Genomic DNA, 52,426 nt, shown 5'->3' on the forward strand with positions numbered 1-52,426 from the left:
TCTATGGTCTGTTTCAACAACGACCACTTTGGCGCATTGCGACGCCGGTGAGCAGGGGCCGTCCACCCCATCATTGCGGGCGCGGCCAAGCAAACCGGAGGTTTGCGCCCGGCGAGGGCAGACATAGAGAATACCCGATCTGAATGGATCATTCGGATCGGGTGTGACCGAAGGGGGTAAGGCATGGAACGGGACTGGCGTTATTTCACCACCTATAGCGGCGTCAAGTTGCCGCTGAAGCTGGTCGGGCCGCTGGCGGCGGACGAGTTGTCCCACCGCAACACCTTCGTCCGCGCCGCGCTGGACCAGGCCGAGCGTGTCGTGCTGATCGAGAAGATGGTCTATGGCGGCGTCGAACTGGCGCACACTTATCAATACGATGATGACGGCAAGCTGGTGCGGGCCGAGATCACCATGGATGACGACGTCACGGTCTTGATGTTCTGAGCCCTGCCGTCTCAGTGCGAGAACATCACCGGCAGTTGGGCGTGGCGCAGCAGGTGACGGGTGGCCGAGCCGCGCCCCAGCGGCAGCACATAGCCGCCATGGGCGCCGACCACCAGAAGGTCGGCATTGTGGTCATAGGCCCTGGACAGCAGGGCGTCCATCACGCCAAGGCCTTCGATTTCCAACTGCTCGCCTTCGGCCTGGATGCCGTGCGCCGACAGGTGCTCGACCACGTTGACCGGGGGCAGGTAGTCGGGCGCGTGGGTGCGCGGGCCGACCGCTAACACCTTGACCATGTCGGCGCTTTCCAGGAACGGCAGCGAATCGGCAACGGCGCGCGCCGCCTCGCGGCCGGCCCGCCAGCCCAGGGCGACACGGGCGCCGACCGTCGTGCCGGTATAATCCTTGGGGATCATCAAAACCGGGCGGCCCGATTTCAGGATCAAAGCCTCGGCGAAACTGTCGTGGACGTGCACCCCCTTGGCGGCATCCTGGCCGATGATGACCAGGTCGGCGTAATAGCCGCAGAACAGCACCTCGCTGATCAGGTCCGACACCCCGCCATGAGGAATCAGCCACCAGCGCGAAACCAGGCCGGCCTGCCGGCAGGCGGCCTCGACCGCGGCCTGCGCCGACGCGGCGGCGGCCTTGAACTGGTCACTCGGTTGGCGGGCCACCAGGCTGGGGCCGGAATTCTCGGTGCGGGCGAACAGGCCGGTCAGGCGCGCGCCGAAGCGAACAGCGATCGCCACGGCGGCGGCGATGGTCGCCTTGTCGCCCTCGCCGCCATCGACGTGAACCAGGATATCCTTGACGCTCATGTCCCCCTCCGCACGATGGTTTCCCGTCGTCTCGCAGGGATTTGAAGCCGGTGCCGAGGCTCCCGTCAAGTGAAATCGGTATTGGCTTACCGGAATGCCTTTATTCCGGCATGTCGGCCTTCACCGCTCCGGTAATGGAGAAGGCGACATTGGCCAGGCTGGCGACGGCCGGGCCTTGCGGGGCCAGATCGGCCAACTCGTCGCGGGGCGAGGCCAGGAAAGTCAGCTCGGCGGTGCCGCCATGGAAGGTGCCGGCGGTGAAGTTCTCGACCAAGGCCCGGGCCAATTGCGGCTTTCCGGGATCGGGCTGGCCGACGATGGTCGGGCTGGCGATCAGGCCGAAGGTGGGGGTGGCCAAGAAGCCCAGGCGGGCGCCCTCGCTGCCGTCCAGGGTAATCCGTGCCTCCATCAGGCGGCGATCCTTGACCGCCAGGGTGGCGCCCAGGCGGGTGCCGGCGCGGCGCGGTGCCGCAGCGATATGATCCAGGTCGTAGGGCCGGGTCATCCACACGCTGCCCAGCTTCTTGGGCCAGCCCTGCAGCCAGCCGCGCGCCATCGAGATGTCCTGGTCGACATAGATGAACGGGCAATAAAGGGCCGGCTGTCCGTCGCGCATCGCTTCCAGCAGGATGAAGAACTCGCGGTACTGGGCATAGGCCGGGTCCAGCAATTCCCAGCCATCGGTGGTCGATTGCCATTCGCAGCAATGGGCGACGGCGCGCCCGGTCGCGGTGCCGAAGCCGGTGGGCAGGAAGTTCTCGGCGGCGGCCTTATCGACGGCGAAGGCCAGGGACAGGATCTGCCCGGCATAATGCCACGGCGGCGGCGGCACCAACGACGAGCGGCCGGTCGGCGAATAAGGCGGGGTGAATCCTTGCGGCACGGGGCGGCTCCTTTCGTTGATGGGAGCCCGATGATTTCGCGCTGAAATCATCAGGTGACAGCGGCCGTTGAGGCCGCGGCCAAGCCAGCGGAGCTGGCGCCCGGCGAGGGGCGATGAAAAATCACACGACAAGTTTGACCCGGCGACCCGGTTCGATGCGGTCATCCTCGTCCAGGCGGTTGAGCAGGCGGAAGGTCTCTTCCTTCCACTGGGCCAGGGCCATGCGGGCCGACAGCGAGGCGACACTGTCGCCGGCCTTGACCCGGACCACCTTGATGCGCCAGGGCTGGACCTCGCGGCGTTCCTCGGTCGACAGCGGCCGCAGGCTGTAGGTGGCGCGGCGCAGCTCCTCGCCCAGGGCGGTGGTCTGGCGGGGCGGGGTCAGGAAGGTGAAGCGGTAGATGCTGTCGGAATCGAAGCGGACGGCGACCACCCGGACATCGACATTGCCTTGGCGGGTCCGCCCGGTGGTGGTGGCGGTGGCCCCGGCCATGCCGTTGACCTGGATGCGCTCGGCCCCGGCCAGCCGCGCCTTGGGCAGCCAGCTATGGGTCAGATAGCCCAGCATGTCGAAATCGCCGGCCGGCGCCTTGGCGCCGTCGAACAAGATGGCGGCGCCGTTGGGGTGCTGGGCCTGCACCGCGCGCTCGCCATTGGTGATGCGAAAGCCGGCCGGAACCTCGAAGCGGAAACCCTCGCCGGGATGGACGAACACCCGGTCGCGCACGAAGCCCTGCGATGGATCGTCGCCGAAGACCATGCCATCGACACGGTCGAGCAAGGTGTCGGCCCCCAGCGTGCCGGATGGCGGCGCCTTCAGGGCGGCGTCGATGGCGGCCTGGACCCGGTCGGTGGTGCGCGGATGGGTCGACATGAAATGGGACTGATCGACCTGGTCGGGGTCGCGGCCGGCCATCCGGGCTTCCAGGCGGGCATGGCTGCGCAGCGATCCCAGCATGCTGACCATGGCGTTCGCGTTCCAGCCGCTCCGGCTCATGTAGCGCACACCTAAGGAATCGGCCTCGAATTCGTTCTCGCGGGAATAGGCCTGCAGCCAGGCGCCGGCCCCCATCTGTGCCAGGTCGGCCACCCCGGGCATGCCGACCACCGCGCCCAGGATGGTGGCCGCCACGTTGGACGCCACGGCCCGGCTGTAACGCTGGGCGGAATGCCGGGCCAGGATATGGCCCAGTTCGTGGCCGATGACGCCGGCCAGCTCGGCCTCGTTGGCGGCCAGCGCCAGCAGGCCGCGGGTGACATAGACATAGCCGCCCGGCACCGCCATGGCGTTGACGATGTCGGAATTGAGGACGGTGAAGCGGAAATCGGCGGCCGGGGTCTCGGTGACCTGGCCCAGGCGCTGGCCCAGCCCGGCGACATAGGCCTGCAGGGCCGGATTGTCGTAGGCGCCGCCGAAATGCTGGACGATCTGCGGATGGGTCTTGCGGCCGATGTCGGCCTCTTCGTCGGCGCTCATGAAATTGAAATGCGATTCGCCGGTGCCAGGCGACAGCTGGCAGCCGGCCAGGGCCGGGGCCAGCAGCACCTGCGATAATCCCAGCATGGCATGACGGCGCGACAAACTTCTCATGACCGGTCCCGAGCTACTAGAGAGACCTAGCCAGCATAAGCAAGGGTGATGGCGAAACAAAGGCGGATCGGTGGGGTTACCGGTAGCCAGCCTTTCCGGAATGCCGTAAGAAAAGCTCAGACCACGGAGCAAGCGCGGTGATCGAGGATTTTCTGGGCGGGTTGTTGCGGGAATGCAAGGAATTGGGGCAGGCCTGGCGGCGGCGCCATCCCCCGGGCCTTGACCGCGTCCTCGCCCGCTTGTCCGGCTGGTCGCTGCTGGCCCGCAGCCTGCCGCCCCGGCTGGACGGCCCCAATGGTCCCGATCTCGACCTGGACCAGGCGACCTGGCGCCGATTGTGGAGCATGGCGCGCGGCCTGAAGGTCCTGGCGGAAATCCCGGTGATCCCGGCGCCGGAACTGGTGCCGGAACTGATCGAGCGCCTGCACGGGGTGATGATCAGCCGTTTCGATCCGGCCGATGCCTTCCTGGACCATCATTCCCGCATCGTGGTGACCGAATGGGCGCAGCGCCACGCGGCGGCCGAGGCCATCGACGCGGCCCATGCCGGTGCCGCCGCCCTGGAATTCATCGCGCTGTCGCCCTTGAGCTGGGGCAATGCCGAAATGGCGGTGATGCTGGCCGCGCTGATGGCGGCCGGCCGCGAAGGGCCGCTGGTGCTGCCGCTGACCCCGGCCGAGATGGGCGAGGATGGATATGCCCGTGCCCTGGCGGCCGGGCTGGATGGCGACCAGGGCGCCTGGATCGCCTATTGGCTGGCGCAGACGCGTATCGTCTTGAAGCGCCTGCCCGACCTGGCCGACGGCGCCGAACGGCTGCGGACCCGCTGGATCAAGCTGCTGTCCAAGGCCCCGTTCGGCGAACGCGGCGCCGAATTGCTGGCCGACACCATCATCGCCCTGCCGGTGATCACGCCGACCTTCCTGGAAGACAGCCGGATCGCCACCGACCTGCTGCGCGACGGCATGGTGCTGCTGTTCGCCGCCGACGACGCCGTCGAGGTCGGGCTGCCCGGTTCGCTGACGGCGACCATCATGCCGCCGGCATTGCGCCTGCTGGCCAGGTAGCAGGGCGGGGCGGGATCAGTGGATCCCGCGTTCGGCCCCCATGGAGTCCTTGATGAACTTGATCCGGGCCTGATTGGCCGCCATCCAGGCATCGAACTCGGCGATCACGTCGGCGCGCCGGGTCGAGGACAATTGATAGAAATCGCGGGAATGCGGCAGGTCGGAATCGAACACCACCGCGCCCGGCATCGCCAGTGACGTCGCCAGCACGTAATTGGCCACCGCCACGCTGGCATAGGCGCCATCGATATGGCCGACCGCCGCCTGTTTCAGCAGCAGTTCCATCCGCGGGTTTTCCTTCAACTGGGTCTTGCCGTTCTTGATGCGGTCAAGCCAGGCGAACGGGGTGAACCCGGCGACCGTGCCCAGCACCCGCACGGAATCGGCGCCTGAGCCCTTGTTGGCCGGGCGGACCATGACGCCATCGACATAGGCGATCACCGGCTGGCTGTAATGGACCTTGGTGCCCTGCTTGATGTCGCCGGACCATTGGGCATTGTCGGGGAACTTGACGTCGATGGTGCCGTTGATCAGTTCGGCAAACAGCCGTTTGATCGGCAGCGGGCGATAGATCATGCGGTAGCCGCGATCCTTGCCGAACGCGTCCAGAATCTCGCGTGCCGCCCCGACATAATCGCCGTCGCGCAAGGCATAGATCGGGTAATATTCCAGCTCCTCGACGCCGACCACCAGTTCCTTGCCTGCGGCGACGGCCGGCCATGGCGCGGCCAGCACCATCAGGACCAACAATAAGGCGCACAGCCGACGCATTCACGGATCCCCTTGCGGCCGGGAGACCATCGTCCCGAGCATCTGCACAGGATGCATCGGGGGGTCCTCAACCGCAAGGGGGTATCTGTGCTTAACTCGCGCTGTTGGCGCCGGGCTTCCAGCGCAGCACCGGGGTCCGGGCGGCCAGGGTCTCGTCCAGGCGACGCCTGGGCGTCAGGCGCGGGGCCGCCTTGAAATCCTCGACCTGGCCGTCCTTGGCCTTGGCGGCCAGGCCCAGCACGACGCGGATGAAGCCGTCCAGGGTTTCCTTGGTCTCGCTTTCGGTGGGTTCCATCAACAGGGCGCCATGGACCACCAGCGGGAAATACATGGTCATCGGATGGAAGCCCTCGTCGATCAGCATCTTGGCGAAATCCAGGGTGCTGACCCCGGTATCCTTCAAGAAGCGATCGTCGAACAGGCATTCATGCATGCACGGGCCGTCGAACGACGCGGTCAGCACGTCCTTCAGCCGCGCCAGCAGGTAATTGGCGTTCAGCACCGCATCGGTGCTGGCCTGGCGCATGCCGTCGCCGCCCATGGACAGGATATAGGCCAGGGCGCGGATGAACACGCCGAACTGGCCGTGAAAGCCCTTGACCCGTCCAAACGGCCTGGCGCCTTCGACCTCTTCGGCGTGCTCGATCAGCTTCAGGCCGTTTTGGCCGTGCACCACGAAGGGCAGCGGCGCGTAGGGGGCCAGCTTGTCCGACAGCACCGTCGGGCCGGAACCGGGGCCGCCGCCGCCATGGGGGGTCGAGAAGGTCTTGTGCAGGTTGATATGCATGCAATCGATGCCGAGATCGGAAATCTTCACCCGGCCGACGATGGCGTTGTAATTGGCGCCGTCGCAATAGAAGAAGGCGCCGGCTTCGTGGGTGGCCTTGGCGATTTCCAGGATTTCGGTCTCGAACAGGCCGCAGGTATTGGGGTTGGTGACCATGATGCAGGCGACGTCGTCGCCCAGCTTGGCCTTGAAGGCCTCGACATCGACGCGGCCCAAGGCGTTGGCCGGAACCGGATCGACGGTGAAGCCGCACATGGCGGCCGAGGCCGGGTTGGTGCCGTGCGCCGATTCCGGCACCAGCACGCGGCGGCGGTGGCCCTGGCCGTGATCCTCGTGATAGGCGCGGATGGCCATCAGGCCGCACCATTCGCCGTGGGCACCGGCGGCCGGGCTCATGGCCACCGCCGGCATGCCGGTCAGGCCCTTCAGCCAGAAGGCCAGCAGGTCGATGACCTCAAGCGCGCCCTGGATTGTGGATTGCGGCTGAAAGGGATGCAAATCGGCCAGGCCGGGCAGGCGGGCGACCTTTTCCGACAGGCGCGGATTGTGCTTCATGGTGCACGAACCCAGCGGATAGAAGCCGGAATCGATGCCGTAATTCTTCTGCGACAGCCGGGTGTAATGGCGCACCATCTGCGGCTCTGACAGGTCGGGCAGGCCGATGGGGGCCTTGCGGGCCAGCCCGCCCAGACGGTCGAGATCAAGCGGCGGGGCCTCGGGCAGGTCGATGCCGTCGCGCCCGGGCGAGGATTGTTCGAAGATCAGCGGCTCTTCCAGCAAAAGTCCGCGATGGCCCGAAATGGTCTGGATGTCGGACATGGTCACAGCACCTCGTTCAGGGCGGACACCAGGGCGTCCATGTCGGCCTCGGTGTTGGTCTCGGTGACGGCCAGCAGCAGCACCGGGCGCAGCTCCGGCCAGCCGGGGAAGAAGCGGGCCGCCGGCACGCCGGCCAGGATGCCCTTGGCGGCCAGCGCCTCGACGATGGCGGTCGCGTCGATGTCGTCGGCGAACGTCACGGCGAATTCGTTGAAGTAGCTCTGGGACAGCACCTTGATGCCCTTGACCGCCCGAAGCTTGCTTTCCAGCCGCACCGCCAGCGCATGGTTCAGATGGGCCAGCCGGGCCAGCCCGGTCTCGCCCAGCAGGGTCAGGTGCATGGTGAAGGCCAGGGCGCACAGGCCGGAATTGGTGCAGATGTTGCTGGTCGCCTTCTCGCGGCGGATATGCTGCTCGCGGGTCGACAGGGTCAGCACGAAGCCGCGCCGTCCGTCCTGATCGACGGTCTGGCCGACGATGCGGCCGGGCATCTGGCGGACATACTTATCACGGGTGGCGAACAGGCCCAGGCCGGGGCCGCCGAAATTCATCCCCATGCCAAGGCTTTGGCCCTCGACCACCACGATGTCGGCGCCCATGGCGCCGGGGCTTTCCACCAGGCCCAGGCTGACCGGCTCGGCCACCATCACCATCAGCAAAGCGCCGTCGGCGTGGCAGGCCTCGGCCAGCGGCCGCAGATCCTGCAAGCCGCCGAAGAAGCCGGGATTTTGCACCACCACGCAGGCCGTGCGCGAATCGATGCGGCCGATCAGGTCCTCCATCCCCAGCGGGTCGGGCGACAAGGCCTCGGCTTCCAGCTCGGTATATTTCAGGAAGGTCTCGGTGGTCTCGCGGTATTGCGGGTGCAGGCTGCCCGACAGCAGGACGCGGGGCCGCTTGGTGATGCGCGCGGCCATCACGGCGGCTTCGGCACATGCCGTGGCGCCGTCATACATCGAGGCGTTGGCCACCTCCATGCCGGTCAGCAGCGCCACCTGGGTCTGGAACTCGAACAGATATTGCAGCGTGCCCTGGCTGACCTCGGGCTGATAGGGGGTGTACGAGGTCAGGAACTCGCCCCGGCTCAGCAACTGGTCGATCGCCGCCGGCACATGGTGGCGATAGATGCCGGCGCCGATGAAGAACGGCGCGCAGCCGGCCGACAGGTTCTTGCCGGCCATGCGGGTGAATGCGCGCTCCACCGCCATCTCGCCCTGGCCCGCCGGCAGGTCGAAGCTGGCCGCCTGACGGGCCGAAACCGGGACGTCGGCGAACAATTGCTCGACGTCGGAGATTCCGATGGCCGCCAGCATGGCGCGGCGGTCGGACTCGGTATGGGGCAGATAGCGCATGGACGTCTTACTCCAGGCCCTTGACGTATTCGTCATAGGCGGCGCGGTCCATCAGGCCGGCCAACTCGGACGGATCGGACAGGGTGATGGTGAAGAACCACGCCTTGTCCTCGGGGCTTTCATTGACCAGGCCGGGCTGGTCGGCGATGGTCGCGTTGGCCTTGACCACCGTGCCCGAGGCCGGGGAATAGACCTCGGACGCCGCCTTGACCGATTCGACCACGGCGCATTCGTCGCCCTGCTTCAGGGTGCGGCCGGCCTCGGGCACCTCGACGAACACCAGATCGCCCAGGGCGTGCTGGGCATAGTCGGTGATGCCGACGGTGCCGGTCGAGCCCTCGACCTTGATCCATTCATGGTCCTTGGTGAAACGCATCTCGCTCATCGGTCAGACTCCCTTGAAATAGCGGTGGGCGACGAAGGGCATGGCAACGATGGTGGCGTCCAGCGGCTTGCCGCGGACCACCAGCTTGACCTTGGTGCCCGGCTGGGCGAAGGCGGCCGGCACATAGCCCATGGCCAGCGGGCCGTCCAGACTGGGGCCGAACCCGCCCGAGGTCACCTCGCCCAGACGGTTGCCGGCTTCGTCGGTGATTTCGGTGTGGGCGCGCGCCGGCGCCCTTCCGTCGGGGCGGATGCCGACGCGGCGCTTGGCCGGGCTGTCGGCCAGCTCCGCCAGGATGCGGTCGGCGCCGGGGAAGCCGCCCTGCTCGCGGCGGCGCTTGCCGATGATCCACGACAACCCGGCCTCGATCGGGCTGGTTTCGGTGTCGATGTCCGAGCCGTACAGGCACAGGCCGGCTTCCAGGCGCAGCGAGTCGCGCGCACCCAGGCCGACCGGCTCGACGCCGGGCAGGCCCAGCAGCAGGCGGGCCAGCTTCTCGGCCTTGGCTGAAGGCACCGAGATCTCGTAGCCGTCCTCGCCGGTATAGCCCGAGCGGGTGATCAGAGCGGGGATTCCGGCGACCTGGGTTTCGCGGATCGACATGAAGGGCTGCTGGGCGGCGCCGTCGCACAGTCCGCTCATCACCTCGGCCGCCTTCGGGCCTTGCAGGGCCAGCAGGGCGCGATCATCCAACATACGGATGTCGGCATCGGCGCCCAGCTTGTCCTTCATGTGGGCGAAATCGGCCTGTTTGCAGGCGGCGTTGACCACCAGATAAAGCTTGGTGGGCGCGAGCTTCGAGATCATCAGATCGTCAAGGATGCCGCCGGCCGGGTTGGTGAATACCGAATAGCGGGTCCGCCCCACCCCCAGGCCGGCGATGTCGCCGGGCACCAGCTTTTCCAGAAGCGCGGCGGGATCGGCCGCCTCGATGGTCACCTGTCCCATGTGCGAGACGTCGAACAGGCCGGCGCCCGAGCGGGTGGCCAGATGCTCGCCCAGGATTCCCTTGGGATATTGCACCGGCATGGCATAGCCGGCAAAAGGCACCATCTTGCCGCCCAGTTCGCGATGCAGCGCGTCCAGCGGGGTGGTCAACAGCACGGTGTCGGATGGGCTCACCGGTTCCTCCTCAAATGGATCAGGACTCGCACTTCGGGCTTCAAGCCGTCGTGCCCCCCTCTGTCCTTGGAACCTGAAAGATTCACCGGTTCCGCACCGGCAAGCGGTTCGGGGCGGACGGCTTACATCGTCGGTGGGCCCGACTTCCGGGGAAGTCCAGCCGCTTTCCAGAGCTTCATCGCCCCACGGTCCGTTTGCCTGAGAGTTTCCAGGGGCGGTTGCTCCTTCGGCGCCGACCTCACAACACAAGATGTTGTGGATCAGACTCTCCCGCGGGGGTCATCTGTGGTGGCGAGTGTAGCGGCCCGGGCGGTGGAGTCAATCGCGCCCCGGATTCCATCCACAGGAATTTATTCTATCCATTCGCCCTTATAGACGCCCCAGAACTCGTCGCGCTTCAGCCAGCCCTGGGTCTGCTGGATTTCCACCCGGCAGAAATCGCGGTTGCGCGGGCATTGCAGCAGTCGGCCGAACACCCCGGCCTCGATTGTGGCGACCTGGTCGGCGGATTCGGCGTCGGACGTGCGCAAGACGCGGGTGGCGCCGATCACCACCATCATGCGCCGTCCTTGCAGCATCGATTGATGGACCCATCCTTCCGAGCCCTGCCAGTCGCGAATCTTGCGCCAGGCTTCGAACTCGGCGACCACCTCGACCGGCAGGTCCTTACGCGAATAAATCCAGTCGATGGGGTAGCGCACGCCCGGGCCGGTGCGCAAATTTACTTCGTCGGACCGCAGCGACACGAAGCGGGGCAGCGGTAAACCGCTGGTTTCACCGGCGGTTGCCGTCTGGCCGGCGGCCAGGGCCACCGTCACTACCAGCATCGCCAAATGTCGCCACAGGTTCATCAACGGGTCCGTTCGGTCTATGATGCGAAAGCGGGCGCATTATAGGCGGGCAAGCGCGGCCCGGGTCAAGGGCGCCAAGCCGCAGGATCGCCTGCGTCAACTGTTCGCTGGACAAGGAGCGTCGTCCTTGCTAGGTCGAGAGGCCAAGATCGGGTTACGGGAGGAGCAACAACAATGATTCAGAAGAAGCCCGTCGTCGTCGTCACCAGGAAGCTGCCCGATGTCATCGAGACGCGGATGATGGAGTTGTTCGACACCAAGCTCAATCTGGACGACCACCCGATGTCGAAGTCCGAATTGATCGAGGCGGTCAAGACCGCCGACGTGCTGGTGCCGACCATCACCGACCGCATCGATTCCGGCATCCTGGCCCAGGCCGGTCCGACCCTGAAGCTGATCGCCAATTTCGGCACCGGCGTCGACCATATCGACCTGGCCAGCGCGCGCCAGCGTTCGATCACCGTGACCAACACCCCCGGCGTGCTGACCGAGGACACCGCCGACATGACCATGGCGCTGATCCTGGCGGTGCCGCGCCGCATGGGCGAGGGCGTGCGCCTGATGCGCTCGGGCGACTGGGCCGGGTGGAGCCCGACCCACATGCTGGGTCACCGCATCTGGGGCAAGCGCTTAGGCATCGTCGGCATGGGCCGCATCGGCCAGGCGGTGGCCAAGCGCGCCAAGGCCTTCGGCATGTCGATCCACTATCACAACCGCAAGCGCCTGCATCCCGAGATCGAGGCCGAGCTGGAAGCCACCTATTGGGAAAGCCTGGACCAGATGCTGGCCCGCATGGACGTGGTCACCGTCCATTGCCCGCACACCCCGGCGACCTTCCACCTGCTGTCGGCCCGGCGCCTGTCCCAGTTGCAGCCGCATGCCTATGTCATCAACACCTCGCGCGGCGAGATCGTCGACGAGAACGCCCTGATCCGCATGCTGCAAAAGGGTGAGCTGGCCGGTGCCGGCCTGGACGTGTTCGAGCATGAGCCGGCGGTCAACCCCAAGCTGTTGCAGTTGGACAATGTCGTGCTACTGCCGCACATGGGATCGGCCACCATCGAGGGCCGCGTCGATATGGGCGAGAAGGTGATCATCAACATCAAGACCTTCGCCGACGGGCACAATCCGCCCGACCGCGTGCTGGCCAGCATGCTGTAGGGTCGAGGACCCGAACCGGGCCCCGGCGTTGACCGGGGCCCTTTTCTTTTCTGGCATGATCCGCCGAGTCGGATCGTGCCCTGCCGCCATTGAGGCGGCGGCCAAGGGCGCGGATGCGCCCGCCCGGCGAGGGCACAATCATGGAGCCCAGATGAGCAAGGCCTTCACCCGCGAGTCCGACCAAGACGACGACGACCTGCCAGAAGGCGTGGCACCGATCCCCAAGGGCTCGCCCAACTACATCACGCCGGCCGGCTTCGCCCGCCTGCAGGCCGAACTGCGCGAACTGACCCGGGTCGAGCGGCCCAAGGTGGTCGAAGTGGTGTCGTGGGCCGCCGGCAATGGCGACCGTTCGGAAAATGGCGATTACATCTATGGCAAGAAGCGCCTGCGCGAGATCGATCGCCGCATCCGCTTCCTGACCAAGCGGGTCGAGGCCGCCCGGGTGGTCGATCCGGCGGCGCAGACCAATCAGGATCAGGTGTTCTTCGGCGCCACCGTCACCTATGCCACCAGCAAGGGCGCCGAACGGACCATCACCATCGTCGGCATCGACGAGGCCGACATGACCAAGGGCCGGGTCAGCTGGATCGCGCCGATCGCCCGGGCCTTGATGAAGGCGGCCGAGGGCGACGAGGTGCCGTTTCGCGCCCCCGGCGGGCCGGAAACCCTGGAAGTGGTGGAAATCCGCTATATCCCGGTGGACTGATCTTCTTATCCACAAGATTTGGTATGTGATGCGAAGCTTTCCCTTGCAGCCGGGGAACCCCTGCTTGTAGCCTGCCGCTTGTGTTTCACAAGGACTGCCGCCCCCATATCTTGGGGTGTGGCGCGGGGGGCTCCGATGAGCATGGCACTGGGTTTCGAGGACGATATCGGTCCCAATCCGCTCGATCTGGTCGAGCAGTTGGTGGCCGGCAACGACTGGGCCTTCGACCGGCGTTCCGACGAGGAACTGGCCGTCGAGGTTCCGGGACGCTGGTGCAATTACTCCCTTTATTTCGCCTGGCGGGCCGACATGGCGGCGCTGCACTTCACCTGCGCCTTCGACATGAAGGTGCCGGCGGCCAAGCGCTCGCAGGTGTGCGAGCTGCTGGTGGCGATGAACGAGAAGCTGTGGCTGGGCCATTTCGGCCTGTGGGAGGAAGAAGGCCTGCCGATGTTCCGCCACACCGCGCTGTGCGCCAGCCCGGCGGCCCTGGCGCCCGAGCAGATCGAGGATATCGTCGACCTGGCGGTGACCGAGTGCGAACGCTTCTATCCGGCCTTCCAGTTCGTCATCTGGGGCGGCAAGAGCCCGAAGGAAGCGATGGCCGCCTCGTTGCTGGAGACGGTGGGCGAGGCGTAGGCCTTCCCTTTTTTCGGCGGCCGTGGTCATCTGAAGCCCTGTTGCGACTGACGGGGATTTCCGACGTGACCAAGATTTTGCTGGTGGGTTGCGGCAAGATGGGATCGGCCATGCTGGCCGGCTGGCTGGAACAGGGCATCGCCGCCGCCGATGTGGTGGTGGTCGAGCCCAACCCGGCCCAGGTGCCGGCGGGCGTCGCCCTGGTCGGCGCCGCCCCTGAGATTCCCGCCGCCTTTTCCCCCGACATCGTGATCCTGGCGGTCAAGCCGCAGGTGATGGCCGATGTGGTTCCGGCCTATGCCCGCTTCGCTGGCCAGGCGACCTTCCTGTCGATTGCCGCCGGCAAGCCCATTTCCTTCTTCCAGACCCATCTGGGGCAAGGTGCGGCCATCGTGCGGGCCATGCCCAACACCCCGGCGGCGGTGCGGCGCGGCATCACCGTCTGCTGTGCCGGCCCCGGCGTGACCGATCAGGCCCGATCGTCCTGTCAGTCGCTGCTGCAGGCGGTCGGCCAAGTGGCGTGGATCGAGGATGAAGGCTTGATGGATGCGGTGACGGCGGTATCGGGCTCGGGGCCGGCCTATGTCTTCCTGCTGGCCGAGGTGATGGCCGAAGCCGGCGCCTGGGCCGGCCTGCCGGCTGAACTGGCCGCCCAGCTGGCGCGGGCCACCGTTGCCGGTGCCGGCGAATTGCTGCGTCAAAGCAATGACAGCGCCGCCCAGTTGCGGATCAACGTCACCAGCCCCGGCGGCACCACGGCCGCCGCCCTGGCGGTGCTGATGGACCAGGGCAAGGGCATGGGGCCGTTGATGACGGACGCGGTGGTTGCCGCGGCCCTGCGCGGCAAGGAACTGGCGGGGTAGAATGCCGGTCCTTCCCTTCGTCGAACGCCCCGAACTGCCGACCGGCCCGGCCCAGTTCAAGCTGGTGTCGGATTACCAGCCGGCCGGCGATCAGCCGGCGGCCATCGCCGAACTGGTGGCCGGGCTCGAGCGGGCCGAACGCGACCAGGTGCTGCTGGGGGTGACCGGTTCGGGCAAGACCTTCACCATGGCCCAGGTCATCGCGCGCACCGGCCGGCCGGCGCTGGTGCTGGCCCCCAACAAGACCCTGGCGGCCCAGCTTTATGGCGAGATGAAGGGGTTCTTCCCCGACAATGCCGTCGAGTATTTCGTGTCCTATTACGACTATTACCAGCCGGAAGCCTATATCCCCCGCACCGATACCTATATCGAGAAGGACAGCGCCATCAACGAGCAGATCGACCGCATGCGCCATGCGGCGACGCGGGCGTTGCTGGAACGGCGCGACGTGGTGATCGTCGCCTCGGTGTCGTGCATCTACGGTATCGGCTCGGTGGAATCCTATGCCCGCATGACCGTGCCGTTGAAGGTGGGCGACAGCATCGACCGCACCGAGCTTTTGAAGCAATTGGTGACCCTGCAATATACCAGGAACGATGCCGCCTTCGAGCGCGGCACCTTCCGGGTCCGGGGCGATTCGGTCGAGATCTTCCCGGTCCACTATGAAGACCGCGCCTGGCAGGTCAGCCTGTTCGGCGACGAGATCGAAAGCATCGCCGAGTTCGACCCCCTGACCGGCGAGAAGACCGTGCGGCTGACCGAGGTGGTGGTCTATCCGTCCAGCCACTACGTGACGCCGCGTCCGACCATCACCGCCGCCATGGCCGGCATCAAGGCCGAGTTGAAGGACACCGTGGCCCGCTTCGAGGCCGAGGGCAAATTGCTCGAGGCCCAGCGCATCCGCGAGCGCACCACCTTCGACCTGGAAATGCTGGAAACCACCGGCCATTGCAAGTCGATCGAGAACTATTCGCGCTATCTCACCGGCCGCAATCCCGGCGAGCCGCCGCCGACCCTGTTCGAGTATCTGCCCGACGACACTTTGCTGATCGTCGATGAAAGCCATGTCACCGTGCCGCAGATCGGCGGCATGTACCGGGGCGACTATGCCCGCAAGAGCACGCTGGCCGAATACGGCTTCCGCCTGCCGTCCTGCGTCGATAACCGCCCCTTGAAGTTCGAGGAATGGGAAATCATGCGCCCGGCCTCGGTGTTCGTGTCGGCGACGCCGGCCCCGTGGGAGCTGGAAAAGACCGGCGGCGTCTTCGTCGAGCAGGTCATCCGCCCGACCGGCCTGATCGACCCGGTCTGCATCGTCCGCCCGGTCGAGCACCAGGTCGACGATCTGCTGGCCGAGGTCCGGACTGTCGCCCGCAACGGCCAGCGGACCCTGGTCACCGTGCTGACCAAGCGCATGGCCGAGGATCTGACCGAGTATCTGCACGAACATGGCGTGCGCGTGCGCTATCTGCATTCCGACATCGACACCCTTGAACGCATCGAGATCATCCGCGACCTGCGGCTTGGCGTCTTCGACGTGCTGGTTGGCATCAACCTGTTGCGCGAAGGTCTCGACATCCCGGAATGCGCGCTGGTGGCCATCCTGGATGCCGACAAGGAAGGCTTCCTGCGCTCGAAGACCTCGCTGGTCCAGACCATCGGCCGGGCGGCGCGCAATATCGACGGCCGCGTCATCCTTTATGCCGACACCATCACCGCCTCGCTGGAATATGCCCTGGCCGAAACCCAGCGCCGCCGCGACAAGCAGACCGCCTACAACCTGGCCCACAACATCACCCCGGAAAGCGTCAAGAAGGGGATTTCCGACCTGCTGGATTCGGTGGCCGAGAAGGATTACGTCACCGTCGATACCGGCGATGCCGGCCTGGCCCATGCCATCGGCCACAATCTGGGGGCGGTCAAGGCCGACCTGGAAAAGCGGATGAAGGCCGCCGCCGCCGACCTGGAGTTCGAGGAAGCCGCCCGCCTGCGCGACGAACTGCGCCGGCTCGAGGCGGTCGAACTGGGGGTGCCGGTCGAGACCGGCAAACGGGCGCAACCCCAGCGTCAGCCCAAGGGACGCGGCCGTTCACGGCGCTGAAGGGGCGTTCAGATTCTAGTGGATTTGTGCGCAAGAACCTGCCATCATAATAGATGATCCATCCCGGACCGCATTGCGGCCGGGCTTTTTTTTGCCCTTTTGGATGCTCGGGGAGCAAGATCATGGCCGACGATCTCGACGAAAACCAGACCAACGCGCAGACCGACAATCCGAATTCGGGCTCGCAAGGCGTTGCGCAGCAGGCTTTGGATGACCTGACGGTCCTGTCGGACGTCGGTACCCAGAACATGGGCGAGACGCGGCTGAACGTCGCGCGCGCGGTCGATGTCAATGATGCGGCGCTGGGTTCACTGGCGACCATCCACCAGGGCTCGAACGAGGGCGAGCAGATCCAGCAGGGTCTGGACCTCCAGGTCGGCGAGATCGTGCTTGATGACATTTCGGTCGATCAGGGCAAGACGACGGTGATCGAGACCCCGCCGGTCGCCGAACTCGACGGCGCCGCGGCCGAGGCGGCCCAGGACGTGGCGGTCGACACCCGGCTGAACGTCCGGATCCAGGATGATCTGACCGAGCAGAACGTCATTTTCGGCGACCCGATCGTCGTCGAGCAGACCGCGGAAGAAGCCGCGGCGGCGGCGGCGGCGGCCGAGACTGCCGCTGTCGATGTGACCGAGATCGTGCCGGAGACCGCGCTGGAGGAAGTGTTCGTTGATGCCCCGCCGGCCATCGGTGGAATCTATTTCGACGATCCGGCCACCAGCGACCCGACCCTGGTGCCGCTGGGCTCGCCGCAGGCCATCAATGAGGATGGCGAGCTGAAGTTCGTCATCGACGCCGTCGACCCCGATGGCGGCGCGGTCAATATCAGCTTCAGCCAGCCGACGCACGGCTCGATCACCATCAACGACGACGGCAGCTATTCGTATACGCCGGACGAAAACTACTTCTCGTCCTATTCGAACAATGACGGAACGTTCGCTTCCGCCGACCAGGATTCGTTCACCGTTTTCGTTTCCGACGACGAAGGCAACACCATCAGCCAGACGGTGACCATCGACATCAAGAACGTCGATGACGAATCGGTCTTCACCATGACCGGCGGCACCGGCGACGAAGACACCACCATCACCGGCACCATCAGCGCGACCGACATCGACGGCGCCATCGTCAGCTACGAGCTGGTGGGCGACGCGGCGCACGGCAGCGTGACGGTCAATGCCGACGGTAGCTACAGCTTTGTCCCCGCCGCCGATTGGAACGGCACCGACAGCTTCACCGTGCGCGTCTATGACGACAAGGGCGGCTTCAGCGACCAGGAAGTCACCGTCGAAGTGGCGGCGGTGGAAGACAGCGCCACCTCGGACGGCATCATCATCGACGACCCGTCAACGGTCGTGGTCGAGACCACGCCGGTCGAATCGGTGACCATCGCCGAAGACAGCACCATCAATTTCACCATCGACGTCAACGAATCCGCCGATGGCGGCCCGATCGCGATCAGCTTCGCCGACAATCCGAACGGCAGCGTGATCATCAACGATGACGGCTCCTACACCTTCACGCCGGCCGGCGACTTCACCGGCGCGACCGAGCTGACCTACACCCTGACCGAGGCCGACGGCTCGAGCATCACCAACACCGTGACCATCAATGTCGGCGCGGTCGAGGACGAAGCGGTGGTGACCACCACCGGCGGCACGGGCAGCGAAGACACTGTCGTCACCGGTACGATTTCCGCCACCGACGTCGATGGCGGCGTGGTCAGCATCGAACTGGTGGGCGACGCCGCCCACGGCACCGTCGAGCTGAACTCCGACGGCACCTACAGCTTCACCCCGAACGCCGATTGGAACGGCACCGACAGCTTCACCGTTGTGGTGACCGACGCCAATGGCGGCACCACCGAACAGACCATCACCGTCAATGTCGGCGCGGTCGAAGACGAGGCGGTGGTCACCGTCACCGGCGGCTCGGGCGCCGAAGACAATGTCGTCACCGGCACCATCAGCGTCACCGACGCCGACGGCGGCGTTGCCAGCATCGAAGTGCTGGGCGATGGCCCGGCCCACGGCACCGTCGAACTGAACTCTGACGGCACCTATTCCTTCACCCCGAATGACGACTGGAACGGCACCGACAGCTTCACCGTTGTGGTGACCGACGCCAATGGCGGCACCACCGAACAGACCATCACCGTCAATGTCGAGGCGGTGGACGACGCGGCGGTGGTCACCGCCACCGGCGGCGAAGGCTCGGAAGACAACGTCGTCACCGGCAGCATCAGCGCCACCGACATCGATGGCGGTATCGCCTCGATCGAGCTGGTGGGCGACGCCGCCCACGGCACCGTCGAGTTGAACTCCGACGGCACTTATTCCTTCACCCCCGCCGCCGATTGGAACGGCACCGACAGCTTCACCGTTGTGGTGACTGACGCCAATGGCGGCACCACCGAGCAGACCATCACCGTCAATGTCGAGGCGGTCAACGACGCCGCCACCACCGACGGCATCGTGGTCGAGGGTTCGGACAGCCCGGTCGAGAGCGTCAGCATCAGCGAGGACAGCGGCCTGACCTTCGCGGTCGATGTCACCGACGCCGAGGGCGGCGCGGTGGATATCGCCTTCGCCGACAATCCGAACGGCAGCGTGACCGTCAATGACGACGGCACCTTCACCTTCACGCCGAGCGACGACTTCACCGGCCCGACCGAACTGACCTACACGGTCACCGATTCGGAAGGCGTGACCACCACCAACACCGTGACCATCAATGTCGGCGCGGTCGAGGACGAAGCGGTGATCACCGCCGAAGGCGGCGCCGGCGCTGAAGACACCGTCGTCACCGGCACGATTTCCGCCACCGACGTCGATGGCGGCGTGGCCAGCATCGAGCTGGTGGGCGACGCCGCCCACGGCACCGTCGAACTGAACTCCGACGGTACCTATTCCTTCACCCCGAATGACGACTGGAACGGCACCGACAGCTTCACGGTCATGGTGACCGACGCCAATGGCGGCACCACCGAACAGACCATCACCGTCAATGTCGGCGCGGTGGATGACGAGGCGACGATCGCCGCCAGCGACACCACCACCGCCGAAGACACCACCCTGACCGGTCAGCTGACCGGCGCCGACGCTGACGGCGCGGTGACCTTCGCCCTGGCCGACAATGGCGGCCCGGCGCACGGTTCGATCACCGTCAACGAGGATGGTTCCTACAGCTACACCCCGGCCGACAATTTCCACGGGGCCGACAGCTTCACGGTGGTCACCACCGACGCCGAGGGCAACACCACCACCCAGACCATCACCCTGGATGTCGGCGCGGTCGATGACGAGGCGACGATTGCCGCCAGCGACACCACCACCGCCGAAGACACCACCCTGACCGGTCAGCTGACCGGCGCCGACGCTGACGGCGCGGTGACCTTCGCCCTGGCCGACAATGGCGGCCCGGCGCACGGTTCGATCACCGTCAACGAGGATGGTTCCTACAGCTACACCCCGGCCGACAATTTCCACGGGGCCGACAGCTTCACCGTGGTCACCACCGACGCCGAGGGCAACACCAGCTCGCAGACCATCACCCTGGATGTCGCCTCGGTCAATGACGGCCCGACCACCAGCGAAGTCGATCTGGCCGATACCGCCGAGGATCGCTCGGTGACCTTCTCGGCAGCCGATCTGCTGGCCAATGCCGACGACATCGACGGCGACACCTTGTCGGTGTCCAACATCAGCGCCGACCACGGCACCATCACGGCCAACGACGACGGCACCTTCACCTTCACCCCCAACGCCGATTTCCATGGCGAGGTCAACCTGACCTACACCATTTCGGACGGTAATGGCGGCACGGTCGAAGGTACGGCCAGCCTGGACGTGGGCGCGGTCGATGACGCCGCCACCGTGTCCATCGACGGCGGATCGGGCGCGGAAAGCACCACCGACGCGGCCACCGTGGTCGAAGGTCAGATCAATGCGGCCGACGCCGATGGCGGCATCGTCTCGATGGCCCTGGTCGAGGGCGGCAGCCACCATGGCACGCTGGAGCTAGCCGAGGATGGCAGCTTCACCTTCACCGCCAACGATTCCAACTGGAACGGCACTGATACCTTCCAGGTGCAGCTGACCGACGCCGAGGGCAATACCACCACCCAGAACCTGACCATCACCGTCAGCCCGACCAATGACGGGCCGGTGACCAGCACGGTCGAACTGACCGACACCGCCGAGGACCGCTCGGTGACCTTCTCGAAGGCCGACCTGCTGAGCAACGCCAGCGACGTCGATGGCGACAGCTTGTCGGTGTCCAATGTCGCGGCCGAGCACGGCACCATCACCGACAATGGCGATGGCACCCTGACCTTCACCCCTGACGCCAATTACAACGGCTCGGTCAACCTGACCTACACCGTTTCGGACGGCAATGGCGGCACCACCGCCGGCACCGCCCAGTTGGACGTCAGCGCGGTCAATGACGGGCCGACCACGTCGGAAGTCGATCTGGGCAATGTGGCCGAGGATCATTCGATCACCATCTCGAAGGCCGAGTTGCTGGAGAACGCGTCGGACATCGACGGCGGTTCCTTGAGTGCTGCCAGCTTCAGCGCCAACCACGGCACCGTGGTCGATAACGGCGACGGCACCATCACCTTCACCCCCGACGCCAATTACAATGGCGAGGTTGACTTCACCTACACCGTCTCGGACGGCCAGGGCGGCACCACCACCGGCACCGCCACGCTGGACGTGACCGCGGTGAATGACGGCCCGACCAACAGCGGTCCGGTCGATCTGGGCGACAGTCTGGAAGACCAGTCCGTGACCATCTCGAAGGCCGACCTGCTGGCCAATGCCGACGACGTCGATGGCGACGCCTTGTCGGTGGCCAGCATCAGCGTCGATCACGGCACCATCGTCGATAACGGCGACGGCACCATCACTTTCACGCCTTCCGCCGATTATCATGGCGACGTCACCTTCAACTACACGGTGGCCGACGGCAACGGCGGCACGGTGTCCGGTTCCGCGACCATGGACCTGGCCGATGTCAGCGACAACCAGGGCCCGGTGGCCGGTGACGACAGCCAGATCGACATGGTGGCCCAGGGTCCGTCCCTGACGGTCGATATCGGCAATGCGACGATCACCGAGGGCGAGGCCGGCGTCTCGGCCTTCACCGGCATCGCCGACATGGCCGACCCGACCACGGCGACCGCCACCAATACCTATAGCGGCAGCCTGAGCTCGGCGTTCGGCGGCACCAACAATGCCGATGTCGTGACGGTAGCGGTCGATAACAACGCCAGCGTCAGCACCGGCAACGGCGACGATCAGGTGACCGTCGGCGGCGACGTCAATGCCAAGGTCGATCTGGGCAACGGCACCAATGCCCTGGATGTCGGCGACGACGTCAACCATACGGTTATGGGTGGGTCGGGCAACGACACCGTGCGGGTCGGTGGCGACCTGAATGGCAAGATCGACCTGAGCAACGGCGACAATCGCTTGCAGGTTGGCGGCGATGCCAATGCGTCGGTCAGCACCGGCTCGGGCGAAGACGACATCAAGATCGGCGGTGCCTTGAATGCCACGCTGAGTTCGGGTTCGGGCAATGACGACATCCAAATCGGCGGCGACATCAACGCCTCGGTCTCGACCGGGCAGGGCGATGACCGCATGATCGTGGGCGATGACGTCAATAGCGCGATGGACATGGGTTCGGGCGCCGACTTCCTGAAGGTCGCCGATGATGTTTGGGCCACCATCGATGGCGGCTCGGGCACCGACTCGATTGAGCTGTCCGGCGTGACCAAGGCCGAATGGGATGCCAACGCCAACGGCGTGCAGGGCTACGTCAAGAACTTCGAGAACATCAAGTTCTCGGACGGCCAGGTCATCGGCGACGCCTCGGCGTTCGGGACCGCGGGCGGCGAGGATATCTACGAATACCCGGTCACCATCACCGCGTCCGTCAACGACACCGATGGCTCGGAAAGCCTGTCGGTGGTGACGCTGGACAACGTGCCGGACGGCGCGACGGTGATGATGGGCGACGTCGAATTGACTGCCAACGCCGACGGCACCTATTCGGTCGAAGTGACCTCGGGCCAGTCGGTCGAGCTGACCTTCGTGTCCGACGGCCCGCTGGATCTGTCCGGCATGACCAGCTCGGTCACTGCGACCGAGGAAAATGGCGGCGACACCGCCACCACCACGGTCACCGGCGAGGGCGCCAGTGCCGGCGAAGCGACGGCGGATGAAAGCATCCATGTCGCCGAGGACGGCTCGATCAGCCTGAATACCGCCGACCTGCTGTCCAACGACAGCGACGCCGACGGCGGCACCTTGGCGATCACCGGTGTCGGCAATGCCAGCAACGGCTCGGTGACGCTGAACAACGACGGCACCATCACCTTCACCCCGGACGCCAATTACAATGGCACCGCCACCTTCACCTACACCGTCAGCGACGGCCAGGGTGGCACCGACACGGCGACGGTGACGCTGAACGTCGATAGCGACGGCATCAACGAGAACGTCACCTACACCATCGACGCCGGCATCGGCGACGTGGCGGGCGGCACCAACACCAGCTCGGACTATGACAGCTCGGGCAGCTCGACCAGCAGCACGGTCAACGGCACCGGCAGCGGCAACACGCTGTATGGCGGCGCCGGCAACGACAGCGTCAACGGTCTTGACGGCAACGACAAGCTGTATGGCGGGTCTGGCAATGACTCGGTTGACGGCGGCGAAGGCACCGACACCTTGTTCGGCGGTTCGGGCAACGACCATCTGTCCGACAGCGCTGGCGTCGGCGGCGGTTCCGGTTCGGGTTCGGGCGGCCACTCCGGCGGTCATTCCGGCGGTCACAGCCATGGCGGCAGCTCGGGCGGTTCCGGCGGCTCGGCCGGCGGCAGCAACGACACCATGTATGGCGGCGCGGGCAACGACACCATCGAAGGCGGCGGCGGCAACGACGTGCTGTACGGCGACAACGCGACCGAGGGCAGTGGCGGCTATGTCTATGCCGACATCGACATCTCGGGCGGCGCGTCGGACGGCTCGTCTGTCACCTACTCCATCGCCGGCCTCAACGAATCCGGGGTGCAATTGCTGCAAAACGGCGTTGCGCTGACCCCCAACGGCTCGGGCGAATACTCGCTGTCCTCGACTGCGGGTCTGCAGCTCAAGGTTCCGGATAGCGGCAGCCTGCACGACGTCGACTTCACCGTCAGCGTCAAGGACGCCGCCGGCAACGTCATGGCGTCCGACAGCGTCACCTTCGACATGGACGCCTATGCGGGCATGGGCTCGGGCGACGGCGCCGACGTCATCGACGGCGGCACCGGCAACGACACCGTCTATGGCGGCGGCGGCAACGACACCATCTCGGGTGGCGACGGCGCCGACGTGCTGAATGGCGGCTCGGGCGATGACGTGTTCACCTACAACGCCGACACCGTCAGCGACCGCCATGATGCCGACTACCAGGATCAGGGTGGCGCAGCCCAGGACGGCACCGACAAGATCGTCGATAGCAACGGCCTGAACGACACCAATGACAGCTTCATCGGTGGCGCCGGGACCGACACCCTGGTCATGAGCGACGGCAACGACGCCGTTCATATCAGCGATGTCAACTCGATCGAAGTGTTCGACGCCGGCGCCGGCAACGACGTGGTCGATCTCAACTACTCGAACGGCACCACCTACGGGTCGGTGACGGTCGATGCGGGTTCGGGCAACGACTATGTCTTCGCCAATGACGGCAACGACACCTTGATGGGCGGTTCGGGCAACGACTACCTGTCGGGCAATGCCGGCAACGACACCCTGATCGGTGGCACCGGCGACGACACCCTGATGGGCGGCGACGGCTCGGATACCTTCCTGTTCGACTTCGGCGACGGCCACGACACCGTCAACGGTGGCACCGGCTCGGGCTGGGCGGACACGCTGGACCTGTCCGACGCGGTCGGTCAGACCTTCGTGGTCACCGCCGATGACGGCCAGAGCTGGACCATCACCGTCGATGGCGAGAACCATGGCGAACTGAACATCGGCCAGGATGTCGATGGCGAGGTGCACCTGACCACCGCCAACGGTGAAACCGTTGTCGACTTCGACAATCTGGAACAGATCAAGTGGTAGTCTGAACAGAGGGAGTTCACCGGCGAGGGCCTGTTCACACCAAGTGTGGACAGGCCCTTGTCGGGTCAGAGCATGAACGAACCCGTCTTTCCCGAGGTCCCTCCGACTCTTGGCGTCTATGCCGTCGAGGAATTGGTGGTGACCAGCGCCTTTTCCCGGGTGTTTCGCGGGCGCGACCGGTTGCTCGGCCGCCCGGTGGCGATCAAGGTGTTCACCTTGAGCGAGGCCAAGGAGGAGCGCCTGCCCTATGACCGCGACGAATGGCGCCGCCGCTTCGTCGCCGAGGCCCGTCTGCTGGCGCAGATCGATCATCCCAACGTAATTCGGGTCGACGCGCTGGGCTATCTGGCCGACGGCACGCCCTACATGGTGATGCCGTGGTACGTCGCCAATCTTCGGCGCGAGATCGGCCGTGACGCCAACGATCCGGACCGCGCCGCGGCGCTGCCCGAGCCTGAACGCCCGCGAAGCCTGACGCCCGATCGGACGCGGTCGGTGATTCGCCAATTGTGCCTGGGTCTCGCCGCCCTGCACGCCCGCAACCTGGTTCATCGTGACGTCAAGCCGACCAATCTGTTGCTGACCGCGCGCGAGAATGGCGACGTGCGCCTATGCGACCTGGGCTTCGCCCGGCGCCCAGGGGGCGGGGCCGCGTCGCGCGCCGGGGTGTGGATCGGGACGCCCAATTACTGCGCGCCCGAGCAGCGCGAGGATGCCTCACGCGTGACCGATCGCGCCGACATCTACGCTGTCGGCGTTCTGGCCTATCGGCTGCTGACCGGGGCCTTGCCGGTCGGGGCCTTTGCGCCGGTCGGGCATGCTGGCTTCGATCAGATCATCCGCGGTGCGATGGCGCCGCGACCGGCCGACCGGCCGACGGCGGTGGAATTGGCCGCCCAGCTGCACCGTTTGCAGCCGTAGACAGCTATAATGAGTAGGGGGGGGAATGGTACACGATGTTAAGATTTCCGGCGTTAAAAGAGCCGGAGCAAAAGCATCCGCCAGTGGGGGTCGGGGAAACATGGAGCGTATTGGCAAATACGTGGTGCATAAGGCGGCCGTATCGACCGGTTATGCCAAGGTGTTCTTCTGCCACGACCCGGATTTGCAGATACCGGTGGCGGTGAAGCTTTTCAATCCGCGTGCCGCCGAGGAAGGCGCTATGAGCGCGCCGCAATTGCTGGCCCGCTTCCAGGCGGAGGCGCGCTCGCTGGCGGCGTTCGACCACCCGCACATCATCTCGGTCAAGGCGATGGAGGTTCTGGCCGACGGTCGGCCGTTCTTCGTCATGCCCTACATGCCGGCCGGCCTGACCTTCGAGATCGGCAAGGATTCCATGGTCGAGGGTGCGGCCGAACAAGACGTGCCGCGCCGGCTGGCGCTGGTCCGCGCCTTGGCGGTGCTGCGCCAGGCCTCGGCCGGCCTGATGGCGATCCACCGGCGCGGCATGGTGCACCGGTCGATCCAGCCGTCCAATCTGTTGCTGACCGCGCGCGAGAACGGTCAGATCCGCATCGCCGATTTCAGCACCATCAAGCTGCCGGAACGCAACGCGCCGATGCCCGACCACTGGATCGGCGGGACCGATTATTGCGCGCCGGAACAACGCGAGGCCGCCACCGCGGTCGGCCCCCAGGCCGACGTGTTCTCGCTGGGTGTGCTGACTTACCGCCTGCTGACCGGCGCCCTTCCGGTGTTGGCCGACGGCTCGGTGGAATTGCCGGCCAAGCATCCGCAGGTGCTGGTCGATCTGGTGGCCCATGCCACCGATCCCGACCAGGCCAGGCGCCCGGCCCATGCCGGTGTCTTCCTGCAGGAACTGGCCAAGGTTCCGACCGAGGCGGTCACCAAGCCGAAGGTGTCGGTGGTGCCGCTGCGCAAATCCATGGCCATCCCCAAGAAGGCGCCGACGGCAAGCTGATCTTGCGTCGGCGGGTGGGCTCGGCCATCCTTGGCCGATGAACCAGATTTCCCCTCGGATCCCCCGTAGCGCCCTGGTGACCGGCGCCGGGCGGCGCATCGGCCGAGCCATCGCCCTTGACCTGGCCCAGGCCGGCTTCGCCGTCGCCTTGCACTATTCCCGCTCGGCCGACGAGGTCGGCGCCCTGGCGGCCGAGATCGCTGCCCGGGGCGGGCGAGCGGTGCCGCTCAAGGCCGACCTGGCGATCGAGGCCGAGGTCGCCCCCCTGGTCGGCCGCGCCGTCGCGGCATTGGGACCGCTGGGGCTGTTGGTCAACAACGCCTCGACCTTCGAGCGCGACGAGGTCCACGACGCCACCCGGGCTAGCTGGGATCTGCATCTCGAGGTCAACCTGCGCGCGCCGTTCGTGCTGTCGCAAGCCTTCGCCGCCGCCCTGCCCGCCGAGGCCGAAGGGGTGATCGTCAACCTGCTTGACCAGCGGGTGTGGAACCTGACGCCGCATTTCGTCACCTACACCGTCAGCAAGGCCGGCTTGTGGACCCTGACCCAGACCCTGGCCCTGGCCCTGGCCCCACGCATCCGGGTCGCCGGGATCGGTCCGGGTCCGGCCTTGGCCTCGGTCCGCCAAAGCCCCGAGCAATTCGCCGCCCAATGTGCCAGCACGCCTTTGGGGAAAGGGACCAGCCCGGCCGAGATCGTGCACGCCTTGCGCTTCATCTTGTCGTCGCCCTCGTTCACCGGCCAGATGCTGGCCCTGGATGGCGGCCAGCATCTTCAGTGGGCGGCGGGGCCGTCCGGGCTGGATGAGTAAATGAATATGCTGGAATTTTGCCTTTAGACGGCGGGATGTGCGGAAGTTTTGCACAGACGGGGTGGGCGGGGGCCTGTAGCGGGTCGGTAGGGGGGTGTCCAGAGATATTCCAGTCAGTTTACCGAATTTTTACCCTTGACTTGACCTAACTAATTGAAAAATAACAATCCTGTCCGGATGCCCATAAAATGGGCAGTTTGGTGGCATTGAGAGGAGTCCTGGGGCCGGCCTGCCTCCACCCCGTTTTGCCAACAGACTTATCCACAGGAATCGTGGATAGAGTTTTCACACCAACGCACAGCACGGCGAATCGCAATGTTTCTGCGGTATTAAGCAGTTTCACCTATGAAACACCATGAGCGAACCGATCATCCCCCCCATTGAATCCCCCTTGCCCGACGGGCCGCTGGCCCAGGGCGTGGCGGTCATCGCCCGCAACCTCGAGACGATGCCGTCGTCGCCGGGGGTGTACCGCATGCTCAACGCCAAGGGCGAGCCGCTTTACGTCGGCAAGGCCAAGAACCTGAAGAAGCGGGTGGTGGCCTATACCCGGCCCGAGCGCCAGACCCTGCGCATCCAGCGCATGATCGCCGAAACCGTGGCGATGGAGGTGATCACCACCCATACCGAGGTGGAAGCGCTGCTGCTGGAAAGCAGCCTGATCAAGACGCTGGGGCCGCGCTACAACATCCTTTTGAAGGACGACAAATCCTTCCCCGAGATCCTGATCACCGCCGATCATGACTGGCCGCAGATCGTCAAGCATCGCGGCGCCCACAGTCGCAAGGGCGAGTATTTCGGCCCGTTCGCCTCGGCCGGCGCGGTCAATCAGACCTTGGCCGCCCTGCAGCGGGCCTTTCTGCTGCGGTCCTGTTCCGACCAGGTGTTCGCCACCCGTACCCGGCCGTGCCTGCTGTTCCAGATCAAGCGCTGCGCGGCACCTTGCGCCGATCGCATCGACAAGGACACCTATGACGGTTTGGTGGCCGAAGCCCGGGCCTTCCTGTCGGGGCAAAGCCAGGCCGTCCAGCAGGACCTGGTCGCGCGGATGGAAGCGGCCAGCGCCATGATGGAATACGAAGAGGCGGCGGTCTTTCGCGACCGCATCCGGGCGCTGACCCGCATCCAGGCCCACCAGGACATCCACGCCGCTGGCGTGGTCGAGGCCGACGTGGTGGCGATGTTCCAGGGCGGCGGCCTGACCTGCGTGCAGGTGTTCTTCTTCAGGAGCGGCTGCAATTACGGCAACCGCGCCTATTTTCCCCAGCATGCCCAAGACCAGGAGCCGGGCGAGGTGATGGCCGCCTTCCTGGGCCAGTTCTACGCCGACAAGCGGCCGCCGGCCGAGGTGCTGACCAATATCGAACCGGCCGAGCAGGCCATCGTCGCCAGCGCGTTGTCGGCCAAGGCCGGGCGCAAGGTGGTGGTGTCGTGGCCCCAGCGCGGCGACAAGCGCCGGCTGGTCGATCATGTCGCCGACAATGCCCGCGAAGCCCTGGGGCGGCGGCTGGCGGAATCCTCGGCCCAGGCCAAGCTGCTGGACGGCGTCGCCGAGTTGTTCGGCCTGGACGGGCCGCCCGCGCGCATCGAGGTCTACGACAACAGCCACATCCAGGGCACCAACGCGGTGGGCGCGATGATCGTGGCCGGTCCCGACGGCCTGATGAAGGCGGCCTATCGCACCTTCAACATCCGCTCGACCGAACTGACCCCCGGCGACGATTACGCCATGATGCGGGAAGTGCTGACCCGGCGGTTCCAGCGGGCCCGCAAGGAGGACCCGGACCGCGACAAGGGATTGTGGCCCGATCTGGTGCTGATCGACGGCGGCCAGGGCCAATTGACGGTGGCGGTCGAGGTGTTCGCCGAGCTTGGCCTGGACGACGTGGCCCTGGTGGCCATCGCCAAGGGCCCCGACCGCAATGCCGGGCGCGAGCAGTTCTTCATGGAAGGGCGGACGCCCTTCATGCTGCCGCCCCGCGACCCGGTGCTTTACTTCCTGCAGCGCCTGCGCGACGAAGCGCACCGTTTCGCCATCGGCACCCACCGGGCGCGCCGGGCCAAGGGCCTGCAGACCTCGCCCTTGGACGAGGTCGCGGGAATCGGCGCCAAGCGCAAGAAGGCGCTGCTGCACCATTTCGGCTCGGCCCGCGAGGTTGCCGCCGCCGGGCTGGCCGATCTTTCGGCGGTGCCCGGCATCTCGCAGGCGATCGCCAAAAAAATCTATGACCATTTTCATCCGCACGGCTAAGATGCCCGGCCCTTTCCTTCGCGGTATTCGATGCTGACCAGCCTGCCCAACCTGCTGACCTTGTCACGGATCGTCGTCATCCCGATGGTGGTGGCCGCCTTCTATGTCGAGGGCGACTGGGCCCGTTGGGTCGCCTGCGGCCTGTTCGTCGCCGCCGCCGTCACCGACTGGTTCGATGGCTGGCTGGCACGACAGTGGAACCAGGTCTCGGCCTTCGGTCGTTTTCTCGACCCCATCGCCGACAAGCTGCTGGTGGCCGCCGTCTTGTTCATGCTGGTGGCCTTCGACCGGGTCGGTCCGATCAGCCTGTTGCCGGCCCTGGTGATCTTGCTGCGCGAGATTCTGGTGTCGGGCCTGCGCGAATTCCTGGCCGAGGTGCGGGTCGGCATGCCGGTGACCCGCCTGGCCAAATGGAAGACCGGCTTCCAGATGGTGGCGCTGGCCTTGCTGCTGGTCGGCGATTCCGGGCCGGATGGGCTGGCGGTGCGTGAAATCGGCGAAGCGGCCCTGTGGGTCGCCGCCGTGCTGACCTTGGTCACCGGCTGGGACTACCTGCAATCCGGCCTGCGCCACCTGAAGGAACAATGATGCGCCTGTTCGGCTTTTCGGGGCATTCGGGTAGCGGCAAGACCACGCTGATGGTCAAGCTGATCCCGCTGCTGACCGCGCGCGGCATTTCGGTCTCGACCATCAAGCAGGCCAATGCCGGTTTCGACGCCGACAAGCCGGGCAAGGATTCGTACGAACACCGCGCCGCCGGCGCCGGCGAGGTGATGGTGGCGTCCGGCCGACGCTGGGCCCTGATGCACGAATATCGCGACCAGCCGGAATTCACCGAGGCCGAGCTGCTGGCGCGGATGAGCCCGGTCGATCTGATCCTGGTCGAAGGGTTCCGCCGCTGGCCGCATCCGCGCATCGAGGTGTGGCGCGAAGCCGTCGGCAAGCCGCCGCTTTATCCCGACGACCCGCTGGTGGTGGCGCTGGCCAGCCCCGATCATCCCGAAGGCCTGGATCGTCCGCGTCTGGACCTTGACGACGTGGCCGCCATTGCCGACTTCCTGTTGAAACAGGTTGGCCTGCCATGAAGATCCTGTATTTCGCCTGGCTGAAAGCCAAGACCGGAACGGCCGAGGAAGAGGTCTCGCCGCCGGCCGCCATCGCCACAATCGCCGATCTGGTGGAATGGCTGAAGGGCCGCTCGCCCGGCCATGCCGATGCCTTGTCCGACCTGCGCCTGATCCGCGTCGCGGTCAACCAGGACCATGTCGGGTTGGATCATCCGGTCGGGCCCAATGACGAGGTGGCCTTCTTCCCGCCGGTCACCGGGGGCGGGCGGTGATCCGCGTCCAGGCCGAGGATTTCGATCCCGGCGCCGAGCTGGCCGGCTTCGCCGCCGGTAACCACAAGGTCGGCGGCATCTGCATGTTTCTGGGGCTGGTCCGCGACTTCCTGGGGGCGGTGCCCGACGGGGCGCCCCCGGTCACGGCCATGACCCTGGAACATTATCCCGGCATGACCGAGAAGCAATTGGCCGCCATAGAGGCCCAGGCCCGCGCCCGCTGGCCGCTGGAAGAGGTGTTGATCATTCACCGTTTCGGTCGTCTGGAAGCCGGAGACCGCATCGTGCTGGTGGCGGCGGCCTCGGCCCACCGCGAGGCGGCCTTCGAGGCCTGCCACTTCCTGATCGACTGGCTGAAGACCAAGGCGCCGTTCTGGAAGCTGGAACATGCCGAAGGCGGCGATTTGTGGGTCGAGGCCAAGGAATCCGACGATCTGGCCGCCGAGCGCTGGGCAAAAAAGACCTAGATATCAGAGTCTTGTTGAATCCCGTCGGTTCGCGGGCGTAGCATGGGCGATCGGGCCTTTCGCTTGGGACGGGCGCCTTGCGCGAAATTGATACCTCTTCGGCGGCATTACGAGCAGCGAATGCATTCGCGCGCACGGCGGCGCTTGCCCCCGAGGCGTCGCCCATTCGTCCCGCCGACCCGGCCCGTCCCCGTTTCGAAGTGGGCGGGCGCGCCGCCCAGACCGATCCGCAGACCATCCGCCCGGCCTCAGGTCAACCGGCGGCCAATGACGACCTGCCCGCCGACCAGGGTGGCGTCACCGCCCGGCAGGGATCGCGCGAACAGGGCGGGCTGATCGGGGCGCTGACCGCCTTCGTCGCCAAGGTCCTGGGCCAAAGGGGCGAGAGCGAGGGCGCCTTGGCCTCGTCCCGGCTGGCCGGCCAGCGTGCCTATGATGTCGCCACCGGGCGGGCGAAGCCGAACACGGCGGCGATCGCCCCCGAAGTGATGACGCCGTCGCTGCCGACCCTGTCGTCGGGACGGGTCCTCGATCTCAGCGTCTAATCCCTAGGCTGTTTCTTAGAGTTATTCTTGCCTTCGGCCGAGGGCCGGGATTTGCTGCCTTGCGCCTACCTCTTTCGGATATCCACAGTGGTAATGCCAGGCCTAGGCGCTCATATGTCCTCATGTAATGAACGCGCTGCGGTCGGTTCGCCGCAGCATAGCGCTCGTGATAGCGCTCTGGTTGCGTGCTGTCCGATGAAATATACATGAACGATCGCGTGCCCTTTATTTATCCGCTTATGACAAAAGGGCCTGTGTTCATTCTGCGGACTAATTAAGTGGTTGCTGCGGCAACAGTTCCGGACTATGGACAAGGGCTGCGCAGTCACCCCGTATACAACGTTTAACGTTCGCGACGACCATTCAATCTCAGTAAAACCGAGTGCCAAGACGATGACATCAAATTCGAATCCTGCTCGGCCCGCCAATCGTGCCAACGATACAGATCGCCATGTCGGGGCGCGTATCCGCGAGCGCAGGATCATGTTGGGTTTGTCCCAGCAGCAAATGGCGGACTTGATCGGCGTCACCTACCAGCAGGCCCACAAGTACGAGCGGGGCATCAACCGCATCTCGGCGGGTCGTCTGCACGAGATCGCCTTGGTTCTGGGCGTTCCCGTCGGCTATTTCTTCGAGGGGCTGGAAAGCCAGCGCAGCCCGGAATTGTCGGCGCGCCAGCGCATGTGCCTGGAACTGGCCCGCAATTTCACCGCCATCCAGAACGAGAAGCATCAGGAAGCGCTGTCGCAGATGGCCCGCGCCCTGGCCGCCGAGGCCTAGTTTCGTCGTTCGTGTAAAAGTACACCGAGGCGAAGCCGAGGGACTTTTTCACGGGGACCAATTCCTTCCCAGGACCGCCTGGACCGTTTCCGGGTCCAGGCGGACATCCAGCCACGACGCGCCCCAATGCAGGTGCGGTCCGGTGGCCCGGCCCGAGGCGCCGACGGCGCCGATGGGCTGCCCTTTCCCGATCTTCTGGTCTTCCGTCACGTCCACCCGCGACAGGTGGGCGTAGACGCTTTGCAGCCCCAACCCGTGGTCGATCATCACAGTCTGGCCGGTGAAGAACATGTCGGGATGGACCAGCGACACCTGGCCCGCGGCGATGGCGCGCACCGGCGCGCCGATGCCGGCGGCGATGTCGGTGCCGGAATGGGGTGAGCGGGGCTCGCCGTTCAGAATGCGTTGGCTGCCGAACACGCCCGAGACGATGCCCTCGGCCGGGGGCACCGCGCCGGCCAGATAGTCGGGCTGCGGCCCGATGATGGCGCGCCGGTCGGCGATCAATTGGTTTTCCGCCTTGATTCGGGCCAGTTGTGCCGGATCGGGACTGACCTTGGCCGGCGGCAATCCGTCGATGCGCTGGACCGGCCAGTCGCGTCTGGCGATGGACAGGGTTTGCGTCCGCCCGTCCTCGGCCAGGATCGCCTGGGGGGCGGCGTCGCGGCCAAATCCCAACAAGAAGTGGCCGGCGGCATCGACCGGGACCGGACGGCCGTCAAGGGTGACCTTGGTGCCCGGACGGGTCACACCCACCACCAGGCCGCCTTGTTCCAGGCGGCCGCTCAGCTCGGCCGCCGCCGCCGGCAGGGAAACGGCCAGGGCCGCCGCCAAAATCACCGCTTTCATTCACGCTCGCCCGACAGGTGATGGAGCGACCATGTTAGCAGACCGATCAGGACAAGGGCGCCGGTTTGATGCAGCGCCGCCAGCCAAATCGCCACCCCCGACAGCAGCGTCGAAATCCCCAGGCCGGCCTGGACCCAGGCCCAGGCGGCGGCGGCGATCAGCGGGCGGCGGGCGGCGGGGCTTAGCCGCGCCAGATGGGCCCAGGCCGCCGCCAGGCTCAGGCAGGCCAACAAGGTGAGCGCCAGCACCCGGTGGACATATTGAACGGCGGCCGGGTTTTCGACAGCGTTGACCCAGGCGGGGGCCAGCACCAGCCCGTCGGCCGGAAACAGTCCGCCATCCATCAGCGGGAAGGTCGGATGAACCAACCCGGCCTTCAGGCCCGCCACCAGCGCACCCCACCCGACGACGATGACGGCCAGGATGGTCAGGGCGCCCACCAGGCGCCGGGCGGTGCGGCGGTCCGGTCCGCCCGCCGTCACCGGCAGACGGTCCAGAACGGTCCACACCAGGGCGGCGAACAGGGCCAGGGCCAGCAGCAGATGGGCGGCCAGCCGGGCCGGGCTGACCTCGGGCCGGTCGATCAGGCCGCTGGCCACCATGTACCAGCCCAAGGCCCCTTGCGCCGCCCCCAGCAGCAACAGCAGCGCCAGGCGGCGGGTCAATGGCGCCGGCAGCAGGCCTCGCCAGGCGAACCAGGCCAGCGGAACCGCGAAGGCCAGGCCGATCAGCCGGCCCCACAGGCGGTGGACATATTCCAGCCAGAAGATGCCCTGAAAGCCGGCCAGATCCATGGTGGCGTTGACCAAACGGAATTGCGGCGAGGCGCGATACAGGGCGAAGGCCTCTTCCCACTCGGCGGCCGACAGGGGCGGCAGCAGGTGGTGCGGGTTCCATTCCACCATCGACAGGCCCGAGCCGGTCAGCCGGGTCCACCCGCCCAGCGCCACCATCACCGCCACTATTGCCGCGCAGACCACCAGCCACGTCGTCACCGGATCGGCGGGGCGCGAACGAGCGGTCAAGGAGGCGGGGGCACAACGGGCGATATGCAAAGGACCCTCGTGGCGTGGGGATAAGCAGGGATATTGGAAGAGGGTGGCACCCTTGCAAGCCATTGGCCCGGACATCCGCACATGCTATGGTCCCGGCCCAAACCGCCAGACCGTGGGCAAACCTTTGAGCAAACAGAAGATTTCGCTGGATCATTCGACGGTTGCGCTGATGCGCCGCCTGCTGAAGGAAGGCATGCGCCCCTATCTGGGGATGGTGATCGCCGCCATCGCCTGCATGGCGGTGTCGGCCGGCTCGACCGCGATGTACGCCTGGTTGATGGACCCGATCATCAACAAGATCTTCGTCGCCCGCAAAGCCGAATATCTGTGGCCCCTGGCCATCACCATCATCACCACCTTCGCCGCCAAGGCCCTGGCCGATTATGGCGAGGCGGTGCTGCTGTCCCGGGTCGGCCTGCGGGTCATCTCGGACATGCAACACCGGCTGTTCTCGCGCCTGATGGCGCTGGACGTCGCCTTCTTCGGCATCAACCAGACCGGCAAGCTGATGAGCCGGATGACCAACGACGTGGTGGCGATGCGCTTTGCCGTGTCGAACGCCCTGACCGGCGCCGGCAAGGATGCGTCCAGCGTGTTGTTCCTGGTCGGGTTGATGTTCTACCAGGACTGGGTGCTGTCATCCCTGACCTTCTTCGTCTTCCCGCTGGCGATCCTGCCGATCTCGCGGTTGGGCAAGCGCATGCGCAAGGTCACCGCCAACACCCAGGAACAATACGGCCTGCTGTCGACCTATCTGAACCAGGCCATCCAGGGCATCCGCGTGGTCAAGGCCTATGGGATGGAGGAGTACGAGAAGCGCAAGGTCCACGATCTGGTCGAGACGCTGCACGAGCTGACCTATCGTGCCGCCCGCGTGCGCTCGGCCTCGTCGCCGATCATGGAGATGCTGGGCGGTATCGCCATTACCGTCGTGATCGTCTATGGCGGCACCCAGGTCATCGCCCTGGCCGACGCCGACCCCAACCGCGCCGGCGCCTTCTTCTCGTTCATCACCGCCTTGATGCTGGCCTATAAGCCGTTGAAGGCGCTGGCTTCCTTGAACACCAACCTGCAGGAAGGCCTGGCCGCCGCCGCGCGCTGCTTCGAGATCATCGACACCGAGCCGGCCATCAAGGACCGCCCGGATGCGACCGATCTGGTGGTGCGTGAGGGCAATGTCCGGCTGGAAGGCGTGTTCTTCACCTATGACGGTGCCAAGTCGGCGTTGGACGGCGTCGATCTTGAGGTGCCGGGCGGCAAGACGGTGGCCCTGGTCGGGCCGTCGGGCGCCGGCAAGACCACCATCTTGAACCTGTTGCCGCGCTTCCACGACGTCACCGACGGTCGCATCCTGGTCGATGGCCAGGACATCCGCATGGTCGGCATGGATTCGCTCAGGGCCAAGATCGCCCTGGTCAGCCAGGACATCGTGCTGTTCGACGATTCGATCCGCGCCAACATCGCCTATGGCCGCTTCGGCGCCACCGACGAGGAGATCGAGGCGGCGGCCAAGGCGGCGGCCGCCCACGATTTCATCCTGTCCCTGCCCGACGGCTACGACACCGTGGTCGGCGAGCGCGGGCTGAATCTGTCGGGCGGCCAGCGCCAGCGTCTGGCCATCGCGCGCGCCATGCTGAAGAACGCGCCGATCCTGCTGCTGGACGAGGCGACCAGCGCGCTCGACACCGAATCCGAACGCCAGGTCCAGGTGGCGCTGGAGCATCTGATGAAGGGGCGCACCACCATCGTCATCGCCCACCGGCTGTCGACGGTGGTCAATGCCGACATCATCCATGTGATGGATCGCGGCCGGGTGGTGGAAAGCGGCGACCACAACGCGCTGCTGGCCCAGGGCGGCCTGTATGCCCGGCTCTATGCCCTGCAGTTCGCCGAGGAAAATAGCGGCGGGACGCCCTAGGGAGCGACGGCGATGGGGCTGGCCAAGCAGATCGGGAAAAGCGAAACCTTGCGCGGGACACTGTGCTGGCTGGTCTCGCTTTACATCCGTCTGCTCTATGCTACGGGATCGTGGCAGGTGGTTCGCGGCGACATCCCCGCCTCGTTCTGGGACCAGGGCAAGCCGTTCATCCTGTCCTTCTGGCACGGCCGCATCCTGATGATGATGAAGTGCTGGCGGCCCGGTGTCCCCATCAGCATGCTGATCAGCCAGCACCGCGACGGCCTGCTGATCGCCCGCACCGTCGCCCATTTCGGCATCAAGACCGTGGCCGGCTCGACCACGCGCGGCGGCGGCAACGCCTTGCGCGGCTTGTTGAAGATGCTGAAGGGCGGCGAATGCATCGGCATCACCCCCGATGGCCCCAAGGGGCCGCGCATGCGGGCCAGCGCCGGCTTCATCAACATCGCCCGGCTGTCGGGTTGTCCGATCATTCCGGTCGCCTATTCGGCAAGGCGGCGGCGGCTGTTGCGGTCGTGGGACCGCTTTCTGATTCCGTGGCCGTTTTCCGGCGGTGTCTTCGTGTGGGGCGAGCCGATGCATGTCAGTGCCGATTCCGATATCGAGGAATGTCGGCTGCTGCTGGAGGAACGGATGATTGCGGTGACCGACGAGGCCGACCAATTGGCCGGCGTCGAAACGGTGGCTCCCGCCGATCCGCTGCCGGGGACGGCGCCATGATCCACGCCCTTTATCGCGCCTTGTCGATCGCCGGCGGCCCGCTGATCGACGTCTTCTTGAAACGCCGCATGTTGAAGGGTAAGGAAGACCCGGCGCGGGCCGGCGAACGCAGGGGCTTGGCCTCGCTGGCCCGGCCTGACGGGCCGTTGGTGTGGCTGCATGCCGCCTCGGTCGGGGAATCGCTGTCCTTGCTGCCGCTGATCGAGCGGCTTTTGGACGGCGGCCGCCTCAGGGTCCTGGTCACCACCGGCACCGTCACCTCGGCCCGCCTGATGGCCGAGCGGCTGCCCGCCGGCGCCGTTCACCAGTTCGTTCCGGTCGATCGCCCGGCCTGGGTCCGCCGCTTCCTCGACCATTGGCGCCCCGGCTTGGTGCTGTGGGCCGAATCCGATTTCTGGCCGAACCTGCTGGCCGAGATCGGCAAGCGTCACGTGCCGCTGATCCTGGTCCAGGGCCGGATGTCGGCACGGTCCTTCGCCGGCTGGAGCCGCGCGCCGGGCTTCATCGCCCGGGTGCTGGCCGATTTCACCCTGTGCCTGGGCCAGACCCCGGCCGACGTCGAACGCCTGGTTCAACTGGGTGCGCAGGACGCCCGCTGCCTGGGCAACCTGAAGCTGGCCGTGCCGCCCTTGCCGTGCGAGCCCGCCGAACTGGCCGCCTTGAAGGAACAGATCGGCGACCGGCCGGTGTGGCTGGCCTCGTCGACCCATCCGGGCGAGGAGGCCGTCGCCGCCCGTGTCCATCGAACGCTGGCCGAACGGCTGCCCGGCCTGTTGACCATCATCGTGCCGCGCCACCCCGAGCGCGGCCCCGAGGTCCTGGGCGAGGTCAAAGCGCTGGGATTGCAGGTGTCGTTGCGCTCGGCCGGCGAGGCGCCCGACCGGGCGATCCTGGTCGCCGACACCATGGGCGAGTTGGGGCTGTTCTACCGCCTGGCTCCGGTGGTGTTCATGGGCAAGAGCCTGACCGTCGAGGGCGGCCAGAATCCGTTCGAGCCGGCCCGGCTGGGGGCGGCGGTGCTGTTCGGCCCGCGCATGAGCAATTTTCCCGACATGGCCCCGGCCATGCTGGCCGCCGACGCGGCCTGTCAGGTCGCCGACCAGGACCAGTTGGCCGAAGCGGTCGGCCGCTTGCTGGCCGACCCGGCGGTCGCGCGGGCCATGGGCGCCCGCGCCCTGGCCTGGGCCGAGGCCGAGGCCGGTGCCCTGGATCAGGTGATGGGCGCCCTGGCGCCGTTCATCGCGGCAGTGGAGGGCAGCGATGCGCGCCCCTGATTTCTGGCACCATGACGGGACGTTGGCCCGACTGTTGTCGCCGCTATCGGCTCTTTATGCCTGGGGCGGCGCTCAGAAGTTGGTCGGCGCCCAGCCGGTGCGGGCCAAGATGCCGGTGATCTGCGTCGGCAACATCGTCGCCGGCGGGGCCGGCAAGACCCCGGTGGTCGCCGCCCTGGTCGAGCGGCTGAAGGCGCGCGGGCGCCAGCCCCATATCCTGACCCGCGGCTATGGCGGCACCGAGGCCGGCCCGCGCGCCGTCGACCCGACCCGACACGACGCCACCCGCGTCGGCGACGAGGCGCTGCTGCTATCGACGGTGGCGCCCACCTGGGTGGCCCGGTGGCGGCCCGACGGCGCCGCCGCCGCCGCCGACATGGGGGCCGACCTTCTGGTGATGGATGACGGTTTCCAGAATGGCACTCTGGTCAAGGACCTGTCCTTGGTGGTGATCGATGGCGGCTACGGCTTCGGCAATCGCCGGGTGATCCCGGCCGGTCCCTGCCGCGAGCCGATCGCCACCGGCCTGGCCCGCGCCGACGCCGTGGTGATGGTCGGCGACGACCGCACCGGCGCTGCCAGCCTGGTGGGTGATAAACCGTTGCTGCGGGCCCGGCTGGTGCCCGGCCCCGAGGCGGCGCTGCTGCAGGGCCGCGACCTGGTCGCCTTTGCCGGTATCGGCCGCCCCGACAAGTTCTTCGACACCGTCGAAGGATGCGGCGGTCGGATCGTCGCCGCCCATTCCTTCCCCGACCACCACCCCTATAGCCGTGCCGACATCGAGGAATTGTTGGAGGCCGCGCGGGCCGCGGACGCCTTGGCCGTCACCACCGCCAAGGATGCGGTGCGGGTGCCGGAAGATCTGCGCGCATTGCTGACGGTGTTGACGGTGCGGCTGGTCTGGTACGATACCGGGGCGTTGGATCGTCTGTTGGCTCCCGTGCTGGATCATCAATCGTGAGGTTGTTGTCGAAAACCGCCCGTCAGCGGGCCGAGGCGCTGCTGGTCCGTTTCGTCTTCGCCCTGTTCGGCCTGCTGCCGGTCGATGCCGCCTCGGCGGTCGGCGGTGCCGTCGGGCGCTGGATCGGCCCGCGCCTGAAGGTGTCCAATGTCGCCCGACGCAACCTGGCCCAGGCCTTCCCCGATTGGGACCGGGCCGCCATCGAGGCGACTTTGGTGCGGGTATGGGACAATCTGGGGCGGGTTGCCGCAGAGTTCCCCCACATCGACTACCTGATCGCCAACCGTCTGGAAATCGTCGGAATCGAGAACATCCACGCGATGCGCGACGATGGCCTGCCCGGTCTGTTCTTTTCGGCCCATTTCGGTAATTGGGAACTGGGGACCGGCGCGGCCGGCCTGCAAGGCTTGCCGCTGACCCTGGTCTATCGTGCCGCCAACAATCCGTGGGTGGAAGACATCTATCGCAAGGGACGCACCGTGTCGTCGCAGGCCGGCCAGATCCAGAAGGGGTCGGACGGCGCGCGCGAGATCATGACGGTGCTGAAAGGTGGCGGCCATATCGCCATGCTGGTCGATCAGAAAATGAATGACGGCATCAAGGTGCCGTTCTTCGGGCGCGACGCCATGACCGCCTCGGCGGTGGCTCGTTTCGCGCTGAAGTTCAAATGCCCGGTGGTGCCAACCAAGGTCGAGCGCCTGCGGGGCGCCCATTTCCGCCTGATCGTGCTGCCGCCGATGGACCTGCCGGACAGTGGCGACGCCCATGCCGACACCTTGGACATCATGACGCGCATCAACGCCATCATCGAGGATTGGGTCCGCGCCGATCCCGGACGGTGGCTTTGGCTGCACAAGCGCTGGCCTGATCATACGAAATCCGAATGACCCATTCGGATTTGGTATGCGGCGCCCATAGGCCGCGGCCAAGCGAACCGGAGGTTCGCGCTAAGGCAGAGGGGCGAGAATAGAAAAGGCGGCTCAGCCGCCCAGCCACAGGACGGAAACGTCGTCGGCGAAGGTGACGCCGCGCTGTGCCATATCCGGCAAAAGCCCCGTGACATCGCCGGCCGTCTTCAATTCGGCGGCCAGTTCCATCACGGCCTCTTCACCCAGATGCTTGCCGGTGGGGTCGGCGGCCTCGCTTAGTCCGTCGCTGTACAGCATCAGGGCGGCGCCCTTCGGAAAGGCCAGTTCGACATTGCCGTAAACGGTGGCCCGGCGCACCCCCAGAGGCAGCGACGAGGCCGGGTGCAAGCGGGCGCGCCCGTCGGGGGCGATCACGATCGGCGCGGTGGCCCCGGCCGAACTGAAGACCAATGTTTCGGCCACGGTATCGCACACCGCGTACAGCATGGTGGCGAACTGGCCGCGCGGCAGGACATCGACCAGCGATTCGTTCAGCCGGGTCAGCAGCGCCGCCGGATCGGCGCCGGGGCCGCTGCCCAAGATGACGTGCAAGCGGAAGGTATTGATGGCCGCGGCGACGCCGTGGCCGGAAAAGTCGGCCAACCACACGGCAAACCGTTGGGAATCCAGCGGGAACCAGCCCCACAGATCGCCGCTGACCTCCGAGGATGGGCGGGTTACGGCGGCAAGGTGGCGACCATAGCGGCGCGCGCACGATTCCAACTGGTCTGCCGACGGCAGCAGGGCGGCCTGCATCGCGGTGGCGATGGCGAGATCTTGCTGCAGGCGGTCGCGATAGGTCTTCAGGCTCTGCATCATGAGACGGTTGCGCAGATGCACGCCGACCCGGGCGGTCAGTTCGCGGCGGTCGATGGGCTTGGCGACATAGTCGGTGGCGCCGCGATCGAAGGCCCGCGCCCGGTCGTCGGAATCGTTTAAGGCAGTGGTGACGAGGACCGGAATGTCGGCCCAGTCGGGATTGGCGCGGAAGCGGGTCAGGAACTCCAGCCCGTCCATGCGCGGCATCATGATGTCCAGCAAGACGATGTCGGGCATCTGCCGAGCCACCCGGTCCAGTGCTTCCACGCCGTCGGCGGCGGTGTCGATGCGGCCGATCCCCTGGGTTTCCAGCAAGACGAACATCAGCTCCCGATTGATCGGGGTGTCGTCCACCACCAGGGCGGTGCAGTCCGAGAATTCCTGTTGGCCTTGGGGCGGCGGCATCGTGGGTTCCATGGATCGGACGCGGTCTGGCGCGATGGTGCCCTGCCGCCGGTTGCGTGACAAGGCTCATGACCAAAACGGTTGGAATGTCGCCGCTCGCCCCCGTTCACCAGGACGGTTCGGGGGGGGCGAACGGCGGAAATGGCCTCTATTCCTTCGTCGGATCGTGGCTATATTGATCGGGATAGGATCGGTGTGGGCCGGTCGGCGGGAAAGGCCAAGGCGGAGCAGGCGATGCCGGGTTCAGCAGGGTGGGCGAGGGGACTGGCGCGGGCGGCGGCGCTGGTGCTGGTTCTGGCCGTGTCTTTGGCGCGGGCTTGGCCCGCCGCGGCCGACCCGTTCGAGCGGACGGTGCTGGTGATTTCCTCGTTCGGCAAGGATTTGCCGGCCCAAGCCGCCTTCGAGCGCGGGCTGGACAAGGGGCTGTCCTACCGTGCCGGCAAGAACCGGGTATTCTTTGAGTTTCTTGACAGTCCGCGTCTGCCGCTCGGTCAATCCCAGCCGGCGCTGGCGCAAATGATCGAGCGTAAATATCAAGGAATTCGCTTCGACGCGGTGGTCGCCTGGGCCGAGCCGGCGGCGGCGCTGGTATCGACGCTTCGCCCCCTTTTCGCCGATTCCGCCCTGCATCTGGCCGAGGTGCCGCCGGCGGCGATGGGGCGGCTGAACCTGCTGGACGCCACCGGGCACGGTTTTCCCGCCGACTTCGCAGCCTCGTTGGCCGAGGCTTTGCGCCTGACCCAGGCAACCAAGGTGGTGGCGGTCGGCGAGTCCAATCCGATCGGCACCCCCCGCTTGCAATGGTTCCGTCAGGGCATGAAAGAGGTGGCCCCCAGGGTCGAGGTCGAGGAATGGACCGACCTGCCGTTCGGCCAGGTCCTCGAGCAGGCGGCGAGGTTGCCGAAGGGCACCTTGATTTTCTATCTGCTGCGGTTCGTCGATGAGAACGGTGCCAGCCAGACTCCGTTCGAATTGGCTCGCAGGCTGGCCGAGAAAAGTTCGGTGCCGGTGTTCTCGCCGTGGGAATCGCTGATGGGAAGCGGTGTCGTCGGCGGCCATGTCCTCAGCGTCGAAGTCCTGGCGGAGAACATCGCTGCGGCCATCGCCGCTTCCGATCATCCGGCCGGGCAAAAGCCGGCCCAGCGCTTTTCCTATGACTGGCGCCAGGTCGAACGCTGGGGGCTGGGCGACCTGGTGCAAAATCCCGAAGCGGTGATCTTGAACCGTCAGCCTAGTGTGTTGCAGCAGTACCGCTGGCATATCGCCGTCGTGGCGTCGTTCATCCTGGCGCTGTCGATCCTGTCGGCGTTTCTGACCCGGGCGCTCCGCCTTCGCGCGCGGGCGATGGCCGAGTTGGCGGCCGAGCGGGCGATGCTGGCCGACCGGGTGCGTGAACGGACCGAGGAACTGGCGGCGTCGAACGCCGAGCTGGAACAGTTCGCCTATGCCATCTCGCACGATCTGCGCCAGCCTTTGCGCATGGTCAGCAACTTCGTCACCCTGCTGGGCCGGCAATTGGGCGACCGGCTGGACGACGAGGCCCGGTCGTTCGTCGGCTTCGCCGTCGAGGGGGCCAAGCGAATGGATCGGATGATCCTGTCGCTGTTGGAATATTCCCGCGTCGGCCATCAGGCGCAGGCCAGTGAATGGATCGAATCCAAGGATTCGCTGGATCAGGTTCTGCGGTTCCTGGGACCGGCGATTGCCGAGTGTGGGGCGAAGATATCGGTCACCGGCACCTGGCCGCGCCTGCTGGTGCCCCGCGACGCCTTCGAGCGGGTGCTGCTGAACCTGATCGGCAACGCCATCAAATATCGCCAGAAGGGGAGGACCCCGAACATCCAGGTCCGCGCCGAGCGCCATCAGGCCGGGTGGTGCATCGCGGTGGCCGACGACGGAATCGGCATCGAGGATGGCGGCGAGCGCCTGTTCAAGGTCTTCCAGCGGCTGGTTCCCGCAGATGCTTATGAAGGAACCGGGGTTGGCCTGGCCCTGTGCCGTCGTTTGGTCGACCAGATGGGCGGCAATATCTGGATGGAATCGGCGGGCCTGGGCCAAGGCACCACCTTCCATTTCACCGTTCCCGAGGCCCAGCCTTCGGCCGCATCGGCTGCGTGACAGCGCCCCCATTCCGGGCTACTGATTGTGTCGAATCGTGTATCGACCGGAGCGGAAGAATGTGCGGCTTTGCCGGATTTCTTGACCTGACGAGCCAGACGCCCGACCGGGCGGCGACCGTCGCGGCCATGGCCGGCACCTTGGTCCACCGCGGGCCGGACGACAGCGGCGTGTGGATCGACGATCGTGCCGGGATCGCGCTGGGCTTTCGGCGCCTGGCCATTCTGGACCTCAGCCCCCACGGGCACCAGCCGATGCTGTCCAAGGATGGCCGCTGGGCCATCGCTTTCAACGGCGAGATCTACAACCATGCCGACCTGCGCGGACGCCTGGAGCGCAGCGACTGGCTGGGCCATTCCGATACCGAGGTGCTGCTGGAAGCGATCAGCCGCTGGGGCCTGGACCGTGCCTTGGCCCAGTGCGACGGCATGTTCGCCATCGCGCTGTGGGACCGGGTCGAGCGGGTGTTGTACCTGGCCCGCGACCGGATCGGCGAGAAGCCGCTTTATTGGGCCGAATGCGGCGGGGTGTTCAGTTTCGGCTCGGAATTGAAGGCGCTGGTCCGCCACCCGGCCTTCGACGATTCCATCGACCGCGACGCCCTGGCCTTGTTCCTGAAATTTGGCTGGATCGCCGCGCCGCATACCATCTACCGCGCCGCCCGCAAGCTGTTGCCGGGCACCATCTTGTCGGTGCGTGGCGGCAAGGTCGCCAGCCAGACCTATTGGTCGGCCGCCGAGCGGGCCCGGGCGGTGGCGGGAAGTTTCGGCGGCGGCCGTGCCGCTGCGGCCGAGCGGCTGAACCAGTTGCTGCGGGCCTCGGTGTCCTTGCGCATGCAGGCCGACGTGCCGGTCGGCGTGTTCCTGTCGGGGGGCATCGACAGTTCGGTCACCGCCGCCATCATGCAGGATATGTCGCCCCGGCCGGTTCACACCTTCACCATCGCCTTCGCCGACAAGGGCTATGACGAAAGCCCGCACGCCCGGGCGGTGGCGGACCATCTGGGGTGCGTTCATACCGAGGTGCCGATCACCGACGACGACGCCCTGGCCCTGGTCCCCGACCTGCCGTCGATCTGGGACGAGCCGTTCGCCGACCCGGCCCAACTGCCGACCTGTCTGCTGGCGCGGGCGACGCGTCAAGACGTCACCGTGGCGTTGTCGGGCGACGGCGCCGACGAATTGTTCGGCGGCTACGGCATCTATCGCTCGTTGCCCGCCGACTGGCGCCGGCTGGAGGCCATTCCGGCCTGGCTGCGCCGACTGGCCGGCGGGCTGGACCTGATGCCGTCGGCCATGCTGAACGCCGCGGCCGGTCTGGGCCATCTGGTCGGGCGCAAGCGGCGGTCCTATCCGGGCTTTCGCGTCAAGAAGGCGTTCGAACAGGTGCGGACCGGCTCGTTGGCCCAGTTGCACGGCCAGCATTACGCCCGCTGGCGCGGCATGCCGGCCCCGGTGCTGGGTGCTGGCCGGGCGATGACGGCCTTCGACGACGGGCCTGCCGCCATGCTGGCCGATCCGTCGCTGGCGGTGATGGTGATGGATGCCCGCACCTATCTGCCCGACGATCTGTGCGTCAAGACCGATCGCGCCACCATGGCCTATTCGCTCGAGGCGCGTCTGCCGTTCCTCGACCATGCCATCGTCGAATTTGCCTGGAGCCTGCCTTTGGGCCTCAAGATCGATGGCGACATCGGCAAGGCGGTGTTGCGCGACGTGTTGTACGGCTATGTGCCGCGCGCCTTGGTCGATCGTCCCAAGATGGGGTTCGAGGTGCCGATCGGGCGTTGGCTGACCGGGCGTTTGAAGGGCTGGGCCGACGATCTGCTGGACGAGGGGCGGCTCCGGGCGCAGGGGCTGCTGAATGCCCCGATGGTGTCGGCCTGCTGGCGCGACCACCGCTTAGGCGCCAAGAATTGGCAGACGGAACTGTGGCACGCCCTGATGTTCCAAGCGTGGTTCGAGAGCCGGGGGTAGGGGATGGATTCGCTGGTTTTGGCGGAATTGCTGTGTGCCAGGCTGTGTCACGACATGGCCGGGCCGGTGGGGGCGGCGGCGGCCGGGGCCGAGTTGATCGCCGAGATGGCGGGCGACATCGATGCCGAGACCTTGGCGCTGGTTTCGGCCAGTGCCGGGGCGGGCGCCGCGCGGCTGAAGTTCTTCCGCTCGGCCCTGGGGCCGGCGGTCGGCGGGTTGGTGTCGGTGGCGGCGACGCGCGACCAGGTGCGGGCCTATCTCGACACCCAAAGCTCGGCGGTGGCCGGGGTGGGACTGGAATGGACCGGCGAGAACGGCTCGATCGACGGGGGGGCGGCGCGCCTGCTGCTCAATCTGGTTCTGCTGGCCAAGGATAGCCTGCCGCGCGGCGGCCGCATCGCCGTGGAGATCAGTGCCGGCCGGCCGCGTGTCACCGCGTGGGGCGATCCTGTCTCGCTGCCCGACGAGGCCCGGTCGATTCTTGACGACGGGGCCTTTCCGACCTCGCCGCGCGGGGCGCAGGCCTATCTCGCTCAACTGTTGGCGGATCAAATGACCTTGGCGGTGAAAGCCGAATTATTCCCCGGCGGTCTTGGCTTCTCGGTTGCGCCCTCCAAATGATTCGTGTCCAATACTTTTTGGGGGCAAGGGTTCTTCTAAAGCCCTCGCGGCCGTGATATTACTCGAAATGCCGCCCCAGAAATTTGGGGGACGGTGGGAATTTGTCCCGTCGTGGCAGTGGGTTCGATGGCGTGGAGCTGGAGCGGAAGATGGATGATCTCCTCAGCGAATTTTTGACCGAGACCTCGGAAAGCCTTTCCGTTCTCGACGTCGAGCTGGTGAAGCTGGAACAGAACCCGGAACCGAGCATTCTGCAGAACATCTTCCGGTTGGTGCATACCATCAAGGGCACCTGCGGCTTCCTTGGTCTGCCTCGGCTGGAACATGTCGCCCATGCGTCGGAAAACGTTCTGGGCAAGTTCCGCGACGGCGAACTTGAAGTGACGCCGACGGCGGTGACCCTGATCTTGCAGGCGATCGACCGCATCAAGCTGATCCTGGGCCATCTCGAACAGAACGAGTGCGAGCCGGAAGGCGAAGACAAGGATCTGATCGCCAAGCTGAACGACATGGCCGAGGGCAAGACCCCGTCGGTCGCTGCCCCCGCCGCCGAGCAATCCTTCCCGGTCGCGGCCGACCTGCTGGCCGAAGTCGAGGCCGCCTACGCCGCCGGCAAGAAGGCCGCCTCGGACACCGATGTGCTGGCCGAGATGGCCAAGGAGCGCGCCAAGGAAGCCGCCGCCGCCGCCAAGGAAGCCGCCGCGGCAGCCAAGGAAGCCGCCGCGGCAGCCGCGCCCGAGCCCGAGCCCGAGCCCGAGGCGGCGCCTTCCGTTCCGGTTCCGGCCGCCTCGCCGCCGGCCGTCACCAAGCAGACCGAGCAATTGACCAACGCGGCCGGCGAGCCCAAGGAATCGGCTGTCGCCGCCCAGACCATCCGCGTCAATGTCGAGCTTCTCGAAAACCTGATGACCCTGGTGTCGGAACTGGTGCTGACCCGCAACCAGCTGCTGCAGATGGTGCGCGGGCGCGACGATTCCGAATTCACCGCGCCGTTGCAGCGCCTCTCGCACATCACCACCGACCTGCAGGAAGGGGTGATGAAGACGCGCATGCAGCCGATCGGCAATGCCTGGGCCAAGCTGCCGCGTATCGTTCGCGATCTGTCGGTCGAAATGAACAAGAAGGTCGACCTGCAGATGCTGGGCGCCGAGACCGAGCTGGACCGGCAGGTCCTGGAGCTCATCAAGGACCCGCTGACCCACATGGTCCGCAACTCGGCCGACCACGGTCTGGAAGGCCCGGAAGAACGCAAGCGGGCCGGCAAGCCGGAAATCGGCAAGGTGGTGCTGAACGCCTACCACGAGGGCGGTCACATCATCATCGAGATTTCCGACGACGGGCGTGGCCTCAACCTCGACCGCATCAAGCAGAAGGCCATCTCCAGCGGGCTCGCCAGCGAGTCCGAACTTGAGACGATGAACCCGCAGCATATCTACCAGTTCATCTTCAAGGCCGGTTTCTCGACCGCCGAGAAGGTCACCAGCGTGTCCGGCCGCGGCGTCGGCATGGACGTGGTGCGCACCAACATCGAAAAGATCGGCGGCACCGTCGAGTTGAAAAGCCAGCCGGGCAAGGGGTCCAGCTTCGTCATCAAGATCCCGCTGACCCTGGCCATCGTGTCGGCGCTGATCGTCGAATGCGCCGGCGAACGCTTCGCCATTCCGCAGATCAGCGTACTGGAGCTGGTGCGTGTCACCAACAATTCCGAGCACGGCATCGAGAACATCAACAACGCCCCGGTGCTGCGCCTGCGCGACCGCCTGCTGCCGCTGGTCAGCCTGAAGAAGCTGCTGCGCCTCAATAACGGCGAGGACCAGGAAACCTTCATCGTCGTCACCCAGGTCGGCACCTACACCTTCGGCATCATCGTCGATCGCGTGTTCGACACCGAAGAAATCGTGGTCAAGCCGGTGGCGCCGATCCTGCGCCACATCTCGATGTTCTCGGGCAACACCATCCTGGGCGACGGTTCGGTGATCATGATCCTGGATCCCAACGGCATCGCCGGCGCCACCGGTGAATCGAGCATGCTGGGCGGCGGTCAGTCGACCGAAGGCCAGGTGGTGCGCGACCTGCACGGCGACTCGAAGACCAGCCTCCTGGTGTTCCGCGCCGGCAGCGAGGACCTCAAGGCGGTTCCGCTGGCCCTGGTCGCCCGTCTGGAAGAAATCGACGTCAAGGACGTCGAATACAGCCACGGCAAGCCGATGGTGCAGTATCGCGGTCACCTCATGCCGCTGGTGTCCATCGACGGCGCCACCGATTTCCGTTCCGAGGGCCGCCAGCCGGTGCTGGTGTTCTCGGATCGCGACCACACCATGGGTCTGGTCGTCGAGGAAATCGTCGATATCGTCGAGGATCGCCTGAAGGTCGAACTGTCGGCCAGCAATCCCGGCGTCATCGGCACCGCCGTCATCGCCGGCAAGGCCACCACCATCATCGATGCCGGCTATTACCTGCCGCAGGCCTTCGGCGATTGGTTCGGCCGCGCCGACAAGGAATACGGCACCGACGAGCATGCCGCGCCGCGCATCCTGCTGGTCGATGACAGCCCGTTCTTCCGCAACCTGCTGACGCCGCTGTTGTCGGTCGCCGGCTATGACGTGGTCGCGGTCGAGGGGCCGGATCGCGCCCTGGCTCTGCGCGAGCAGGGGCACGACTTCGACATGATCATCAGCGACATCGAGATGCCGGGGATGAGCGGGTTCGAGTTCGCCCAGGCGGTGCGCGCCGAGGGCCGCTGGCAGACCCTGCCGATGGTCGCCCTGTCGAGCCATGCCACCGAAAAGGATTTCGAGCGTGGCCGCCAGGTCGGCTTCAACGATTACGTCGCCAAGTTCGACCGCGACTCGCTGTTGAACACCATCGCTTCGACGCTTGCCGCGCTGAAGGGTGCCGCATGACCACTCGAAACAACCACGCAGCAGCAACCGACATCCATCTGAACAGGGGGGTCACGCAGTGAACCAGATCGTACCCGCCGGCAAGCGTCCCGGCACCGAGTTGGCCGCGCCGGAGACCCAGGACTACGTCACCATGTTCATCGACGGCCAGATGTTCGGCATCCAGGTGCTGACCGTCCAGGACGTGCTGGGACCGCAGAAGATCACCCGCATCCCGTTGGCGCCGCGCGAGGTGGCCGGCAGCCTGAACCTGCGTGGCCGCATCGTCACCGCCGTCGATGTGCGCCTGCGTCTGGGCCTGCGCAACGCCGCCGAGGACAACAAGGGCATGAGCGTGGTCGTCGATCAGAATGGCGAGCTCTATTCACTGATGGTCGACCAGGTCGGCGAAGTCCTGAGCCTGCCCGCCGCCAAGTTCGAACGCAATCCGCCGACGCTGGACCCGATGTGGCGCGAGTTTTCGGCCGGAATTTATCGCCTCGAGGACAAATTGATGGTGGTGCTGGACGTCGGCAAGCTTTTGGATTTCAAAAAAGACGAATAGTATCACCGCATGATAAGAGGCGGGTGCCACGGGCGCACCCGACCCTAGGGGAGGCTTGAAAGGGCATGAGGTCCTGTCTGATCGTTGATGATTCGAAGGTCATCCGCATGGTGGCCAAGAAGATCCTGCAAGAGTTGACCTTCACCACCGCGGAAGCGGAAGACGGTCAGCAGGCTTTGAACTACTGCCAATCGACCATGCCGGACGCAGTTCTGCTGGATTGGAATATGCCGGTCATGAACGGCATCGATTTCCTGCGGGAATTGCGCAAGCTGCCGGGTGGCGACAAGCCGGTCGTTGTTTTCTGCACCACGGAAAATGACATCGAGCACATCCAGGAGGCGATCACGGCCGGCGCCAACGAGTACATCATGAAGCCGTTCGACAGCGAGATTCTGCAGGCCAAGTTCTCCCAGGTTGGCCTTCTGTAATCGCTGCTCCTTTCAAAAGGCTCGCCGTTTAATGGCTTCCGATACCCCCTCTTCCGCCTCCACCGCAGCCGATCGGATTCGGGTGATGCTGGTTGACGATTCCGCGGTCGTGCGTGGTCTCGTCACTCGGATTCTCGAAGAGGAGCAGGATATCTCTGTGGTCGTTTCGGTCGGAAACGGACAGATGGCGTTGTCGGCGTTGGAACGCCAGGACATCGACGTCATCTTGCTGGATATCGAAATGCCGGTCATGGACGGCATGACCGCGCTGCCCAAGCTGCTGAAGGTCGATCCGGCGGTGCGGGTGATCATGCAATCGACGCTGACCTCGAAGGGGGCGGCCATCAGCCTGCGTGCCCTGGAAATGGGGGCGGCTGATTACATTCCGAAGCCGACCGCCACCCGCGATCTGGCCGGCGGCGTCGATTTCAAGACCGAATTGCTGGGCAAGGTCAAGGCCCTGGGATATGCGCGGCGACGCGATCCGAACCGTAAGCTGCGCGCGCCTTCGGGCACGGTGACGCCGACGCGGCCCGCCGCGCCGAAGATTTCCGCCCTGCACCCTGCCACACCGCCGACCTTGCGGACCCATACACCCGAGCCGCCCGATATTATCGCCATCGGCTCGTCGACCGGCGGGCCGCAGGCGCTGTTCAACCTGCTGGGCACCATGCGGGCCGGAACCGTCAAGCAGCCGATCCTGATCACCCAGCATATGCCGGCGACCTTCACCACCATCCTGGCCGAGCATATCAGCCGGGTGTCGGGCTGGGACGCGCGCGAGGGCCAGGACGGCGAAGTGATCAAGGGCGGACGGGTCTATATCGCTCCGGGCGACTTCCACATGGTGGTCGAGACCCGTGGTGCCGACAAGATCATTCGCCTGAACAAGGATGCGCCGGAAAATTTCTGCCGGCCTGCGGTCGATCCGATGCTGCGCAGCATCTCGGCGGCCTATGGCAAGCGGGTGCTGGTGGCGATCCTGACCGGAATGGGAGCCGACGGCTCCAAGGGGGGTCAGGTGGTTGTACAAAATGGCGGCACGGTGGTGGCTCAGGACGAGCCAAGTTCCGTGGTGTGGGGAATGCCGGGGGCGGCGGCGCAAGCTGGAATCTGTTCGGCGATTCTGCCGATCGGGGAAATCGCCCCATGGCTGATGAAATTGGCAGCGAGGCGCTGACGGATGCGGCCCGAGGATTTTGATTTCATTGCCAAGTTGCTGAAAGACCGTTCCGGTCTGGTCATCACGCGCGACAAGGCTTACCTGTTGGAATCCCGACTGACCCCGGTGGCGCGCAAGCGCGGACTGAAAGGGTTGGACGACCTGCTGGCGAGCCTGCGGACCTCGGGCGAGGACCTCCTGCGCGAGGTCACCGAGGCGATGACCACCAACGAATCGTTCTTCTTCCGCGACATCAAGCCGTTTGACCAGTTCAAGGCGCTGGTCCTGCCGCAATTGTTGGCCTCGCGCGCGACCAAAAAGAGTTTCCGCGTGTGGTCGGCGGCCTCGTCATCGGGCCAGGAAGCCTATTCGCTGGCGATGATCCTGAAGGAAGAAGCGCCGAAGATGCCCGGCTGGAAGATCGAAATCGTCGGAACCGACATTTCGACCGAGATGCTGGAAAAGGCCAAGGCCGGCCTTTACTCGCAATTCGAGGTGCAGCGTGGCCTGCCGATCCAGTATCTGGTCAAGTACTTCAAGAAGACGAACGAGATGTGGCAGATCGATTCCTCGATCCGTGCCATGGTCCAGTTCCGCGAATACAATTTGCTGCACGATTTGAAGACGCTGGGCCAGTTCGACGTCGTGTTCTGCCGCAACGTCTTGATCTATTTCGATCAGCCGACCAAGACCCGGGTGCTGGAAAACATCTCGCGGGTCATGCCCGACGATGGGCTGCTGTATCTGGGCGGTGCCGAGACGGTGTTGGGCATTTCCGACAAGTTCAAGCCGGTGCCCGAGCAGCGCGGAATCTACGCCGTCATCCGCTGATAACCGGGTCAGGCCCGTTTCTGTCCGGTAGAATGTTCGGCCAGCCGACCATCGGCCCTTTTGCCATGCCCACTGCTGTCCGGTTTAAATTCTGGCGTCCCGCCGCAAGCGCTTGTGGCGCGAGCCTTTCAGAGCCTCGAGCCCGGAATGGACGCGAGTCGTCGCCCCACACTCCGTCATGCCCGTGCTTGACACGGGCATCCATATGGCGCCGCGCAAAAATCGAATGGAAACAGCGCGTTATACCGGCGAACCTACGAAATGACCTGCTGGACCCAGGGCTGATAGCAGAGGCTTTTGACCCTGTCGCTGTCGGCGA

General features: G+C 66.0%; 43 protein-coding genes and 2 riboswitches. Of the genes, 31 read left to right on the top strand and 12 right to left on the bottom strand.

Annotated features, from left to right (window positions below; genetic code table 11):
- The first annotated feature begins 183 nt into the window (after positions 1-183).
- On the top strand, positions 184-447 hold the full coding sequence (locus tag A6A05_RS07005) for a DUF6156 family protein (RefSeq protein ID WP_068498824.1): 264 nt from the start codon (positions 184-186) through the stop codon (positions 445-447).
- Between the two features lie 11 nt (positions 448-458).
- Here the strand turns inward: A6A05_RS07005 and A6A05_RS07010 are convergent, their stop codons facing one another.
- From A6A05_RS07010 to A6A05_RS07020, 3 genes are all read right to left on the bottom strand, one after another.
- Positions 459-1,268 carry a universal stress protein gene (locus tag A6A05_RS07010; protein ID WP_068498827.1) on the bottom strand — a complete coding sequence of 270 codons (810 nt, stop codon included), beginning with the start codon at positions 1,266-1,268 and terminating at the stop codon, positions 459-461.
- A gap of 100 nt (positions 1,269-1,368) precedes the next feature.
- The gene (locus A6A05_RS07015) at positions 1,369-2,151 is read right to left on the bottom strand and encodes an acetoacetate decarboxylase family protein (RefSeq protein WP_068498828.1); all 783 of its coding nucleotides are present in this window, start codon (positions 2,149-2,151) and stop codon (positions 1,369-1,371) included.
- Positions 2,152-2,272: 121 nt separating this feature from the next.
- Positions 2,273-3,742 (bottom strand): M48 family metalloprotease, encoded by a 1,470-nt coding sequence (locus tag A6A05_RS07020; RefSeq protein ID WP_245644216.1) that lies wholly within the window; start codon positions 3,740-3,742, stop codon positions 2,273-2,275.
- A 137-nt stretch (positions 3,743-3,879) separates the two neighbouring features.
- On the opposite strand from A6A05_RS07020, the gene A6A05_RS07025 reads away from it, so the two are divergent.
- Positions 3,880-4,809 (top strand): hypothetical protein, encoded by a 930-nt coding sequence (locus tag A6A05_RS07025; RefSeq protein WP_068498830.1) that lies wholly within the window; start codon positions 3,880-3,882, stop codon positions 4,807-4,809.
- A gap of 15 nt (positions 4,810-4,824) precedes the next feature.
- Here A6A05_RS07025 and A6A05_RS07030 read toward each other — a convergent pair whose 3' ends face one another.
- The 6 genes from A6A05_RS07030 to A6A05_RS07055 all read right to left on the bottom strand — a co-directional run bounded on the left by A6A05_RS07030 (position 4,825) and on the right by A6A05_RS07055 (position 10,872).
- Positions 4,825-5,580 carry a substrate-binding periplasmic protein gene (locus A6A05_RS07030; RefSeq protein WP_068498832.1) on the bottom strand — a complete coding sequence of 252 codons (756 nt, stop codon included), beginning with the start codon at positions 5,578-5,580 and terminating at the stop codon, positions 4,825-4,827.
- A 91-nt stretch (positions 5,581-5,671) separates the two neighbouring features.
- Positions 5,672-7,186 carry an aminomethyl-transferring glycine dehydrogenase subunit GcvPB gene (gcvPB, locus tag A6A05_RS07035; protein ID WP_068498899.1) on the bottom strand — a complete coding sequence of 505 codons (1,515 nt, stop codon included), beginning with the start codon at positions 7,184-7,186 and terminating at the stop codon, positions 5,672-5,674.
- A gap of 2 nt (positions 7,187-7,188) precedes the next feature.
- A complete protein-coding gene (gene gcvPA / locus A6A05_RS07040; protein WP_068498834.1) occupies positions 7,189-8,538 on the bottom strand; it encodes an aminomethyl-transferring glycine dehydrogenase subunit GcvPA in 1,350 nt (449 codons plus the stop codon).
- Between the two features lie 7 nt (positions 8,539-8,545).
- Positions 8,546-8,923 carry a glycine cleavage system protein GcvH gene (gene gcvH / locus A6A05_RS07045; RefSeq protein WP_068498836.1) on the bottom strand — a complete coding sequence of 126 codons (378 nt, stop codon included), beginning with the start codon at positions 8,921-8,923 and terminating at the stop codon, positions 8,546-8,548.
- Between the two features lie 3 nt (positions 8,924-8,926).
- Positions 8,927-10,045 carry a glycine cleavage system aminomethyltransferase GcvT gene (gene gcvT / locus A6A05_RS07050; RefSeq protein ID WP_068498838.1) on the bottom strand — a complete coding sequence of 373 codons (1,119 nt, stop codon included), beginning with the start codon at positions 10,043-10,045 and terminating at the stop codon, positions 8,927-8,929.
- 58 nt (positions 10,046-10,103) lie between these two features.
- Positions 10,104-10,218, bottom strand: a riboswitch (glycine riboswitch).
- A 3-nt stretch (positions 10,219-10,221) separates the two neighbouring features.
- A riboswitch (glycine riboswitch) is annotated at positions 10,222-10,328 on the bottom strand.
- 67 nt (positions 10,329-10,395) lie between these two features.
- The gene (locus A6A05_RS07055) at positions 10,396-10,872 is read right to left on the bottom strand and encodes an SH3 domain-containing protein (protein WP_068498901.1); all 477 of its coding nucleotides are present in this window, start codon (positions 10,870-10,872) and stop codon (positions 10,396-10,398) included.
- Between the two features lie 198 nt (positions 10,873-11,070).
- Here A6A05_RS07055 and A6A05_RS07060 point away from each other — a divergent pair, with 198 nt between their 5' ends.
- From A6A05_RS07060 to A6A05_RS07135, 16 genes are all read left to right on the top strand, one after another.
- Complete coding sequence (locus A6A05_RS07060) at positions 11,071-12,057, top strand: 2-hydroxyacid dehydrogenase (RefSeq protein ID WP_068498839.1); 987 nt, start codon at positions 11,071-11,073, stop codon at positions 12,055-12,057.
- 151 nt (positions 12,058-12,208) lie between these two features.
- Positions 12,209-12,766 carry a transcription elongation factor GreB gene (greB, locus tag A6A05_RS07065; RefSeq protein ID WP_068498841.1) on the top strand — a complete coding sequence of 186 codons (558 nt, stop codon included), beginning with the start codon at positions 12,209-12,211 and terminating at the stop codon, positions 12,764-12,766.
- Between the two features lie 135 nt (positions 12,767-12,901).
- Positions 12,902-13,405 (top strand): type III secretion system chaperone family protein, encoded by a 504-nt coding sequence (locus A6A05_RS07070; RefSeq protein WP_068498843.1) that lies wholly within the window; start codon positions 12,902-12,904, stop codon positions 13,403-13,405.
- A gap of 65 nt (positions 13,406-13,470) precedes the next feature.
- The gene (gene proC, locus A6A05_RS07075; protein WP_068498845.1) at positions 13,471-14,268 is read left to right on the top strand and encodes a pyrroline-5-carboxylate reductase; all 798 of its coding nucleotides are present in this window, start codon (positions 13,471-13,473) and stop codon (positions 14,266-14,268) included.
- A 1-nt stretch (position 14,269) separates the two neighbouring features.
- Positions 14,270-16,369, top strand: a complete 2,100-nt coding sequence (gene uvrB / locus A6A05_RS07080) for an excinuclease ABC subunit UvrB (RefSeq protein WP_068498847.1) — start codon at positions 14,270-14,272, stop codon at positions 16,367-16,369.
- A gap of 122 nt (positions 16,370-16,491) precedes the next feature.
- Positions 16,492-24,498 (top strand): beta strand repeat-containing protein, encoded by an 8,007-nt coding sequence (locus tag A6A05_RS20725; RefSeq protein WP_068498849.1) that lies wholly within the window; start codon positions 16,492-16,494, stop codon positions 24,496-24,498.
- Between the two features lie 72 nt (positions 24,499-24,570).
- Positions 24,571-25,419: a serine/threonine-protein kinase gene (locus A6A05_RS07090; RefSeq protein WP_068498851.1), complete on the top strand. Its 849-nt coding sequence runs from the start codon at positions 24,571-24,573 to the stop codon at positions 25,417-25,419.
- A 100-nt stretch (positions 25,420-25,519) separates the two neighbouring features.
- A complete protein-coding gene (locus A6A05_RS07095) occupies positions 25,520-26,419 on the top strand; it encodes a serine/threonine-protein kinase (RefSeq protein WP_068498853.1) in 900 nt (299 codons plus the stop codon).
- 37 nt (positions 26,420-26,456) lie between these two features.
- A complete protein-coding gene (locus A6A05_RS07100) occupies positions 26,457-27,230 on the top strand; it encodes an SDR family oxidoreductase (RefSeq protein ID WP_068498855.1) in 774 nt (257 codons plus the stop codon).
- 355 nt (positions 27,231-27,585) lie between these two features.
- Positions 27,586-29,481, top strand: a complete 1,896-nt coding sequence (uvrC, locus tag A6A05_RS07105) for an excinuclease ABC subunit UvrC (protein ID WP_068498858.1) — start codon at positions 27,586-27,588, stop codon at positions 29,479-29,481.
- Between the two features lie 30 nt (positions 29,482-29,511).
- Positions 29,512-30,069: a CDP-diacylglycerol--glycerol-3-phosphate 3-phosphatidyltransferase gene (gene pgsA, locus A6A05_RS07110; RefSeq protein WP_068498859.1), complete on the top strand. Its 558-nt coding sequence runs from the start codon at positions 29,512-29,514 to the stop codon at positions 30,067-30,069.
- Entirely contained in the window at positions 30,066-30,566 is a 501-nt protein-coding gene (mobB, locus tag A6A05_RS07115; protein WP_342670018.1) for a molybdopterin-guanine dinucleotide biosynthesis protein B, read from the top strand. The genes pgsA and mobB overlap by 4 nt, the downstream gene beginning before the upstream one ends.
- The gene (gene moaD / locus A6A05_RS07120; RefSeq protein WP_068498863.1) at positions 30,563-30,820 is read left to right on the top strand and encodes a molybdopterin converting factor subunit 1; all 258 of its coding nucleotides are present in this window, start codon (positions 30,563-30,565) and stop codon (positions 30,818-30,820) included. Before mobB ends, moaD begins: the two co-directional genes overlap by 4 nt.
- A complete protein-coding gene (locus tag A6A05_RS07125; protein ID WP_068498865.1) occupies positions 30,817-31,287 on the top strand; it encodes a molybdenum cofactor biosynthesis protein MoaE in 471 nt (156 codons plus the stop codon). Before moaD ends, A6A05_RS07125 begins: the two co-directional genes overlap by 4 nt.
- Positions 31,288-31,364: 77 nt before the next feature.
- Complete coding sequence (locus A6A05_RS07130) at positions 31,365-31,832, top strand: hypothetical protein (protein ID WP_156520944.1); 468 nt, start codon at positions 31,365-31,367, stop codon at positions 31,830-31,832.
- A gap of 393 nt (positions 31,833-32,225) precedes the next feature.
- The gene (locus A6A05_RS07135) at positions 32,226-32,612 is read left to right on the top strand and encodes a helix-turn-helix domain-containing protein (protein WP_068498869.1); all 387 of its coding nucleotides are present in this window, start codon (positions 32,226-32,228) and stop codon (positions 32,610-32,612) included.
- 48 nt (positions 32,613-32,660) lie between these two features.
- Here the strand turns inward: A6A05_RS07135 and A6A05_RS07140 are convergent, their stop codons facing one another.
- A complete protein-coding gene (locus tag A6A05_RS07140; RefSeq protein WP_068498871.1) occupies positions 32,661-33,461 on the bottom strand; it encodes a M23 family metallopeptidase in 801 nt (266 codons plus the stop codon).
- Positions 33,458-34,486 carry a COX15/CtaA family protein gene (locus A6A05_RS07145; RefSeq protein ID WP_245644217.1) on the bottom strand — a complete coding sequence of 343 codons (1,029 nt, stop codon included), beginning with the start codon at positions 34,484-34,486 and terminating at the stop codon, positions 33,458-33,460. Before A6A05_RS07145 ends, A6A05_RS07140 begins: the two co-directional genes overlap by 4 nt.
- A 199-nt stretch (positions 34,487-34,685) precedes the next feature.
- On the opposite strand from A6A05_RS07145, the gene A6A05_RS07150 reads away from it, so the two are divergent.
- The 5 genes from A6A05_RS07150 to A6A05_RS07170 are packed head-to-tail and all read left to right on the top strand — an operon-like array spanning position 34,686 to position 40,276.
- Positions 34,686-36,434 carry an ABC transporter ATP-binding protein gene (locus tag A6A05_RS07150; RefSeq protein ID WP_172822214.1) on the top strand — a complete coding sequence of 583 codons (1,749 nt, stop codon included), beginning with the start codon at positions 34,686-34,688 and terminating at the stop codon, positions 36,432-36,434.
- A gap of 12 nt (positions 36,435-36,446) precedes the next feature.
- Entirely contained in the window at positions 36,447-37,154 is a 708-nt protein-coding gene (locus tag A6A05_RS07155) for a lysophospholipid acyltransferase family protein (protein ID WP_068498874.1), read from the top strand.
- Entirely contained in the window at positions 37,151-38,428 is a 1,278-nt protein-coding gene (locus A6A05_RS07160) for a 3-deoxy-D-manno-octulosonic acid transferase (protein WP_068498876.1), read from the top strand. Before A6A05_RS07155 ends, A6A05_RS07160 begins: the two co-directional genes overlap by 4 nt.
- Positions 38,415-39,389 carry a tetraacyldisaccharide 4'-kinase gene (gene lpxK, locus A6A05_RS07165; RefSeq protein WP_068498878.1) on the top strand — a complete coding sequence of 325 codons (975 nt, stop codon included), beginning with the start codon at positions 38,415-38,417 and terminating at the stop codon, positions 39,387-39,389. Before A6A05_RS07160 ends, lpxK begins: the two co-directional genes overlap by 14 nt.
- Positions 39,386-40,276: a lysophospholipid acyltransferase family protein gene (locus tag A6A05_RS07170; RefSeq protein ID WP_245644218.1), complete on the top strand. Its 891-nt coding sequence runs from the start codon at positions 39,386-39,388 to the stop codon at positions 40,274-40,276. Before lpxK ends, A6A05_RS07170 begins: the two co-directional genes overlap by 4 nt.
- Positions 40,277-40,369: 93 nt before the next feature.
- Here the strand turns inward: A6A05_RS07170 and A6A05_RS07175 are convergent, their stop codons facing one another.
- Positions 40,370-41,521, bottom strand: coding sequence for a PP2C family protein-serine/threonine phosphatase (locus A6A05_RS07175; protein ID WP_068498904.1), 1,152 nt, complete (start codon positions 41,519-41,521; stop codon positions 40,370-40,372).
- Positions 41,522-41,755: 234 nt separating this feature from the next.
- Between A6A05_RS07175 and A6A05_RS22090 the strand changes: the two genes are divergently transcribed.
- The 8 genes from A6A05_RS22090 to A6A05_RS07215 all read left to right on the top strand — a co-directional run bounded on the left by A6A05_RS22090 (position 41,756) and on the right by A6A05_RS07215 (position 52,107).
- Complete coding sequence (locus tag A6A05_RS22090) at positions 41,756-43,639, top strand: ATP-binding protein (protein ID WP_216635770.1); 1,884 nt, start codon at positions 41,756-41,758, stop codon at positions 43,637-43,639.
- 59 nt (positions 43,640-43,698) lie between these two features.
- Positions 43,699-45,615, top strand: a complete 1,917-nt coding sequence (asnB, locus tag A6A05_RS07185) for an asparagine synthase (glutamine-hydrolyzing) (protein ID WP_068498884.1) — start codon at positions 43,699-43,701, stop codon at positions 45,613-45,615.
- Positions 45,616-45,618: 3 nt separating this feature from the next.
- Positions 45,619-46,236 carry a histidine phosphotransferase family protein gene (locus A6A05_RS07190; RefSeq protein WP_068498886.1) on the top strand — a complete coding sequence of 206 codons (618 nt, stop codon included), beginning with the start codon at positions 45,619-45,621 and terminating at the stop codon, positions 46,234-46,236.
- 149 nt (positions 46,237-46,385) lie between these two features.
- On the top strand, positions 46,386-49,139 hold the full coding sequence (locus A6A05_RS07195) for a hybrid sensor histidine kinase/response regulator (protein WP_068498906.1): 2,754 nt from the start codon (positions 46,386-46,388) through the stop codon (positions 49,137-49,139).
- A gap of 58 nt (positions 49,140-49,197) precedes the next feature.
- Positions 49,198-49,683, top strand: a complete 486-nt coding sequence (locus A6A05_RS07200) for a chemotaxis protein CheW (protein ID WP_068498889.1) — start codon at positions 49,198-49,200, stop codon at positions 49,681-49,683.
- Between the two features lie 65 nt (positions 49,684-49,748).
- Complete coding sequence (locus A6A05_RS07205; RefSeq protein ID WP_068498891.1) at positions 49,749-50,114, top strand: response regulator; 366 nt, start codon at positions 49,749-49,751, stop codon at positions 50,112-50,114.
- A gap of 31 nt (positions 50,115-50,145) precedes the next feature.
- The gene (locus tag A6A05_RS07210) at positions 50,146-51,294 is read left to right on the top strand and encodes a protein-glutamate methylesterase/protein-glutamine glutaminase (protein ID WP_068498893.1); all 1,149 of its coding nucleotides are present in this window, start codon (positions 50,146-50,148) and stop codon (positions 51,292-51,294) included.
- A 3-nt stretch (positions 51,295-51,297) separates the two neighbouring features.
- Complete coding sequence (locus A6A05_RS07215; protein WP_068498895.1) at positions 51,298-52,107, top strand: CheR family methyltransferase; 810 nt, start codon at positions 51,298-51,300, stop codon at positions 52,105-52,107.
- Positions 52,108-52,426 lie beyond the last annotated feature (319 nt).

This window comes from Magnetospirillum moscoviense, assembly GCF_001650635.1.
GTDB lineage: Bacteria > Pseudomonadota > Alphaproteobacteria > Rhodospirillales > Magnetospirillaceae > Magnetospirillum > Magnetospirillum moscoviense.

What these genes read in the sequence shown, in the direction of transcription:
- A6A05_RS07005 (WP_068498824.1), top strand. Translation starts at nt 184, where the DNA reads ATGGAACGGGACTGGCGTTATTTCACCACCTATAGCGGCGTCAAGTTG.
- A6A05_RS07010 (WP_068498827.1), bottom strand. Translation starts at nt 1,268, where the DNA reads ATGAGCGTCAAGGATATCCTGGTTCACGTCGATGGCGGCGAGGGCGAC.
- A6A05_RS07020 (WP_245644216.1), bottom strand. Translation starts at nt 3,742, where the DNA reads ATGAGAAGTTTGTCGCGCCGTCATGCCATGCTGGGATTATCGCAGGTG.
- A6A05_RS07030 (WP_068498832.1), bottom strand. Translation starts at nt 5,580, where the DNA reads ATGCGTCGGCTGTGCGCCTTATTGTTGGTCCTGATGGTGCTGGCCGCG.
- gcvPB (WP_068498899.1), bottom strand. Translation starts at nt 7,186, where the DNA reads ATGTCCGACATCCAGACCATTTCGGGCCATCGCGGACTTTTGCTGGAA.
- gcvPA (WP_068498834.1), bottom strand. Translation starts at nt 8,538, where the DNA reads ATGCGCTATCTGCCCCATACCGAGTCCGACCGCCGCGCCATGCTGGCG.
- gcvH (WP_068498836.1), bottom strand. Translation starts at nt 8,923, where the DNA reads ATGAGCGAGATGCGTTTCACCAAGGACCATGAATGGATCAAGGTCGAG.
- A6A05_RS07055 (WP_068498901.1), bottom strand. Translation starts at nt 10,872, where the DNA reads ATGCTGGTAGTGACGGTGGCCCTGGCCGCCGGCCAGACGGCAACCGCC.
- A6A05_RS07060 (WP_068498839.1), top strand. Translation starts at nt 11,071, where the DNA reads ATGATTCAGAAGAAGCCCGTCGTCGTCGTCACCAGGAAGCTGCCCGAT.
- greB (WP_068498841.1), top strand. Translation starts at nt 12,209, where the DNA reads ATGAGCAAGGCCTTCACCCGCGAGTCCGACCAAGACGACGACGACCTG.
- A6A05_RS07070 (WP_068498843.1), top strand. Translation starts at nt 12,902, where the DNA reads ATGAGCATGGCACTGGGTTTCGAGGACGATATCGGTCCCAATCCGCTC.
- uvrB (WP_068498847.1), top strand. Translation starts at nt 14,270, where the DNA reads ATGCCGGTCCTTCCCTTCGTCGAACGCCCCGAACTGCCGACCGGCCCG.
- A6A05_RS20725 (WP_068498849.1), top strand. Translation starts at nt 16,492, where the DNA reads ATGGCCGACGATCTCGACGAAAACCAGACCAACGCGCAGACCGACAAT.
- A6A05_RS07090 (WP_068498851.1), top strand. Translation starts at nt 24,571, where the DNA reads ATGAACGAACCCGTCTTTCCCGAGGTCCCTCCGACTCTTGGCGTCTAT.
- A6A05_RS07095 (WP_068498853.1), top strand. Translation starts at nt 25,520, where the DNA reads ATGGAGCGTATTGGCAAATACGTGGTGCATAAGGCGGCCGTATCGACC.
- A6A05_RS07100 (WP_068498855.1), top strand. Translation starts at nt 26,457, where the DNA reads ATGAACCAGATTTCCCCTCGGATCCCCCGTAGCGCCCTGGTGACCGGC.
- uvrC (WP_068498858.1), top strand. Translation starts at nt 27,586, where the DNA reads ATGAGCGAACCGATCATCCCCCCCATTGAATCCCCCTTGCCCGACGGG.
- pgsA (WP_068498859.1), top strand. Translation starts at nt 29,512, where the DNA reads ATGCTGACCAGCCTGCCCAACCTGCTGACCTTGTCACGGATCGTCGTC.
- mobB (WP_342670018.1), top strand. Translation starts at nt 30,066, where the DNA reads ATGATGCGCCTGTTCGGCTTTTCGGGGCATTCGGGTAGCGGCAAGACC.
- moaD (WP_068498863.1), top strand. Translation starts at nt 30,563, where the DNA reads ATGAAGATCCTGTATTTCGCCTGGCTGAAAGCCAAGACCGGAACGGCC.
- A6A05_RS07135 (WP_068498869.1), top strand. Translation starts at nt 32,226, where the DNA reads ATGACATCAAATTCGAATCCTGCTCGGCCCGCCAATCGTGCCAACGAT.
- A6A05_RS07140 (WP_068498871.1), bottom strand. Translation starts at nt 33,461, where the DNA reads ATGAAAGCGGTGATTTTGGCGGCGGCCCTGGCCGTTTCCCTGCCGGCG.
- A6A05_RS07150 (WP_172822214.1), top strand. Translation starts at nt 34,686, where the DNA reads ATGCGCCGCCTGCTGAAGGAAGGCATGCGCCCCTATCTGGGGATGGTG.
- A6A05_RS07155 (WP_068498874.1), top strand. Translation starts at nt 36,447, where the DNA reads ATGGGGCTGGCCAAGCAGATCGGGAAAAGCGAAACCTTGCGCGGGACA.
- A6A05_RS07160 (WP_068498876.1), top strand. Translation starts at nt 37,151, where the DNA reads ATGATCCACGCCCTTTATCGCGCCTTGTCGATCGCCGGCGGCCCGCTG.
- lpxK (WP_068498878.1), top strand. Translation starts at nt 38,415, where the DNA reads ATGCGCGCCCCTGATTTCTGGCACCATGACGGGACGTTGGCCCGACTG.
- A6A05_RS07175 (WP_068498904.1), bottom strand. Translation starts at nt 41,521, where the DNA reads ATGCCGCCGCCCCAAGGCCAACAGGAATTCTCGGACTGCACCGCCCTG.
- A6A05_RS22090 (WP_216635770.1), top strand. Translation starts at nt 41,756, where the DNA reads ATGCCGGGTTCAGCAGGGTGGGCGAGGGGACTGGCGCGGGCGGCGGCG.
- asnB (WP_068498884.1), top strand. Translation starts at nt 43,699, where the DNA reads ATGTGCGGCTTTGCCGGATTTCTTGACCTGACGAGCCAGACGCCCGAC.
- A6A05_RS07190 (WP_068498886.1), top strand. Translation starts at nt 45,619, where the DNA reads ATGGATTCGCTGGTTTTGGCGGAATTGCTGTGTGCCAGGCTGTGTCAC.
- A6A05_RS07195 (WP_068498906.1), top strand. Translation starts at nt 46,386, where the DNA reads ATGGATGATCTCCTCAGCGAATTTTTGACCGAGACCTCGGAAAGCCTT.
- A6A05_RS07205 (WP_068498891.1), top strand. Translation starts at nt 49,749, where the DNA reads ATGAGGTCCTGTCTGATCGTTGATGATTCGAAGGTCATCCGCATGGTG.
- A6A05_RS07210 (WP_068498893.1), top strand. Translation starts at nt 50,146, where the DNA reads ATGGCTTCCGATACCCCCTCTTCCGCCTCCACCGCAGCCGATCGGATT.
- A6A05_RS07215 (WP_068498895.1), top strand. Translation starts at nt 51,298, where the DNA reads ATGCGGCCCGAGGATTTTGATTTCATTGCCAAGTTGCTGAAAGACCGT.